We start from the raw sequence: 57,671 nt of genomic DNA, 5'->3' as shown, positions 1-57,671 counted from the left end.
CACGTGGGTGGTGCGGCAAGCCGAACATCTGCTGCCAATAGTATTCAAGTACGTAATAAAGGTACTGTACGTTTCCATAATGTAAAAACTGTACAACACGCTAAAGGCCATTTGGTATCAACTTCTCGTTCAGGCGAGATTGGTATTGCAGATGACTTAGGTCGCGAACGCGAACGCTATAAAATTCCATATGGTGCGTCTATCATCTTGAAAGATGGCGAATCTGTAGAAGCTGGCGGTATCGTGGCGACTTGGGATCCGCATACACATCCATTGGTAACAGAAGTTGCAGGTAAAGTACGTTTCAGCCAAATCGCTGATGGTGTAACTGTAACCACGAAAACTGATGATGCAACAGGTATGTCGACAATCGAAATCTTGCCAGTGACTTCACGTCCTGCGTCAGGTAAAGATTTACGTCCTGCGGTTGTATTAGACACAGTTGATGGTGGTGAACAGTTCTACTTCTTACCACAAAACACCATTCTTTCTGTCCGTGATGGTGAAACCATTGGTGTGGGTGACGTTATTGGTCGTGTACCACAAGAAACATCACGTACACGTGATATTACCGGTGGTCTACCGCGTGTAGCTGACTTGTTCGAAGCACGTAAACCGAAAGAGCATGCAATTCTTGCTGAAGTTTCAGGTGTTGTAAGCTTTGGTAAAGAGACCAAAGGTAAGAACCGTTTAGTCATTACACCAGATGATGGTTCTGAGATTTATGAAGAGCTTATTCCGAAATGGCGTACCATGAACGTGTTCGAAGGCGAGCATGTAAACCGTGGTGAAACCGTTTCTGATGGCCCACAAAACCCACACGATATTTTACGCTTGAAAGGTGAAGTGGCGTTGACGAACTACATCGTGAACGAAGTTCAGGACGTTTATCGTCTGCAAGGTGTGAAAATCAACGATAAACACATCGAAGTGATTGTGCGTCAAATGTTGCGTAAAGTAGACATTACCGACGGTGGTGATACGAGCTTCATTAAAGGCGAGCAAGTGGATTACATTCGTGTCGTTCAAGAGAACCAAGCTGTGAATGCACAGAATAAGTTCCCTGCGAAGTTTGAACGTCTATTGATGGGTATTACCAAAGCATCGCTTTCTACTGATTCGTTCATCTCTGCTGCATCGTTCCAGGAAACCACACGTGTGTTAACTGAAGCGGCTGTTACAGGTAAAGAAGATGAATTGCGTGGCTTGAAAGAGAACGTTGTAGTTGGTCGCTTAATTCCAGCAGGTACTGGTTTGGCGTATCACTTAGAACGTCGTCGTCAAGAAGCAGAAGCTGCAGAGCTAGAGCTTCATAATGACTTCTCTGATGTTGATCAAGCTTTAAGCCAAGCATTCAGCGATGAGTTTAACGGTCTATAAGTCGTTCTTCATTGATTCATAAAAAAGGCACCTTCGGGTGTCTTTTTTTATGAAAATATAGTGAGGGTGAAAAATGAAAATTACCGCTTTCTTCTTCGTAGAAATTTGCCTATATTAAAAGAATAACAAATGAATTTATTGACTTTATTTTAATAAAAGAAGGGGATACGTTTTATGAAAGCAACTCAGAAAGTTTTAGCATTTATGTTGTTATCAATGTCTGCAAGTGTATTTGCAGTACCTATGCCAAATACTATTCTTGTGGAAGACAAAGCAGTTGTACCTGTGTTAAAAACGGAAGTTATTCGTAAAGTAGCAGGACAAGAGCCTGTACGTCAGGTTGAAGCAACGATCTTTGAAGTAACGAATAATGGTCAAGATATTGTGGCTAGAGAAATTAAGTTACAAGATAATCAGGCAGAGTTTTCAGACAAACAATTATCCGTACCTGTGATTAAAAAAGGCAGTGTAATTGTTCCAACGTCAAAAGTTGAAGTGAATAAAACCATCAAGCAAGATGGTCAAGTTCTGATGCAAATCAAAAGTATTGACGCAGAAGGTGTTGAATTTAAAAAGGGTCAAGAACCAGTGAAACGTACTTTACAGTTAGAGCAAGCAAAAATTCCTGAGAACAGTGCGAAAGTTTCACATGCGGTATTGACTGAAAATGGCGTAGTAACTAAAGATGTGACCGTACTCAGTGAAGATGAATAAGAACATTGTATTTTATTTGGTTTTTCACCATAAAAAGCGCTGATTGATTCAGGGCTTTTTACAAATTACTGCAAATCTTTTCTTAGCGCTAACAATCATTCGCTTTTAGTTTCATAATATAGAAATATAATGCATTTAAAGCGTAATGGGGAATAGAGATGAAAAAAGTATTCGGTGTTATGGCTATAACGGCTATGTCAGCAATGTTATTGGCGGGCTGTGAAAGCATGTCTGCAAATGAACAGCGTATTGGTGCTGCCGCTTTGGGTGGTGCAATTGGTGGCGGTGTCGGCAATAGCGTCGGTGGTGGTGCAGGTGCTGCAATAGGCGGTGGTGCAGGTGCTGCTGTGGGTAGTAAAACTCAAAACGGATCAAATCGTAATGCTACATACAGTGGTGTTGGTGGTGCAATTGGTTCAGCTGTTGGTAAAAGCATTTTTGGTGGTAGTTCTGGTGCGGCCATTGGTGGCGCAATTGGTGGTGGTGCAGGTGCTGCGATTGAGCAGAAACGTTAATTTACAGTAGATTGATGAAAAGCGCTTAATGATAAAGCGCTTTTTTTATGGGTGAAGTTTAGATTTTTTATGTCAGATATAGAGTGTTTTTTCTATTTCAGCAATCCACAAACCTGCTTCATTAAAAATATTGAGTGAATAGCAACGAATCATAGGTGTATAGTTTTTATTCAGGGTCTTAATTTATTCGACTTTCTGAAAGTCTAGGCGGATGTCAGCATAAACCGTACCTCTGCCAGGAATGCGAGACTATACCGTTGCGGTCTTATCCCAAACAATATATTTGGGCCCCAAATGATGTATGAAAAGCAACATATAAAAGGGGGCGACCATTGAATATAGACTTCCGCCGAAATGGACACCAACAATATTTGGGTTTGTGCGGGTAAGTGGCATTTTTACCTGAATATGATAAGTTGAAAGGTCAATTTTCGCAATTTCTATACTTGCACCTGTGTAAAGTGCGTAATGATTCAGCATGAATTTTGAGACAATGGGAATTGTCATTATTTTTTTGATCAAGCTCATTGGGGTCAATTTCTTTTTATTTGATTTTTATCATACTAGACCAATATTAAAAATGCGGCATTGATCACATTGCCCGCACATGATAATAAAAGGTCAATGGAGAGGATTATAAGATGGATGTACGTGCGCAATGGGTAAATACCACTGATCAGCAACGACTGTATGTAAAAATATGGGGAAATGAGCAAAAGCCGGCTTTAATTTTGGTTCATGGTTATCCAGATAATCAGGACGTATGGGAACGCGTGATTCCTTACTTGGTCGATGATTTTTTTGTCATCACATATGATGTACGCGGTGCGGGTCAGTCTTCAATACCAAAGCGGGTAAGTGATTATCGATTGGCACAACTTTCTTCTGATTTAGACAGTGTGGCACAGGTTGTCTTGGCTGGACGCAGTTTTCATTTGGTTGCACATGATTGGGGTTCTATTCAGTCTTGGGAATCTGTTACGGAAGCTAAATTTCGTGGACGAATTTTAAGTTATAGCACCATTTCAGGACCTTGTTTGGACCATGCTGCGTATTGGATGCGGGCACAGTTTAAGCATGAAAAACCTCAATTTTTTAAACAACTGACCAAGTCTTGGTACATTGCTGCATTTCAATTGCCTTTTCTGGCACCGACAGCATGGCGGTTTTTTAGTCCAGAGCGTTGGGGGAAAGTGGTCGCCCAATTGGAACGAACGGCAGATCTGCCTTTAAATACCAATATTGCAAAAGATGGGAAACATGGTGTGGGACTGTACCGTGCGAATTTTATTCCCTGTTTATTGAAACCACGTGAACGTTTTGCCGTTTGCCCCGTACAAGCCATTGTTCTTAAATATGATCAGTTTGTCAGCCCCGCGCTGATTGATGAAATGCCGAAATGGGTAGAGCATTTTTCCCGTGTAGAGGTCGATGCTAATCATTGGGCCGTTTTGAGTAAACCTCAGAAGATTGCTGAACTGATTACGGCTTTTATACAGCATCCACCCCAATCTGATGACAAGGTAGCAGACAACTGAGGTAAATTTATTCAGAAACTCTGATAAAATGCATTTTTTTCAAAGTTTCATATTTCCCTATGTTTGCAATTATTGCTGCCATTGCAGTCATGTTTGGCTTAGCTTTGGTTCGTGTTCCTGTGGTCTTTGCCTTGGTTATTGGTGCAATGACAGGCGGCTTATTGGCTGGTTTAGGGCTTCAAGGCACCTTAGACGCATTTAATAATGGTTTGGGTGGTGGTGCAAAAATCGCTTTAGCTTACGGTATTTTAGGTGCTTTTGCTTTGGCGTTGGCGCGTTCTGGATTGCCAGATTTATTGGCGTATAAATTAATTACCGCGCTCAAAGGCACCAGTACTCAAAAAGCACAGAATCGAGTTAAATATCTAATTTTCTTCACGGTTTCATTGTCAGCTGTTTTTTCACAAAACGTGATTCCTGTGCATATTGCATTTATTCCTGTATTAATCCCGCCGTTATTAAGTGTATTTAATCATTTAAAGATAGATCGTCGCCTTATTACTTGCCTGCTCACCTTTGGTTTAGTAGGTACATATATGTTGCTACCTGTTGGATTTGGTGCGATTTTTCTGAATGATATTTTGGGGCAGAATATCAACACCTTTGGCAAGCCATATGGTTTCCAAATCAGCTATGAGCAAATTCCAGCAGCCATGGCTATTCCAGTGTTTGGCATGTTCATTGGTTTGCTGGTTGCTATCTTTTTCAGTTACCGTAAGCCACGTGAATACCAAGACTTTCAGCTAGAAGCGCCAAAGCAAACTATTTCTGGGGAAATGGACAGTCATGCGCCAGCTAAGCCTCAAATTGCTAATTTCACCATTTTCATGGCAGCGGTTGCAGTTGTTGTGACACTTTCAGTGCAATTGTACTCAGATTCGATGATTTTAGCGGGTTTAGTGGGGGTAGCGATTTTAAGCTGTGCAGGTATTTTTAAATGGAAAGAAGCTGACGATGTCACGATGACTGGTATGCGGATGATGGCGCTGGTGGGCTTTATTATGATCTCTGCACAAGGTTTTGCTGCCGTGATTGAAGCGACAAATCAAGTTCCTGCATTGGTTGAAGCATCTGTCGAATGGATTGGTAACAGTAAGGCATTGGCAGCATTTCTGATGCTCTTGATTGGTTTACTGATTACTTTGGGCATTGGCTCATCTTTTTCGACTGTGCCTATTCTGGCGATTATTTATGTCCCACTGTGCATGCAATTTGGTTTCAGTCCTGCCGCCACTATTGCCATTATTGGGACAGCAGCGGCCTTAGGTGATGCTGGTTCACCAGCATCTGATTCGACTTTGGGCCCAACGTCAGGTTTGAATATGGATGGTCAGCATGACCATATGAAAGATAGTGTGATTCCTACTTTTATTCATTTTAATATCCCGCTACTTATTTTTGGCTGGATTGCAGCCATGGTACTTTAAACCAATTAAAATATAAAAAAGGCGATTTAAAAATCGCCTTTTTTATTAAAAATTCAGATTAAAATACTTGGAATAAAATAAAATAATTTGCGAATAAACCTGAGTATTAACGTTGGTATAATGGTGAATATATAATATATTTACTTGTTTTTTAAAACCTAGCTGTGGCGTTGGTTTAAAATAAATAGTTACTATAAACAATATCTTATAAAATAATATAAAATTATGATAATTAATGGTATTGCATGATATTTAAATAAACGGTTAGTATTTAATTGTTTATTATAAAAGGTTGTTTAAAATGTTAAAACAAGCTGTTCTTGTTGTGTTATTGGGGATGTCTGCTTCAGCGATGGCGGGTCAATGGCAGGTAAAAGTAGGGGCTTCTGCAATTGCACCAACGGGCGACTATAAACTTGGTAATTCTACAGTAGAAGCAGATAGCGAACTGGCATTTACGCCATCAGTAGAATACTTCTTCAATGACAATATTTCTGCAGAATTACTGCTTGCTACACCAATTAGTCATGATGTTTTATTAGATGGGCAGAATGCTGTAAAACTTAAGCATCTTCCGCCGACAATTACTGCCAAATATAACTTTAAGAATTCAACACGCTTTACACCATATATTGGGGTTGGTGGTACGGCATTTATTGCTTGGGATGAAAAATCTGATTTAGGTAAAGTGAAAGTTAAAGAAGACTTTGGTTTTGCAGGTCAAATTGGCTTTAATTTCCAGCCAGCAGATGCGAAAAACTGGGGCGTATTTGCAGATGTACGCTATGCACAAATTAGCCCAGAAGTGCAAATTGAAGGTATTCCTAATTTTGATTTAGATATTGATCCAATTATTTATACACTGGGTTATAGCTATAAATTCTAATTTTAGTCTTTCAAATCGCTTTAAGGCCCTATCATTTTGATGGGGCTTTTTTATGGATCACAACAAAATATAAACCATGAAGGAAAGCATTTTTATTGAGCTTAGCTGAAATACAACGTACTGTAATTAAAAATAGGATTGAAATAAATCAAAAAATATAGAGGGTATTTCAGAATGAAAATTGCGCAATTCTTTGTTGTAATATGGTTAAGTAGTATGGGCTTTTCAGCTCAGGCGGCCAGTTTTGATTGCAAAAAAGCGCAAACCGTGACGGAACATGCTGTATGTGATCACCGTCAGTTAAATGATGCCGATGTGAAAATGGCGACAACCTATACCATTATTAAACGGCTTGTTCCTATGGGAACCCGAGGAGCGATTCAAGATCAACAAGTCAAATGGTTGCAAATGCGAGATCAGTGTCAGGATAATGTCAGTTGTTTAGGTGATGTTTATGCGATGCGTCAGCAAAAACTCGATTTATATATGAATCGAGTCTATCAACAAGGGCCATTTTAAATGTTCAATTTTAATCACTTTAGCATTGAAAATTTGTGAAGTTGCTCCATTCATATAGCAGTGAATAAAAAACTGTTCTATATCTTTAAGGAGTAACTGATGAGCGAACAAAACGCACAAAAACATAGCTTTCAGGCAGAAGTGGCTCAGCTACTACATTTAGTTACGCACTCGCTTTATTCTAATCCTGAAATTTTCTTGCGCGAGTTAATTTCAAATGCTTCAGATGCCTGTGATAAATTGCGTTTTGAAGGGATTAATCACCCTGAATATTATGAGAATGATCCGAATTTACATGTTCGCGTTAGCATTGATAAAGAGCATAAGACGCTCACTATTTCAGATAATGGTATTGGTCTAAGCCAGCAGGAAGCGATTGATAACCTTGGTACGATTGCCAAGTCGGGTACTAAAGACTTTATGTCAAAATTGACTGGCGATCAAAAGTCAGATGCTCAGTTAATTGGACAGTTTGGTGTCGGTTTTTATTCGGGCTTTATCGCTGCCGATAAAATTACCGTCGAATCGCGTCGTGCAGGTCTAGCTGAATCTGAAGGGGTACGTTGGATCAGTGGCGGTACAGGTGAATTTGAGGTAGAACAAATTACTAAGGCTTCACGTGGAACAGATATCATTTTACATTTGCGTGATGATGCACTGGGCTATTTAGAAGCGTATAAAGTTAAGCAGATTATTAATAAGTATTCAGATCACATCAGCCTGCCAATTGAAATGCAAAAAGAAGTTTGGCAAGAGGAAGAAGTGGCTGAAGGTGAAGAGCCACAAGGGGGGCAGTACGTCAAAACAGATGAATGGGAAGCCATTAACTCTGCCAGTGCGTTGTGGACACGTAATAAAAATGAAGTGACTGAAGAGCAGTACATCGAGTTTTATAAAAATTTGAGTCATGATTTTGAGGCCCCATTGGCTTGGGCGCATAACCGTGTTGAGGGCAGTACTGAATATACGCAGTTGTTGTATATTCCAAGTAAAGCGCCAAGCAATATTTTTACCCGTGAAGCCAAAGCGGGGATTAAATTATATGTAAAACGCGTATTTATTATGGATGATGCAGATAACCTCATTCCAAATTATTTGCGTTTTGTGCAAGGTGTAGTTGATAGCGCAGATTTGCCACTGAATGTAAGCCGTGAATTGCTACAGGAAAGCCGTGATGTAAAAACCATTCGAGAAGGCAATGCACGCCGTATCTTGAATTTGTTGGATGGTTTGGCGAAGTCTGAAGATGAAGCGGAACAGGAAAAATTCAAAACGTTCTATGCTGAATTTGGCTCTGTGTTGAAAGAAGGTTTAGGCGAAGATCAAGGCAACCGTGAACGGATTTTGAAATTACTACGCTTTGCCAGTTCGGTAAATGATGATGTTACAACGTCATTGGCAGATTACAAAGCCCGTATGAAAGAGGGTCAAAAAGCGATTTATTATGTGACAGCAGACAGTTTGAATGCCGCTAAAAATTCGCCGCAATTGGAACTGTTTAAAAAGAAAGGCATTGAAGTCCTTCTCATGTCTGACCGTGTAGATGAATGGGCAATGGAGTTCGTGAATGAATTCGATGGCTTAGTAATGCAAAATGTGGCCAAAGGCGCGGTTGATTTAGGCGACTTACAAGATGCAGAAGAGAAAAAAGCGCTAGAAGAGGCTGCCGAACAATTTAAGCCTGTAGTGGAAAAATTGTCTGAAGCATTAAAAGCCAAAACTAAAGAAGTTCGTGTGACCACCCGTTTGGTTGATTCACCTGCATGTTTGGTAACAGGCGAGGGTGAGCTTTCACCACAATTGGTGCGTATGTTGAAACAGGCAGGTCAGCCTGTACCTGAAAGCAAACCAATTTTGGAAATTAATCCAGAGCATCCATTGGTACAAAAATTGGCAGGCGCTGAACAGTTTGATGATTTGGCCAATGTGATTTTTGACCAAGCTTTGATTGCAGAAGGTGGATTACCAGAAGATCCTACAGCATATATCAAACGGATTAATAGCCTATTATTAAAATAATGGATTGATGTTAAGACATAAAAAAACCTCCTGATGGAGGTTTTTTTATGTCTTAACGGTTATTAGAATAAGGCTTCTAAACGCACCAATGCACCCATAAAATGGCTCCGGTCATCCCGATGATTATTAAGATAGTTTAAATCACCCTGAATAAAAAACCATTCTCTGAAAACAGGTTGACGCCAAGACACGAAAGGCCCATAGCTATTTAAGCGTAGATCGTTGTTGTTTACAAAACCACCTAAGTACATACCATAGCTGAAGGTATTATTATGGAAAAACTGATGTTGCCGAAAGGTGAAGTTATCCCAACTTAAGTCATCATCCTGCGTATCGGCATAGGTCAAATTAAACTGATTCGATAAAATTGGTTGATTCGGGCGAGCATGGACTAACTCTAAATTGGTTCTTAAATAATTTTCACTGTCTATGCCATAGCGATAAATTTGTTCGGCATGAAAAGTAAAATCATTTTTGAGATCCCAATCTTTTTTGGCTTTTAAGCGCACATAAATGTCATCACCTGAACGCACCCCTAAATCTAAATCGGTTTCAAAAGGAATATGTTTAGAAAAATCAGACCAGCGCAAAGCCAGAGAGCCGTTATCATCTTTGGTACGTTGACCATCTACAGTTTTATCTGTTTGGCCAGCAGGATTTTCGTTGGTAATAGCGACATTATTTTCAAGTTCATTATCTAGACTGTCATCACCAAAAACTAAACTCACTTTACGTTCTAAGGTGGGGAGCTTTAATTTCCCTCGAATACGAGGTTTGATTTCATAGCCGTCGTGTTTATTCCAACTATTGTCAATTATCACCCTTAAGGTGGCAGAAGCGGGTTGATTCGGGTCAGGTTCGCCAAACCAATTGTCAATTTTATTGGCAGTTTTTTGAGTCCAATGCCGAATGCTTTTTTGCTGACGATCAGTCCAAGTACTGTCTTCTGTTTGTGTCGTAGGAGGGACGATGTTCTGATCAGACTGTTCGGGTAAAAAAGTCGGCACAGCGTCCATCATTCTTGGAATTTGGAATAAGAATGTTTGATCATCATATTCTAAATTTTTATTGTTTTCCGCATCGGGTATGGGCGATGACGGTTTAACCTCATTGGCTGAAGCAGAACACCACATTCCCCCACAGGTTGCAATGATGAAAATACTCTTGGCAAAGCTCATTCTGATTCTAGGCATATTCTAAAGCTCTTATATATCCTTTGCTTAGTTATAGTTTTGTTAAAATTTCATTAAAAAAGCAAGGACTAGCTGCAATAATACTACCATTTGTTTTTGAATATCGTTTATTTAGGCATCTGTTGTTGAATGCTTTGATACAGTTCATGGACATTGATAGGTTGTGGCATATTGGAAATAATGGATTGGATCATTTGCCAATTCAGACCATGTTGCCTATGTAAGATTAGATAGGGAAATGCGATTTCAGTTTGAGCAAGATGAAGCCTTTTTTCACCATGAATGACCCGAATTTTTTGTCGTTCTTTGAGTAATAGCACTGGGGTGCGACAATCGGCTTCTTGTTCAGCAAATTGAATAAATTTTTGGGTATGAATGGCCTGTATAGGCATATAAGGATGATACTGATCGGTATTCCAAACGGTCTCAGCCTGCTCTAGGCATTGAAACAATGTTTCAATCTGCTGATATGCTGAAGCAAGTGTCTCCCACTGGATTTGTTTTAATGAAGCAAGGCTATATTCAAAGGGCGTACTAAAAAGTTTTACAAAACCAAGTGCCTGAGAAGGGTCAATAGCACCTAAAATAATTAAATGTTTAATCAGCTGACCTTTGGCATTGACTTGTTCGGCAATATAGACAGGATGGTTTGGCCAGGTGTCTAACACTGAATAAGGTAAAATAAAATCGGCATGCAATGAAATTTCAGGCGCATTGGGAAAGCTGAGGGCATACAGGCCTTGTTGCTGTGCTTCGGGTTGTGGTAAGGCATGCAATTGGGCGTATGTGTTGTTTAGTAAAATTTGCTCTGGAACAGCGACTAAAACCTCTTCTAGCGACATTGAAGTCTCATTTTCAGGTGAGATTTGTTTCTCTGCGGAAATATGTAGAGGTGCACTTTCATCGGGTTCCGGTGCAGAAGATTTTTCACAGTGGCTTGGAAATGTTATTTCGAATGTATCAGTGTATTGATCAACATCAACATCAACATCAACATCAACATCAACATCAACATCAACATCAACATCAACATCAACATCAACATCTGGTGTTAATGTTTCAATTATTGATTGATCCGTGCTCGGCGTGATGGATGCAATCTCATGGCTAGAGGTTGTTGTCGGCCGTTGTATCTCTGATTCTAAAATATTGGATAGTGTTGCAGATTGGGTTTCTAATTCGCTATCACTCAACAGGCAAGTGTAATGCTTTTGCATTTTGAGCAACCAGGCATAGCCTTCTTCGAAATTGCCCCAGTCACTAATTAAAGCAGTTCGATTGGGCGCAGGAATCAGCCAAATTTGCCAACCCTCTTGCAATGAATGCAAAAATGCCCAGCCAGATTCAGGGGTTGTGTACAAAATATTTTCTAGATTCAATTCCTCGGTAAAATAACCACGGAAGCTCTGAGAAAAAGGGGTGCTTTGAGCAAAAGAATAGACCGCATTTTGAGGCTCAATTTGAGCCTTATATGCCAAAATATGTTTTTGAAAAATGGGTTCATCACAGAGGGCGAAAATATCTTTAATACGCTTCTTCGATTTTGCAATTTCATATAAAGATAATGCACGATGTTCTAAATCATGAATGAGCTGATTGAGTTCTTTAATGAGCAACGCTTTTTGTAACGCATTCATTGCAATTGGTCCTCTAAAGAAATTTTTGTGCTTTCTCTAAATATTTTGCTAAAACCATATTGGTTGCCAATTCAACTAATTTATATTCCGCAGAATTGGGCTGTTGATATTGTTTAGTCATTTCAATGAGTTCATCAATATTGATGGTCTGAAGTGAAATTTTCCCTTGAACCAGTGCTTGAAGTTTTTGCATAGGAAAACCTATGTGGCTGACAAAATAAATGAAATTCTTTTGATTATAGGGATTTCAATAAAAAATGCATGAAAATTAAAGTCATTTTTTGACAAGTAGTTTACAAAAATGACAAAAAATAGGCTTTTGGGGTGAAAAAGGAGCACATTCTTTCGTCATATGATTAAACCACTTAAATATGAAAGGTCAGAAATAACAATAGAGATATGTAATTTATGTAGAAATATGAGCGTACGAAGAGAAAAAAATTCATAAAAAAAGACAGAAAAATTCTGTCTTTTTTTGACTAAAGTGACTTAATTAAAGGGTTAAGCGACTTTATTTGATTTTACAGTTTCTTGAGTAGAAGTATCTGAAGCAGGTGCTTGAGTTGCATTCGCTACTTGTGTAGGTGTAGCTTTCTTTGTAGGAAAATCGGGGATATAAACAATTTGTGCAGAAACAGTTGCAGAAAGTGCCATAACGGCCACAGCGAATACAGATTTAAGTGTGTTCATTACTTTATTCTTTCCAAGAAATAAGACCCGATTTAATTGGGTACGGAGAGATGCAGGAATGCATTGAATTTCATGAAAATGATAGCAAAAACCACCCAATAAAAAATGATCGATTCGGCAAGATGAAGTAGATATTTATTTTTTTAGTTTTATAAAACAATATATTAGAGTATTTATTCTAGGTTTTTTTTAAGTAGGTTTGCAATTTACAAGCCTACTTGGTGGATAACTAATATTTGAAAACTATACACTTTTTAAGCATTTTTTCTGATAGATTTTGCCAGCAATGGCTCCAATAATTGCGCCACTAAAGGTGCCGAAAACAGGCAGAATGCTCCCTGCAACGGCACCAATGAGTGCGCCTTTAACCGTGGGTGAAAATTTTGATGCTTTTGCACAACACTTAGGGGAATTTGTCGCTGCTTCCAAAGGAGCGGAGTCTAAAGCAGATGATGAATTTTCTGTTGTCATTGTGCTCTCGATTGCTAATGAAAAAGAATGTTTAGTGTAGTGAATAATTGATTTTTATGCTGTCCAACGCATGTAAGAAAGCGAGTGATATTTGTAAGCTGAATGATTAGAAATGATAAATGGTGACTTATGTAAATTGTTGGTGGGGAAATTTTAACATTGACCATTTTTCTTGTAATTTGAATGATGATGATTCATCTATAATAAAAATTGAGGGATCAATTGTATGCAATTGCAAAGATTGTAGTAGTCAGTTCCTGTAGTCGCCAAAGTTTTGAAGATGCCATTCAAACAGCAATTACAAAGGACACAGGAACTGTAAAAATGTGCAAGGTGCTTGGGTAAATGAGAAAAAAGTCATGATTAAAGATGACAAAATGATTGAATATCAGGTCAATTTAAAAATCAGTTTTTAGTCGATTAAACCCAACCATCCACATAAAAAAATCCCCAATTGGGGATTTTTTTACCAGAAAATAATCGAGTTTTTATTTTTCTGGAACGTCACAACTATCATCTGCACACACAGGCGCAGGTGGTTGCTCTGGTAGTGTTTGTGCTTTCTCAATGACTTGCATAAAGACTTCTTTAGGTTGTGCGCCAGCAAGCGCAATCCGTTGTTCAAAGACAAAGAAGGGCACACCAGTCACTTTGAGTTGTTCACGTGCAACTTCTTCATCGTATTTAACGAAGTCAGCATATTCATCAGAGTCCAGTAAGTCATCGACTTCAACTGGGTTTAAACCAATGCGAGATGCAACATCTTCTAGTGTTTCACGTTCGCCAATAGGTAAACCTTGTGTCATATAGCTAAAGAAAAAGGCTTCTTTTGCTTCATTACCCAAACCTTTGCTTTGCGCCAAATGAATTAAACGATGTGCATTAAAGGTATTGCCCGAATTTGCTGTTTGCCAGTTAAATTCAATACCTTCAGCTTTGGCCATTTCAGCAATGTTGCGTTGCATTTCTTCAACATCTTCAATGCTACGACCATATTTTTGTGCCAGACGTTCCGTATTTGAAATTTGCTGACGCGCTGGTGCATCGGCATCGAGCTGGTAGCTATGCCAAAACACTTCAAGTTCTACTCCTGACTCTTCAGCAGCCGCATCTAAGCGTTTTTTAGCAATATAACAAAATGGGCAAACGACATCTGACCAAATATCTACACGCATGGGGAATCTCTTTTCAATGTTCTTTTTATTTCATGGGGGCGATGTGAAAAATTTAAAGCATACCGTTAAAATCTAGTTTTAAATTTAGATGGTTTTCATTTTCTGATGAGATATAAGAGATTGAGTTGTGATAGCTTCTAGAGAAAATAGAGAGATAAAAAAACGCCCTTTAGGGCGTTTTTTTATGAAGCAACATTAAGCTATTTTAGCTTCTTGTTGTTGTGCCAACATATGGCCACTTTCTTCAAAGTTGACGTGCCAAGACAACGCTTCACGAAGAAGATGTGGCGTTTGACCGCCTTTTTCACATGCACGCTCAAAGTAATCATTCAATGCATCACGGTACATTGGGTGAGCACAGTTGTTAATTACGGCACGAGCACGCTCACGCGGTGCTAAACCACGAAGGTCAGCCAAGCCTTGTTCAGTCACTAGAACGTCAACATCATGCTCTGCATGGTCAATATGCGATGCAAATGGTACAACAGATGAAATGTCACCACCTTTGGCAATCGACTTAGTTACAAAGATTGCCAAGTGTGCATTACGCGCGAAGTCACCTGAACCACCAATACCGTTCATCATTTTAGTACCACATACGTGAGTCGAGTTTACGTTACCGTAAATATCAAACTCTAATGCAGTATTAATACCGATAATACCTAAACGACGCACAATTTCAGGATGGTTTGAAATTTCTTGTGGACGAAGTACCAATTTGTCTTTGTATTGTTCAAGGTTATTGAATACTTTTTCGCCATATTTAGCAGAAAGTGTAATTGAAGAACCAGAAGCAAATTTCATTTTGCCTGCATCGATTAATTCAAACGTACAGTCTTGTAGAACTTCTGAATACATCACAAGGTCTTCGAAGCTAGAGTCTTTCAAGCCAGTCAATACTGCATTTGCAATAGAACCGATACCTGCTTGTAATGGGCCAAGGCTGTTCGGAAGACGACCTTCAGCGACTTCTTTTTCAAAGAATTCGATTAAGTGATTTGCAATCCCTTGAGTTTCATCATCTGGTTCAGTCACAGTAGACGGAGAGTCATGCAATTCGCTGTTAATAACGATACCGACAATTTTAGAAGGATCGATGTTAATCGCTTGTGTACCAATACGCTCATCAATTTGAGTCAATGGAATTGGTTGGCGTGTTGGACGATATGATGGAATATAGATATCGTGTAAACCTTCAAAAGCAGGGCTTAAGTTGGTGTTGATTTCAATAATGACTTTTTCAGCAAAAATGGCAAAACTTGCAGAGTTACCAACAGACGTTGTTGGAATGATGCCACCATCTTCAGTAATGGCAACAGCTTCAATGATTGCAATATCAGGCTTTTTCAGTTGAAGATTACGCATTTGTTCAACAGTTTCAGACAAATGCTGATCGATGAACATAACTTCGCCGTTGTTGATGGCTTTACGTAAAGTGTTGTCTACTTGGAAAGGTAGACGGCGTGCAAGCACACCTGCTTCTGTTAATTTTTTGTCGAGGTCGTTGCCTAAAGATGCGCCTGTAATCAACGTGATTTTTAACGGATTCGCTTGTGCTTGTGCTACCAATGCTAAAGGCACAGCCTTCGCTTCACCTGCGCGGGTGAATCCGCTCATACCTACCGTCATGCCATCTTTGATAAATGTAGCAGCTTGCTCAGCGCTAATAACTTTATCGTGAAGTGATGCTAAACGAATGCGATCTAAAGACATGTTTTACTCTCGTGGAATTCTTAAAACTGATAGGGATTGTACCGATCAAGAAGACCATTTTGCATACCTGTTAGGCTAAGGTCTAATTTTTTGAAAAAATGTGGGTATAAGATATTTTGATGGTTTTCAAGATATTGTTTTTAAAAATAAAAAGTAAACCTGATTAAGGAGTGCACGAAACTGTTTGTTGGTTATTTGTACATACACTAGAAGCGTTCACTCAAAGTTTGCTTAATTTTCTCTAATGCAGAGTTGTTTAAAACTTCATCAACTTCGGTTTTGCTTAGAGGGAGGGAAATGATCGCTTCTAAACCGCCTTGTTCACGATTTTGGATTAAAATTTGACCGTTGTGAATATCAACAATGCGTTTGACAATGGCTAAGCCAAGTCCGCTACCTTGAATCGTCCGAGCATCATTACCCCGAACAAAGGGTTGCATTAAATCTTCAATTTGGTCGGCAGGAATACCCTCACCATGATCGGCCACACTAATCAGTAATTGATTATTTTCAACTTGTGCGGAAATTTCAATCGGTTCTGCACCATAGCGTTTGGCATTGTTAATCAAATTACCGATGAGTCGTTTAAGCGACAGACTACGCGCTTGAATGATGGGTAATTCTTGTGCTGTAAATCGAATATCAAGTGGTTTAAATTGAATCACCAACTCTTGCAGCAGTATATTGATATCGGTGTCTTGTGGTTCTTCATCTGAGCCATCACGCATATACGAAATAAACTGATTGAGGATTGCATCCATATCTTCGACATCATAAATCAGACCTTCTTTTAAAAAGTCATCATCGGGCATCATTTCAGCACTCAGACGAATACGGGTTAATGGCGTGCGCAGGTCATGAGAGATGCCTGCCAGCATAATACGACGTTCCCGTTCGGTCTGATCGAGCGTATAAATCATATGGTTAAAAGCCTGATTCACTTCGCGAATCTCTTGCGGACCATGGTTGGTTTCTAAATAGGGTGCAGTCCCATTTTTACTATAGCTATTGGCTGCATGTTGTAAGCGACGTAAGGGACGATTGAGTTGGCGAACCAAGGTTAAAATAATGGCCGCTGAAATTAGCGGGACACCAAGCAACCAGCCAAAAACCAATTCAGAACTATAATTGGCATAGGTTTTAAGCGGTTCACGTACCCAATTGCCGTTCATTTCAGGCGTTTGGATCCAAATGCGTGGGCTAGGTTTGAATTGAAAATAAACCGTTGCCTGTTCGATTTTTAATTCATTGGATAGTTTTTGTTCAATTTGGTTGGTAAAAAATTCAGCAATCACTTTTTCCCGAACATTGGGGAATTCTTTCGGATCAGTGACATATTCAATGCCAACGCGATTTTTTAGCCATGCTTCAATATCGACTTCAGCATTGTTATGAAACATGCGCAGGTCAGGATTATTCAGTACTTCTAATTCTAATGCCAAATAACGTGCGTGTTGCTGAATTTCAGGGAGGTACAGGGTGCGCCAAAAGAACCACAAAGACATAAATAAGCTAAAAAGCACCACAAAAAGTACCAACACGGTCGTGCGCATAGCTGCAGAGCGTGGTTTTACCTTATCTAAAAAACGTTCCCAATGCGTGCGCTTTTTTTCTTGGTACGCTTCGTATTGAGTAAATTTTTGTGGGTCAATGGGGTCGAGTTTCACGGATCAATCCTGAATTGATGTTTATGCTTTTAATTTTATTTGATGCTACTTGTTACGGTGAAGTCTTGAGAGCATGGGTTTAAATCATTGTATAACCTTTGGTTTTGCCTATTTTTGTTTTCGGCAAAAGTAGGCAAAACCATTTCATTCGCAAAACTCGATCTATATCAGCAATTGATGATATTCATCGCAGAAACATGTGCTACGGATGCCTCCTGCCTCGAACAGTTACGAATGAGTGGTCACGTAATAAATAAAAAACAGAGTTTTATTCGACTTCTTTCATCAGTCATTTTTAAACAATAAGAAATTCACCATGATATTCCATCTCCTTTTTAAGGAGAAGGAACGTTCAATATTAATTTCACTGCCAATTGATGATGCTTTGTTGATTGATGAAAGAGGCCTATTTATTACGTGAAAATAATTATTCCGCGCCATCTGGAACAAAAACATAGCCCACGCCCCAAACGGTTTGGATATAACGTGCACGAGCAGGATTTTCTTCAACTAGACGACGTAAGCGCGATACTTGAACATCAATTGAACGCTCCATTGCACCCCATTCGCGACCGCGCGCCAAATTCATTAATTTGTCACGGGTTAAAGGTTCACGTGGATGTTGTACCAACGCTTTTAATACGGCAAATTCACCCGTCGTCAATGTCACCACTTGGCCTTCACGCGTTAAAGTACGTGTAGAGAGGTCGAGTGACCATGGGCCAAAGGAAACCACTTCCATATGTTGACTTGGTGCACCAGGGACTTCGCGGACTTGGCGACGCAAGACAGCACGAATACGTGCAAGTAATTCATTGGGGTTAAATGGTTTTGGTAAATAGTCGTCTGCGCCTGCTTCAAGTCCTGCAATACGGTCAGAGTCGCTACCACGCGCAGTTAACATAATAATAGGCGTGTCAATATTAGACTGACGTAAACGGCGACAGATACTTAAACCATCTTCAACAGGCAACATGAAATCTAGCACGATCAGAGAAAACAGTTCCCGTTGCAACAGACGATCCATTTGAGTTGCATCGTGTGCGGTTTTAACCACAAAGCCTTTATCTTCTAAAAAGCGTTGTAGTAGCGTACGCAAACGCACATCATCATCGACAACCAATATGCGTTCGACGCGATCAGTTTCTGCGTGTACGGCATCAGTCTTTTCAGCAGGTACCACTAAACTCATGATGTGCTCCTTATTCTTTATTGTCTTCGTAACCAAAGTTGGTATAGCTTGAGTATACGATTCATTTGTATGTCTTTACTATGTTCTAAAGCAACAAATATTGCAGTTAAAATCAAGACATAGATACTAAATGTATACATGTATTGGCGAAATATTTATGGTTAGATTCTTTGTTAAATTCATGTTTCCTTAAAACTTTAAGCCCAAAATGTGAAATTGCAGTGAATTGGCAATAAATGTTCAGTGTAAATTAATAAAAACAATTGTGGATTTTATGGGCTTGGTCTTTATAATCATGCCATTTAGTACTTATCCTTGTGGGATCACATACGATGACTGACTTAGTTCAGCAGTTGGCAAAAGAAATTGCCGGACGTCCAAATCAAGTTGAAGCTGCCATCAAACTTATAGATGAAGGTGCCAGCGTTCCATTTATCGCACGTTACCGTAAAGAAGTAACGCAGGGTTTAGACGATACGCAGTTACGTCAACTCGCTACGCGCTTATCGTACTTACGTGATTTGTATGAACGCCGTGACAAGGTGATTGAATCACTAAAAGAACAAGACAAATTATCAGATGATTTGCTTGCACGTGTGAATGGTGCCGAAACCAAAAATGCATTAGAAGAAATCTATGCGCCATATCGTCCAAAACGCACCAGTAAATCATTTAAAGCCAAAGAAGCAGGATTAGGCCCAATTGCAGAGAAAATTTTTGCAGAAGCGGTTGATCCAGCGGAAGCGTTGTCTGGTTTTAGCCATGAAGATTATGCAGATATTGAAAGCCAGTTAGATGCGATTCAACATATTCTAATTGATGATTGGGCGCAAAATATTGCGTTAACTGCTGAGCTGAAAAACACCTTTGCAAAAACGGCAATGTTGAAAAGCTTAGTGGCTTCTGAAGAGAAAAAAGAAGTGGGTAAGAAATTCCGCGACTATTTCGATTTTTCAGAAAACCTGAACAAAGTTCCATCACACCGTTTATTGGCAATGCTTCGTGGTCGTCAAGAAAATGTCTTGGGCTTAAAAGTTGATGGCGATGACCATGCACCATTGGCGCGTATTGAAACTGAATATGACTTAGAGACGATTCAACCTCAATCACGTCAAGACTATTTAAAGCAAACAGCTAAATTGTTCTGGTTAGGCAAAGTTCGCCCTGCGATTGAACACTCATTGTTGACTGAAAAACGCATGGCTGCTGAAACTGAAGCCATGAATGTATTTGCTGAAAACTTACGTCATTTGTTGCTTTCTGCACCTGCAGGCGCACGTTGCACATTGGGTGTAGACCCAGGCATCCGTACAGGCGTTAAATTGGCTGTTGTTAATGCATCAGGCGATGTTTTGGCACACAGTACAATCTATCCATTTGCGCCAAAAGAAGACAAAGTAGGCTCTCTTGCAGAACTTGCGCGTCTTTGCCGTGAATTCAATGTGGACTTGATTGCCATTGGGAATGGTACAGCCAGTCGTGAAACTGAAGCGCTGATTGCTGAAATGATGACAGCGAATGCCGATTTAAACTTGACGCGTGTTTCTGTTTCTGAAGCAGGCGCATCGGTGTATTCAGCGTCTGAATTGGCATCAAACGAATTACCAGATTTAGATGTTTCTATTCGTGGGGCAGTGTCAATTGCACGTCGTTTACAAGATCCGTTGGCGGAATTGGTAAAAATTGATCCTAAATCAATTGGTGTAGGTCAATATCAACATGATGTTAACCAAACAGGTTTAGCCAATACACTAGATGCTGTAGTTGAAGACTGTGTGAATGCGGTGGGTGTCGATGTGAACACCGCGTCTGCAGCCATCTTGGGTTACATTGCGGGTCTAAACAAATCAATTGCACAGCAAATTGTCGAATTTCGTAAAGAAAATGGTCGTTTTGACAACCGCCAATCATTGAAGAACGTCCCTCGTCTTGGCGAACGCACGTTTGAACAAGCGGCAGGTTTCTTACGTATTCAAGATGGTTCTGAACCTTTAGATGCGTCTGCGGTTCACCCAGAATCTTATGCCTTGGTTGGTAAAATTGTTGAAGCGAAAGCAACCACAGTGAAAGATATTATTGGCAACAGTGAAATTATTCGCCAAGTAGAGGCATCTGTATTTGCTGATGATCAATTTGGTTTGCCAACTATTCAAGATGTGTTGTCTGAGCTTGAAAAACCAGGTCGTGACCCACGTCCAGAGTTCCGTACTGCGAAGTTCCGCGAAGACATTACGCAAGTTTCACAATTAACTGAAGGCTTACAACTGGAAGGTGTGATTACCAATGTCACGAATTTCGGTGCCTTTGTAGATGTTGGCGTGCATCAAGATGGTTTGGTGCATATTTCTGAATTGGCCAATGAGTTTGTGTCTGATCCGCATAAAGTGGTGAAGCCGGGTCAAATTGTACAAGTACGTGTATTGGCTATAGATGCTGAACGTAACCGCGTGAATTTGTCAATGCGCCCTGAAGGTTCAGAAGCACCTGCAAAAGCACCACGTCAACCACGCCGTGAGCAAAGCAATGAGCCACGTGGCGAACGTAAGCCACAAGCGAAACGTCCGCAGCAAGCACGTCCGCAAGGTGATCGTCCACAGGGCAAAAAGCCACAGGCGACTAAAGCTCAAACGGCTAAACCACAAGAAAATAAAATTGGTGGTTTAGGTGCATTGTTATTACAAGCAGGAATTAAAGGTTCAAAGTAATCTTTAACTGTTAAAAAAAACCTCCCCATTGGGAGGTTTTTTTTATGGCATTATTTTTATGAATTAATGATGGGGACAATCCAGCTGGTAATAATCAATAAAATACCTAAATGACCCAATTTACGGGTGACATAAATCAATTTAGACGGTGGCTGCTCTAGCTGTTTAGCATATTGTTCCAAGCTCACCCCTTGACCTGATTTATTGCTAAATAAGAAGGTCGCTAAATCAATACAGATGAAAATGGTGCCGACATCTGCGACAATTTCCATTAAATCATATTCAGGAGACGTTAGTGCCATACCGATTTGATAACACAGGAATAATGCAAAAGCCACGCACGCATATTGTAAAACAATCAAAAAAATCCGCATAAAACTCTAATATATTTAAAATTAGAACAGAGTATACAAGTCTATTCTCACCTGTGCATTAGTCCTTAAAGTGGTTGTAGCATTTGTGAGAAATTCTGCTTTTCTACCATTTCTAGAAATTCATCGCCTAGACGCTGGCTTTCTGCAACGCATTGATTCCACATTTTAATGCGCTGTTGTTGGTCTAAGCTTTTTAAAGTAAAGTCTTTACGGTCAGGTAAACGCTCCAAAGGTAAGCTTTGGAGGTAGGCTGCGGAAGGAGAGAGTAATAATGTTCGTGCCTGATTTTCAGGATTGGCTTTACGATTTTTAAACATTTTATCGAACCAGCCAGCGGTAATGCAATCGGTAAAATGCGGATACAAAACAATACCCTGACTGTTAAATGGTAAGTCTAGATGATAGTCGATGAGCCCACCATCGCGATAACTACCTTGCGGTGCATCTTGAATATTACGAACGGCAGTCATTACCCCAGGGATAGATGCTGAAGCCATAAGCCAGTCCATGGCATTGTTGGAATTTAATGTTTGGTAATGGGTGGTGAAATCATCATGTACTTGAAATTGCAACCCAGAAGCAGGTTGACTAATGACGCGTTGCATAAAATGTCGACTGTGTTTACGCCCTAGAGCGTTAGTTCCGATAATGCCTGCAACCGAGGTCAGGAGTGGCAAGGCCTTGTCACTTTCAAATAAATGGCGAGCTTTGACAGACAGTACGGTTAAATGTAATTCAGGATGATGAATTAATTGTTCTTGTTGTCCGCCAATTAAATCGGTCAGCATATTTTTACAGGTTTCAGCGACATCAACGCGTGACATTTTTTTATGAAAATGCAGATTGGTATACAGATCTGCTAAGCGTTCTGTACCCACTTTTGCTCCCCATGCCACAATACTAGCAAAGCGCCATGCACCAATGGATGAGCCAATAACGGTGCGCTGTCGTGGTGAGCGAGACAGAAAGTCACCAAAAATGGCTTGATCAAGCCCTTGAATGCCAATCCCTTTAGGACCGCCGGCAGCACCTGGAATAATATCGACATGGCTGGCCTGTAGACCTTCTTTTTCAATCAATTGGCGTGCAATAGCACCAGCACGCAGTGTTAGGGCCGGAGGGCGCTTTTGCAGAATTTGGGTCATAGCATCATCTAAAAATACAATTGTGCATTTATTCTAAATGAACCTAGCCCAGACCCAATGGCGAGAAAGATCCAAGGGTGACTTCACAGTCATTTAGCATATAGAATTTTGACTATCGAAATGTCCTAGAGCAGTTTTTATGGTGTTCGCTGAATATTTTTTATTGAACTACTCACAGCTTACTTTTGGAAGTAATTCAATCCTCTTCCCGCCTTAAAGAGAAAAGACAGGAAGAGAATCGGTTTATATGATCAATTTAAAATGAGTTACTTAATAATGCGCCATATGGCCAGTAAACTGGAAAGAACAATCAGTATAATAGAGACATACCATGGGGCAATAATGGCAATTGCCAACAAAATTGCCATGATGCTACCAAAAATCCAACTACGCTTTTGCTGATGTTCCATTTGTAGACGTATAGTTTGTAGCTCATTGAGTTGTTTGGCATGCCATGCAGATTGGTTTTTTAGTCCGTTTAGGCTGTCAATCATGAGCGTTGGGAAGTCCTGCGCACCTAAGAGCAAATCAGGAATTTTTTGTCCTAATTCTTTTAAATTTTTCTGCGGGTTCATTTGCGCTTTAATCCAATCGGTTAAAATTGGTTTCGCTAAACTCCAAATATCCAGTTCAGGATATAAATCTGTACCTAAACCTTCTACATGCACTAAGGTTTTCAGTAATAACATCAGTTGGGGCGGAATTTCTAAATGGAAACGACGAGCAATATCCATCACCCCAATTAAAATGCCAGCAAAGTCCAACTCATGCATAGGTTTGGACACCATTGGCCCAACCGTACGACGCATTTCACGTGCAAGTGCATCTTGATCTGTGCCAGGTGGAATCCAACCTGCTTGATGCACAATTTGAATCAGTTGCATAAAGTCGCTGTTCATTACTGCCAGTAACATACGAGCAACCGTCATTTGGTCGTGCTTAGACAGCTCGCCCATAATTGCACAGTCTAGTGCAATAAAACGTGGATTTGCAGGATTGATGGTTTCCACAAAGACATTGCCGGGATGCATGTCGGCATGGAAAAAGTTGTCGCGGAAGACTTGGGTAAAGAAAATGGTTAAGCCTTTTTCTGCCAAGTCCTTACGATCCATCCCTAATTTTTCGAAGGTCGGAATATCTGAAATTGGAACGCCCGTAATACGCTCAGCAACCATCACATCTTTGCTGTCCATATACACTTCAGGCACATACATCATGCTTGAGCCAGTAAAATAATGGCGCATACGACGTGTGTTTTCTGCTTCTAGGGTTAAATCCAATTCTTTTAAAATAATTTGGCGATAGTCTTGAATAATTTCAGACAAATGTAGGGCACGCGCGGCTTCTAAACGCTTTTCTAAAAAATGACCAAGCCATTCTAAAATTTCAAAATCTTGCAAAATTTGATGGCGAATATCTGGTCGAGTCACTTTTACCACGACTTCGCGACCATCATGTAGCGCTGCGGTATGCACTTGAGCAATAGAGGCGGCCGCCAAAGGCTGTTCATCAAAACGAGAAAATAAAGTATTGATATCCGCTTTGAGGGATTCCTGAATGCGCGTTTTTGCCACATTAGAATCGAAGGGTTTAACACGGTCTTGAAGTAACACCAACTGTTGTAATACTTCTGGTGGAATCAAATCACGACGTGTTGATAATAATTGCCCAAGCTTAATGGCTAAGGGGCCCATATCTTCCATGGATTGTTTGAGCTTAAGCGGGTTTTTTCGCTCTTTGCTTGACCAAGCAGCAGGGTGCATGCGAATGATGCTGAGCACATGACGGGCTTTTTCAGGAAGCTCTTCCGCAGGAAACAACGTGTCGAGTCTATAGTGCGCGGCAATGCGCCAAAGGTCGAGTAAACGTGTAAGATGCGGAATCATATGAGCAAATACCTAGGGTTGTGTTGTATCTTGTGAGGCGTCAATTTTCGTTTGGAGTTGCTGAATTTTAGCTTCAACACGATCCAAATTTTGATTTAAAAGACGCGTATCTTGATGTAAGTCATCCATTTGCCAGCGTGGTGCAAATAGACCTGTATCTTCTTTTAAAGCATCTTCGGCAAAAAACAAATGACTGTGCAAAGAGCGCTTTAAATGTTTTGGCACCAGCTGCATTTTAGCAATTTCATGTGCCAAAGTTGGGCCAATCCAGGGTGATAAATGCGAGGCTAAATCAGGTTCGGCCTGCGCAATAATCCGTTGGATATCCTGTAGTAGGTGATAGTCACCTTGCACAGGAATATTGCCAGTATCATCTGACAAAAGTAACTTTAGCAGTTCTACAGTATTTTTAACATGTAGCACTGCAGTGGCTTCAGTGGTTTTTGATGATGGGTCGAATGGTCGTTGCTCGAACAGTGACGGCGTTTCGCTATGACCTGTGGCCGTGGCTTCTAAGCGGACTTTACCATGATCGAACACAGTATCGACGGACAATTGCGGTGAGTCGATCACTACGCGCAAAATTTTCCCTTGCAGTTGATTGAGCTGAATGCGGGTAATTGCATCCAATTCAATCACATGATGAATCAATCGCTCAACCGCACCCAGTGCAAGAATCGACCACATAAATCTGACCTTTATTGCTTACAGCTTAAAGCCGCGGTGAACCGCAACAATACCGCCTGTGAGGTTGTGATAGTCACAGTTTTGGAAGCCTGCATTTTCCATCATGCCTTTAAGTGTGCGCTGATCTGGATGCATACGAATTGATTCTGCAAGGTATTTATAGCTTTCAGCATCATTGGCAATAAGTTTGCCCATAATTGGTAGTGCGGTGAACGAGTATAAATCGTAGAGTTTAGAAAATGGTTCAAAAACAGGTTTAGAGAATTCTAAAATAAGTAAACGACCACCTGGCTTAAGCACACGGTACATGGCAGCAAGCGCAGCGTCTTTATCGGTTACGTTACGTAAACCAAAGCTGATGGTGAGTAAGTCAAAGCTGTTGTCTGCAAACGGTTCTAAAGTTTCAGCATTGGCCAAAACGAAATCGACATTGGTGCAACCTGCATCAATTAAACGATCACGCCCTACATTAAGCATTGATTCATTAATGTCTGAAAGAACCACATGACCTGTTGGGCCAACTTCACGGCTAAAGACTTTGGCTAAGTCGCCTGTACCGCCTGCAATATCTAAGACATGTTGTCCGCGACGCACGCCAGACATATTAATTGCAAAACGTTTCCACAGACGATGAATACCGAAAGACATTAAGTCATTCATGATGTCGTATTTGCTGGCCACCGAATGGAAGACTTCAGCTACTTTTTGTGCTTTGTCTTCACTGCTAACAGTTTCATAACCAAAATGTGTTGTTGCACCGACATTGCCAGTATTTGCACCGCGAGGTAAGTTGTATTTCGGGACTGAGCCTGTCACAGGGGTATCTGTTAGACGTTGCTCTAAAGACTGTTGTTGACCTTGTGGTGCGCCTTGTGGCAACGGCTCAGTTAAGAAAGGACTCGCTGTGTCTTTATTTTGTGCCGATGTTGGAGTAGGGGTCGGCGTTTGATTTTCATTAGACATAGAGTCGCTCCTAACAGAAAAATAGGTGGATGCTGCGGTGCATGCATGATGACAGATTCTCTGTTGTTATACAGCAATCAGCAGGCAATTGTTATGAATAATATACAGAAAAATTTAACTTCTGCACGGGCCATTAGAAGGGCTGTAAGTCGCCTGTATGGACTTTTTCAATAATCTGTCGTTCTACCGCGGTAAAATCTTTAACAAATTTCTCTGCTGACTTTAACGGTTTCATGGCTAAAAAGCCATCCTGCATAAAATCGTACATGACATTAAAGTTGTATTTGTTGGCTGCACCTTTACACATTTTAAAGGCCGCATAGACGACAAATGAGCGCATGTACTTATCTAAACTTTTGCCCAATTGATCGAGTAAATCAAGTTGTTTTAAACGGCCTTGCATCTGCTCGAGTTTTAAATAAGTCAGACGCATCATTTCGTCTGTAAGCGGTTCATACGGATGATAATCTGCTAATAATTGTATTGCGACTTGTTCATCGAGTTGCACCGCCAAAATAGCCAAAGAAACTCCCGCTGTTCCCGTTTTAATGGCATTGTCTGGAATGAGTTTTTCCGCTTTGTGCGCATATTTGGTGAGGCGGGCAATTTGCTGTGCCAGAGCATCAAAATCTGGCCCGCCATATAGGCGGTTTAAAAAGTATTCGGCCATCAAGATATTCTGCTTTTCTGCAAATGCTTTTAGATGAGTGCATTGCATCCGTTGTTTTTGCCACGCTTGAACGTCTTGTAGGCGCTGATAAATTTCTGGGTTTTTATGATAGTTCAGCTGGTAATACAGATCTAAAAGATCATCTAAAATGGCAAGCTTGGACATTAAGTGTCTCAATTATTTTCAGGACTGCACAAATCTTAGAGCCTGTTGGCTTTGCCCGCTATGACAAATTAACAAAAAATAGTCAGATAAAGGGTCAGTTTGTTGCAGATTTGAGCATCTATTTGCAGTATAAACTTATAAGTACAGGATTTGGCGTGTTTTTAGGGTAACGCTTGAGCGTAAATGAAAACCAAAAGGCTAGAGAAAAATATGGTTGCACAAGACAATGAAATGAAATTGATGGATCCAGAGCAATTGTCGGTTGCCTTGATTGAAGCGCAATATGCATTGAAGGAGAGCAAAGGGAAACCCAATGCTAAAAGCGTGCTGATTTTAGTCAGTGGGATTGAGCTTGCAGGTAAAGGCGAAGCCGTGAAGCAACTTCGAGAGTGGGTCGACCCGCGGTATTTACGGGTTAAAGCCGATGCCCCGCAAACCTTCAATCATAAGCAAACTTTTTGGCAACCTTATGCGCGTTTTATACCTGCTGAAGGGCAAGTTATGGTGATGTTTGGTAATTGGTACAGTGACTTGCTGACTACGGCTATGCACGTGTCCAAGCCGATTGATGAAACCATGTTTGATGAATATATTGAAAGCATGCGTGCCTATGAGCAAGATCTGAAAAATAATAACGTGGATGTGATTAAAGTTTGGTTCGATTTGTCATGGAAGTCGTTACAGAAACGTTTAGATCATATGGACCCTGGTGAAGTCCATTGGCACAAGCTCCATGGTTTAGATTGGCGCAGTAAAAAACAATATGACAGCCTACAAAAACTTCGTCAGCGCTTTACCGATGATTGGGAGATCATTGATTGTGAAAAAGAGATCGAGCGTGATCAGCAGTTTGCACAACATATTTTACGTACACTGAAGCATTGCCCAGACCATTTAAAGAAGGCCAAAGGGCAATGGAAACAGGCCAAAATACCTGAAAGTTTACTGAGCCCTTCGGAAGATGTCTTACCAAAAAATCAATATAAAGATGAATTAAAACAACTCAGTAAAAAAGTGGCGGAAGCGCTACGTTTTGATACGCGTAATGTGGTAATTGCATTTGAAGGGATGGATGCTGCAGGGAAAGGCGGTTCGATTAAACGAATTGTGAAAAAACTCGATCCCCGTGAATACGAAATTTATACCATTGCGGCGCCTGAACCATATGAGCTACGTCGCCCGTATTTGTGGCGTTTTTGGAATAAAATTCAGCCTGAAGAAAAGATCAGTATTTTTGATCGGACGTGGTATGGGCGAGTTTTGGTTGAGCGGATAGAAGGCTTTGCCAATGCTGTAGAGTGGCAACGCGCTTATGAAGAAATTAACCGTTTTGAAAAAGACCTATATGACAGTCAGACACTGGTTATTAAGTTTTGGTTGGCCATTAGTAAAGATGAACAAGAAGCACGATTCAAGGCGCGGGAAGAAACACCGCATAAGCGCTTTAAAATTACTGAAGAAGATTGGCGTAACCGTGGACGTTGGGACGACTACTTAAAGGCTGTTGCCGATATGTTGCAGCGCACGGATACCGATTATGCACCGTGGCATGTCATTTCAACCAATGACAAGAATACGGCACGCGTTCAAGTGCTGGAAGCCATTTTAAAACAACTCAAAGCAGAGTAATCCAGTCGTAAAAAAAAAAGCGGGTTGTTTTTGTGAAAGTCACCCGCTTGATGATGGATTTAAATACTTTTTAAACCTGTACAATTTCTTGGCTATGTTGCTTGCGCTGAATGCTTTTGGCCAGTTTATAGCAGTCTTCAACATGTGCATCGGCCACGGTTTTCATCACAAAATAGCCTAGTCCTGCAGCAATGGCTTGTCCACCTAAGGGAATGAATTTAGTGATTTGCTTAGTAATGTATTTGGCTGCCACATTATTAATGGATTTTTTAACAGCGGTACGCGCTACCACCAAACCAGAAAACTCTACACCGCGTTTACGTAGTTCATTCCAGTGAATTTGTTTGGTTGCAGGGTCATAAACGCTAATTTGTTCAGGTGATAAACCAAAACGTGCATTAATTTCAGGAATTAATTGTGACAAAATACCGACATCAATCACGACATCAAAAAAAGGGACAGGGATGATGGCGGCGCCCGCAGAGAAGTAGGCGCGTTTTTTGGCAAGTTCCAAACACTCTGCGCGAATAATTTCTAAATTAAGATTTGGGTCAATAGAATCTGGAATATTGTCGATCTTCATCAGTAGTACCTTCAGTTATTTGTTGAATTTTTCTCATAAAGTATCATTAAGATACTTGTTTCAAAGTATTTTTTGAACTGAATATTGTTTTCAAAGTGGCATAGACAGTCTAAAAAGTATAGTCAATAATTTTTATGTTTTTGTAGTTTATACAGAAGGAAAGAACATCAAGATGGCCATACATGTCATTCAGAGTCAGCGTATTGAAGTGTTACTGGAAGAGATGCTACGGGTCGGCCATCAGCCTTCTAAGAGCCCATTTGAGGCGTTAAAAACGCAACATTTTATTGTACCTTCGCCTGCGGTACAAACATGGCTAACGGTTAAATTATCTGAACATCAGGGGATTAGTGCGAATAATTTGTTCCATCAACGTATTCGTGCATTTCAATGGTTTGCCTATCAGGCTGTGTTAGACGATAAAGAAAAAGTCCGCAAGGCCAACATTCCGCGCATGATTTTAAAATGGCGCACCTATCAGGTTTTAAAACCTTATATTCAAAATACGGACAATCCATTAGCGGTCGATCATCCGTTACACAGTATTATTCAACGGATTTATGACAGCGCAATGCGCTTAAGCGATCACACTCAGCAACAACTCAAAAAACAGGGCATGTTGTATTGGGTGTCAGAGCAAATTTCACGTTTATTTAGCAATTATATGGAATACCGCGGGCATTGTTTTAAACAGCATGATGCGGGACAAACTTGCGATTGTAGTAGTAACTGGCTGAAAGATTGGGGGCAGAACCAAGCACTTGATTTAGAGCAACAGTTTTTTCAAACACAGACCGTATTTCCAGGTTTAGACAGCAAAGAAGCACTACAACAACAAACGCAGGTATCTGATTTTGCCAAAGCGCAGGCCACGCAATTAGAACAATGGCAACGTTGGTTATGGCATCGTGAATTTCATGCAGACTTTGAATTAATGCAAAGCATTGATGATGATTTTTGGCAGATTTTGGATAATCCAGAAACTCGTCCAACAGCCTTGGCTCAGCTTCCCAAACAAGTGGTGTTATTTACTGTACTGGATTTACCACCTAGCCAATTGGCATTTTTACGTCGCTTGGGGCAGTACATGCATGTGCTGATTCTGCATTTTAACCCCTCGCAGGAATATTGGGCCGATACGGTCGATGCCAATTGGAAAAAGCAGTATGACGTTAAGCTCAAACAGCGTTTTAAAGACAAACATCCGAATGCGTCCGATGTGGAAATAGATGCTTTTTTTGAAAAATATACCTTGGAATATGGTCAACTGAAAGAGTCACGACATCCTCTATTGACCCGTTTTGGTAAACAAGCCCGCGATCATTTTTCACTTTTGGTGAATTTGGCAGCAGGTGAAAATGGTGAAGAATGGGATGATCAATTTCCGCAGAATTATGCCAATAATTTATTGGGTAAAGTGCAATACGACATTTTAAACTTGGCTGAACCCGAAGCAGATAGCATTGAATTACAACGTGATGATGATTCCATTCGGATGCATGTGTGTCATTCTGCTTTACGTCAATTGGAAGTATTAAAAGATCAACTCACGCATTGGTTGTCACAAGGCACAGCAGAACAGCCTCGTTTGGCCAGTGATGTTTTGGTGCTGAGTTCCAATTTAAAAGATGTAGAGCCACTGATTCGTAGTGTGTTTGCACCCCCGCCACGTGAACAGTATTTTGATGATATGTTACGTTCAGAAGCAGTGCGTCAAGACAGTGTGTATTTACCGGTTAAAATTGCAGGGGTATCGCCGCTGGATGCACAGAATGCATGGCGAGCAGTACTTGGGCCGATTCAGTTGCCACAAGGACGTTTCACATTAGAAGATTTTGCAGATTGGCTAAATTTAACGGCAACGCAAACCCGTTATGCACTGAACACAGAGCAAACGGCACGTATTATTGAGTTACTCAGTGAGGCTAAATTTAAACGTGGCTTAGATGAAGAACATCTGCGTCGGACTTTAGCGCCAAATGATACCGACTACCGCTATAGTTTTAAATTTGCTTTAGACCGTTTGGTTTTGGGGGTCGCTGTACCTGAACATGCCATGTGGCAAGACACTTTAAGCTATGCTTTTGTGCGCCGTGAAGATTTTGAATTGGTGAATATTCTCATCAGTGTTTATCAGGACTTTGCCGAGCGTCGCCATTGGATTGTTGAACATGAAATGGGGCAAATGCGCAATGTCGAAGAATGGCTGCATTTATTACTACGTGATTTAGAGCGCTATCAAAAACAAGGGGTCACTGCGCTTAAAGCCATTCGTGATGTCATTCGTAAGCAAATCACCATGCTGACTTTATCTTATTATAACGATGACGATGAGAGTCAGGATGAACGGGCGCATTTACTCAAAGACATGCAATTGCCATTGCCTTATGTCTTGCAAGAAATTCAAAATATTATGGACAGCCAGTTAGATCAGGCAGTTCCTTCAGGACAAATTACTTTTAGTCAAATTGGTCAAATTCGACCAGTGCCTTATAAATTGATTGTCATGCTGAATCTTGATAGTGGCAAGTTCCCAAGTCGCCAATCACATTTGCCTTTTGATTTAATGGACGTATTGAAACCCCATTTGGGTGACCGTTCACGTTTAGAAGATGATCAGGGCGCATTTCTAGACGCCTTACTATTAGCCAAAGAGAATTTATGGCTGTTCTATAACGGCTTTGATATTAATGACGGTGAAGTCCGTGAACCCTCTAGTGTGGTGCAAGAATTAATTCGCCATTTGGCCTTAATTGTACAGGGCAGTCGTACCCATCCTAATTTACCTAACCTAGTCAAAATAGAAGGTGATGTTGAAGTTCCTGAAAACTTGCAATCTTTATATTGTGTACATGAGTTGCAACCTTTCGAGCAACGTTGTTTTGATGCCGAACGTTCTTCAGCCAAAATCCGTTATCAAGACCAATGGTTTCATGTTGCTCGACAACTTCAACAGGCCAAAGGGGCACGCCAGCCTTGGACAGCCCAAAGCGTTAGCCTACCTGCGACAACAGAAATTTTACTGGACAGTGCGCAGTGGATTAAGCAGGTCACATTCCCTGCAGCGCTGTATTTAAAAACGCTGGGTATTCATAATTTAACAGCGGAAGATGGCCTTGCGACGGATGAACCCTTGTTGTTGGATGGCTTAGAGCAATATGCACTGCGGGATTTTTTACAGGATCAAACCGAGCAAAACATGCAGACTGAGTTGTTGCTAGACCAATTGCCAGTGGGTAAATTCAAAGAGGCAGCGTGGGCGGTCAGTCAGCAACAACATGCTGATTTATTGGAACGGGTTAAACAAATTACTCAGACGGAACAGCCTGAACTGACGGTCATTACCCAACGCCAATTAAAAATAGATGCTCAGACACTTATGCAGATTACGGTGCCAGCACAGCCTGTTCAGCAATGGATTAGCATGACAGCTTCAAGTGCCAGAGGTCGGCGCCGTGCACAAATTTGGTTGGAATATTTATTGTGGTTGGCATCCTTACCTTCAAGTGCATCTACTTTGGCTTATGAACGAATTGAAGTTTGTAATGATGTCACCATTCGTTGTTCAGGTATTACCCCTGAAGATGCGCCAATTTATTTGGCACGTTGGATGCAAGCATGGCGTTATGGTCAACAACATCCTTTGGTGTTACCTGCAGCTTTAATGTTGGCCACGAAAGATGGTGCACTGATTTTGCTAGAAGGCAAAAAAGGTGAAGAAATGGAAGTGAAATGGTTGGAAGACGAACAGGGCATTCAGCGCTTGAATCAGATGGATAAATTGATGACGAAATGGACCGAATCTGGGGAGTATGCTGCCTTTGATGTCCGTCAAGATGAAGCCAATCAGGCACATGTCGATTGGGCCTTTATTTTACGCGATCAAGACAGTTTGAGCTTGTTAATGCAAAGTTGTCAGCAGTTTGCCTATGCCTTGTATCAACCCATTTACAGCCATCAAACGGCGGAGAAAACGCATGCAGATTAAAGAAATTGAAAACCCGATTGGGCGCATGCATTTTCAAGGTTTACATTGGATTGAAGCTTCGGCAGGTACGGGAAAAACCTTTACCTTATCCAGTTTAATGGTTCGAGTTTTACTGGAAAAATACTTACCGCGTCAGGTCATTGCCACCACCTTTACCCGTAAAGCAGCTGCTGAACTAAAACGCCGTATTCGCCAACGTCTATATAGTATTTTAAGCCTACTTGAAACATTGCGAACGGAATTGCCCAGTAATATTGAAGCTCGCGCCAAAGGTGAAGAAGATGAATTGGTACAGGTGATACTTGAGCGCAATGCCAGCCAAATAGGCTATGCCTGTGAGCGTCTACAATTGGTATTAGATCAGCTTGACGAACTGTTTGTCGGGACTTTGGATAGTTTTAGTCAGACTTTGTTACGTGAATTTGCTTTTGAAAGTGGCAAAATTGAACGTGCCGAAATTACCAACGATGACAAGGCTTATGTGCAACAATTGGTGCATGATATTTTGCGCGAATGGACACAAACCCAGCCTCAAGAGGCGGTGACGTGCTTATTGCAACGCAAGCAAATTAAGTCAGTGAGTCGTTATGCCGAACTGATGGAAAAAAGTCTGAATTTCAGTTCTGCGAAATTGAATCCTGTGACGCAACCTGAATTTTCTTTAGTCGGTATACAGCAGGCCCTTGATGCATTACAGCAAGTAGATTTAAGCAATCTCCATGCCTTAGAAGATTTTACGCCCAATGGTGGCTATGCCAAATTATTGATTCTGCCGTGGTCACGCCATTCTGTTGTAGACGCCATACGTCAACTGCCAAACTTATTGGAACGTATTCAACAGTACGGCCCACAAATTTTAGTCAATGGTCAACAGCCCGAAAGCTTTCAGCAATTACAGCAGTTTTTTAAAAAAGATGAGCCACGTAGCGCCAATGGGAAAAAGAAAATTGCAGATGCTGAAGTCGTCGCACTGTATCAACATCCCATATTAAGTGCTTTTAAAAACCTATTAGATCAGGTGCAACAAGCCTCTACGCATTTGAATGGTTTGGATACCTATCTGCAATATCACATTGCACAAGAAGTCAAAAATCGGCTACCACAGATGTTACAAAGCAAAGGTGAAACCACATTTTCTCAGCAGATTCGTACCTTGTCAGAAGCCTTGCAAGGGGAACAAGGCAATCAATTTGCAGCCTTTGTACATGCACGTTATCCACTAATTTTAGTCGATGAATTTCAAGACACGAATTTAGATCAAGACACCATGTTGGCGCAAATTTGGCGACATCCTACACGTTTGCAAAATGGTTGCATGATTATGGTGGGAGACCGTAAGCAGGCGATTTATGGTTTTCGTGGTGGCGACATGCTGACCTTTTTAAAAGCACGAGATGATGTTTACCGTAAACAAGGTCAGTTTTATCAACTGAAGAAAAATTTCCGTTCTATTGCACCCTTGGTCGAAGTGGTCGATGCGCTGTTTCAATGCCAAATGGACTTTGGTGAAGATGTGGTTTATGTCCCTATTACCGCAGGGGCCACGCATGCAGATTTGTATGATCACAAGCACATTAATCCAACACCATTGCGTTGGCTTCAGCTTGAACATAAAGATCAAGAAGCTGAACAAGTGGCGTGGCAAATTCAACAGTTGCTATATCAGTCTGCGCAGCAACAGGTGTATTTTGCCAAAACACAAACGGACACGGCTTTAGCTTCTGAACAAGAAGCGTTAATGGATCAAGATATTGCCGTACTTGCCACCAGTCATAGTTCCTTAAATGCAGTGCAACAGGTGTTATTGTCTTTAGGCATTCGGGTTAATCGGGCCGCCAAGCGCAGTGTTTTTGGCAGTGTGATTGCACAAGATATTGGAGCGATTTTAGCCGCTATTTTATCGCCTTATCAGGAAGCCAAAGTGAAGCGTGCCTTACTCGGGCGCTTATTGGGTATGCAGCTGAATGATTTATGGAGTGCAGATTCGCAGACTTTAGACCTAAGCCATTATATTGCGCAGTTTGATCATATTCGTGAGTTATGGTTAACGCAGGGTTTTTTACCTGCGTGGCATTATTGTCTCAATTATTTTAAAATTTGGGAGCGATTGGTCGAACTACACAGCCGTGATAATGAAAGAGATGTGGTGAACTTGCGTCATTTAACGGAAATTTTGAGCGATCAAAGTGAACAATTACAAGGTGCGCAGCATTTATTCCATTGGTATTTAAAACAACTACAATCACCCAAAAGCCATGATTGGGAGCTAGAACGACCTTTAACCAATGCCGAAGGCGTGAAGCTGATGACCATTCATCAGTCTAAAGGTCTAGAATTTAAAGTGGTGTTTTTACTGAATGCCGATGGGAGTCCCAAAGTAGACAACAGTCTGATTTTTTCCTATGAAGATGTACAGACCGATGTCTCGGCACCCAGTGAAAAGCGCCGTGTGATTGATATTGGCGGATCGAATGATCAGTTAAAAAAACAGCAACATGATGAACGACGTTACGCAGAACAGCATCGCCTTTGGTATGTCGCTTTAACTCGCGCTAGCCACCGTATTTATGCTGTATTTAGAACATCTGAACATAAATCTTTATATAGTTTGCCTTTTTGGAAGGGGCAAGGTAACAGCGCATTTCAACATCCGAACTGTGCCGTTGAACCACTTATTGCAGAATGCCCATCGCCTATTCCAATCTCTGACGATCAGCGTTTAACGCTCGAAGCTTTGAGCTTACCAACGATGCGTTTTTACCCACGAACAAATACCAGTTTTACGGGTTTATCACAGCATTTGGCTTATCGTCAGCGCTCTCAAGATCAGTTGGTCATGCAGGCAATTGCTGAAGATAGCGCAGAGGATGAAACCGATATTGATGCTATGGCTGCATTGCCTGCGCAGGACATTGCTTGGATTAAGCAACATTTCCCTAAAGGTACAGTTGCAGGAACATTCTTGCACAGTATTTATGAGCAGATTGATTTTCAAGCACCTGAGAGTTGGAAAATTGAAATTTTACGTCGTTTTAAAAACGATGGCCCGCAATTGTTAATTGAACTTCGGCAAAAATTTCAGGACAGTTTTGCTGTGTGGAAAACCTTCACACAGGCATGGAAATCGACCTATATTGAATCTACACAGGTCTTGTATCAAACTGCGCTACAACAGTTCGGCCCGCAAATAAATAGCCATGAGCAACACAAAATCGTGCGTGGCCTTTTTATAGGGTTCAATCATGCGTTGATGCAACAATTTTTGCAGAATGAAACAGCAAGTGCAAAGTGGCCTCAACGCTTTCAGGATGCAAGCCATTATCAGCCTGAACATTTTTGGCAAGATTTAGAGACCTTTATTCCCAATTTTCATCAAGTAGATACACAGGACCTACAACAAAAATTTGTGCAAAGCGCGACGAGTTTAAAAAATACAACGCTCTTTACTCCCGCCATTGAGGTGAAAATGACCCGTGATTATGTTGATATGGGCTTTGGTTCATTGGTCGAAAATATGCAGAATGAAATACTGTATACACTCATGACCCAATGGATGCATGACGTGGTTCATACACCTTTGCATCAAGATCAGGTCTTTTGTTTAAGTTCATTGCCGAAGAATAGCCATTTACCCGAATTTCCTTTTCATTTGGCATTGTCAGATCGACCTGTTCCAATTCACCCAATTCAGCGTCTATTTAAGCAACAAGGCATTCAAATAGAAGCTTTGAATGAAGCCAATTCAGCGCGTTATTTAATCGGTGCTATTGACTTGGTGTATTACGATGGTCAGCGTTACCATATCGCGGATTATAAAAGTAATTTTTTGGGAAAAACCGAACTTCATTATGCTGAAACTGAAGTGAAAAATAACATGAGTCAGTCCAGTTATTGGTTGCAGGCCGCTTTGTATTTGGTGGCTTTACATCGGTATCTTCAGGTGCATTTGCAAGATTATTCGATTCATCAGCATTTGGGGGGCGCAAGTTATTTGTACTTACGTGGCATGTGTAAGCAGTTTGGTTCAGGTGCTTATCACTGGCAACCCCAAGCCGCGTTTATTTTGCAACTTGATGAAATATTGGGTTATTTGTCTGCTGATTAACTAAACGAAATTCTGTAAATAACGCTATAAATTTACGTATAAACAATAAATTATCCTGTGGATAAGCTTGAGGGTAACTGTGTGGAAAATAACCAGAGCCGTTTGAATATGCAGACGTGGATTAACAGCTTGATTCAGCTGTACATTACGCCAGAAGCACAGGTGCAATCTGCAGCATTGATTCAACGGATTTTTCAAGCGATTGAGCAGGGTGATAGTTGTATTACATGTCATAAAGATGAGGCGCTGCTTCTACAAAAACTGGTGCATAATTCTGATCCTGATGCTTTAGAGAAACAAGCAATTGCCCCTTTTATCTGGGACGATCAGCGCTTGTATTTATATCGCTACTGGCGATTAGAAAGCCAATTGGCACAGGCCGTAGTTCATTTAAAACAACAACACATAGAAGTGCTACAACTGACCGCGCAACACCACGCTTTATTGACGGATACGCAACAAAAGCTAGCCTTACAGATGGTCGCATCACAGCCTTTGAGTATTATTACGGGTGGGCCGGGCACAGGTAAAACCTATACGCTTGCACGAATTATTGCGGTATTAAATCAGGCTATTCCAGATATTCGGATTGCGATGGCAGCCCCTACAGGCAAAGCTGCACAGCGAATGAAAGAAGCGTTACAAAATTCATTTGCTGATACCAAGCTGAACGATTTGGTGAGTGATGATTTGAAGCGCTTAGCGCCAATTACTATTCATCGTTTATTGGGTTTAGGTGAAAATCAACGCCCACGCTTTCATGCCAAACGCCCCTTGCCTTACGATGTCATTGTGGTAGATGAAGCTTCCATGTTGGATTTAAATTTAGCGACTATGTTGTTTTCAGCGGTTGCACCGCAAACGCGTTTGATTCTTTTGGGAGATGCTAATCAATTGGCTTCGGTTGATGTTGGTTCCGTACTTGCCGATTTACAACAAGTTGAAGCTTTGTCCGAAAATAGAGTGAACCTGATTACCAGTCATCGTTTTGATGGCAAAAAATTAATTGGTCGAATGGCCAATTTTATTCAGCAAAATAACACCAGTGAGGGTGTCTTAACGTGTTTTGAGCAGAATTTGGTACAGGCTGGACGCTTACAAGCAGTGCCATTAATACCGAATATGCAAGATTGTATCCAGTTGCAATATTTATCTGAGCGTTTGGTCGAACCAGAGCAACTGAGCTTGGGATTATTTAGCGCCGATATGACAAATAATGTCGATTGGAATGAATATTACGATCAGTTGATGTTGGGTTTTGATGCTTATATTGCTGTATTAAAAAAATATTTATCTTCTGATTTTAACCCACAATTAGAAACTGAGGTGGTTAAGGCATTTGACGATTATCGGATTTTAGCTGCGGTACGCCATGGAAATCTAGGTTTAACAGCATTAAATGAGCAGATGGAATATCGCATTCTTCAAGCCACAGCGCAGATGAAACAGGGCGAATGGTATGCAGGTCGCCCAGTGATGATGACTTATAATGACTACCAGCTGGGCCTTTCGAATGGTGACATTGGAATTTGTTTTAAACGACCACATGAAGGCAAATTACAGTTCTCGGTTTATTTTCCGAGTTTGCAAAAATGGGTCATCAGCGCGCGTTTACCTAAAAATATTGAAACGGCCTATGCCATGACCATTCATAAATCGCAGGGTTCTGAATTTACCCATACTGCGGTGGTTTTGGAAGCACATGCTAAAGCGCTGTTAAGTAAAGAGTTGATTTATACTGCCATTACACGGGCGAAAAAAGTAGTGAGTTTGTTGGTTGCACCTTCTGCTTTTTCGGTCGCAATGACCGTTATTACAGCACGTAAAAGTGGTTTATCTGCACTTTTAACCAAGCAACTTGGCAAAAAGTATAAATTGTAAGACATCTTCTTGTACGAAATATCTTACAAGGATTCGAGAAATTAGCGCATAGAGCTTTGTTTCAGATTCTGACAAGATGGCTGTACATAAAAAAACACTCAATACGGATCGTTGAGTACAATCGCAAAAATATAACAAGAACGTCAAAAGACAGCGAACTTACAGTGACGTAAGGAAAAGAGGAAACTTACAGCCGCTAAGCCTTGCAGTTTTGGGAGAGACTGCAGGGCTTTTTTATATTTTGAATTTATTGAAATATATTGTGAATCTTATTATTTGGATTAATTTTTGTACGAAATGGCGTACAAGGCACGGCGAAAAAAGCGTCTTCTTTTAAGAATGCATTCTGGCAAAATCTACCACATAAGGAAGTGCTAGTTAAAACATGGAATGTTTTCTACAAAAGACGCGAAAAGCGCCATAAAAACACAATAAATAATAAAACTATAATGAAAAAAGAAGAAACTACAGCGCAAAAAAAAGCCCGAGCTCTGCTCGGGCTTTTTTCTATTCTAAAATGGCCAGAGATGCCCTATTTAAAGAATAGTATAGGAGGATGTCTAACTTCTGATAGGTGCTTAAAGGGCGAAATGGTCCTTTCTACTTCTAAGAGATGGGCAATAGTTCACTGAAATTTATTAAATAAAAATTCTGTCTATAAAATAAACAACTTAAAGATAAGCCGATTAAAGGAAATTAAACGCTTATTCAGCGAAAAGACGCGATCTAATTTTGCAATCGAGGCGCTTTTCCCTTAATATAATGCACTTGCTGTAGTGATGCACGGCAGTCAAATTGGTTTTGAAGAATCAATTTGATTCGTATCAAATGTAACTTAATTAGGCATCTCGGAGAAATCGAATGGCTTTAACAAACGCAGATCGCGCAGAGATCATTGCAAAATTCGCTCGCGCTGAAAACGACACTGGTTCACCAGAAGTTCAAGTAGCTCTTTTAACTGCGCAAATCAATGAATTGCAAAGTCACTTTAAAGAACACAAACACGACCACCATAGCCGTCGCGGTCTTATCCGTATGGTTAACCAACGTCGTAAGCTTCTTGATTACCTTAAAGGTAAAGATGCTACTCGTTACAGCGCATTGATTGCTGCTTTAGGTTTACGTCGTTAATTCGATTTAAACTTTTATTTTCGGATTATTGCATGTTGAATGCTGTATTACTGAAAACTAAAGTCTATCCAGTTTTGGCTGGATAATTGAGAAGGGGCGATGATTCGCTCCTTCTTTGCGTCTTAAAATCATTTTTTTATGCTCTGGTGAGGTCGGCTTCTAAGCTTTGTCATTTACTTAAACAATGTAATGTTGTGAATGCCAAACCTTAGGGGTCTCCACTAGAATAAAATCAGGAAAAAAATACATGTCGATGTTTAATATTATTCGTAAAGAATTCCAGTACGGTCAGCACCAAGTTGTTTTAGAAACAGGTCGTGTTGCTCGTCAAGCAAATACTGTTGTGATTACAATGGGTGGCGTAACTGTATTGGTTGCAATTGTTGCTCAACCAAAAGCAAAAGCAGGCCAAGATTTCTTCCCATTGACTGTTAACTATCAAGAAAAACAATATGCTGCTGGTCGTATCCCAGGTGGTTATGGTAAGCGCGAAGGTCGTCAAACTGAATCTGAAACTTTAATTTCACGTTTAATTGACCGTCCAATTCGTCCGTTATTCCCAGAAGGTTTCTATAACGAAATTCAAGTGACAGCGACTGTTATTTCTTCTGATAAAACTATGGATGCTGATATTGCTGCAATGTTGGGTGCTTCAGCTGCAATGTCAATTGCTGGTGTTCCATTCCGTGGCCCAATCGCAGGTGCACGTGTTGGTTTAATCAACGGTGAATACATCCTAAACCCGAACCACGAACAATTGAAAGAATCTGACCTTGACCTTGTGGTTGCAGGTACAGAATCTGCAGTGCTTATGGTCGAATCTGAAGCGAAAGAACTTTCAGAAGACCAAATGTTAGGCGCTGTATTGTTCGGTCACGACGAAATGCAAATTGCGGTTCAAGCAATTAAAGAATTTGCAGCGGCTGCTGGTGCGGTTGAATCAACTTGGGTTGCTCCAGTTAAAAACGAAGCACTTCTTGCTCAACTAAAAGAAGCTTTCGAAGCAAAAATTTCTGAAGCATACACAATTGCTGTGAAGCAAGACCGTTATGCGGCGCTTGATGCACTTCATGCAGAAGCTGTTGCGCAGTTCGTTCCAGAAAATGACGAAACGGGTATTGCAAATGAAGTTGACGAATTATTCGAAGATTTAAAATACCGTACAGTCCGTGACAACATTTTGTCAGGTAAACCACGTATTGATGGTCGTGACACCAAAACTGTTCGCGCTATTGATGTTCAAGTCGGTGTATTAGGCCGTGCTCACGGTTCTGCATTGTTTACACGTGGTGAAACTCAGGCGTTGGTAACAACAACTTTGGGTAATACACGTGATGCATTGATGGTTGATAGTCTATCAGGTACGAAAACTGATAACTTCATGTTGCACTACAACTTCCCTGCATATTCTGTAGGTGAAACAGGTCGTGAATCTGGTCCTAAACGTCGTGAAATTGGTCACGGCCGTCTAGCGCGTCGTGGTGTTCAAGCGGTACTTCCACCAGCTGATCGCTTCCCGTACGTGATTCGTATTGTATCTGACATTACTGAATCTAACGGTTCATCTTCAATGGCTTCTGTATGTGGTGCTTCACTATCACTTATGGACGCAGGTGTTCCATTGAAAGCACCAGTTGCGGGTATCGCAATGGGTCTAGTGAAAGAAGGCGAGCGTTTCGCAGTTCTTTCTGACATCTTGGGTGATGAAGATCACTTAGGTGATATGGACTTTAAAGTAGCAGGTTCTGCAAACGGTATTACTGCGCTTCAAATGGACATCAAGATCGAAGGGATTACTGAAGAGATCATGGAGTCTGCATTGAACCAAGCGTATGCTGGTCGTATGCACATCTTGAACGAAATGAACCAAGTGATTTCACGCGCGCGTCCTGAAATTTCTATGCACGCACCAACCTTCCAAGTGATCAACATCAATCCGGACAAAATCCGTGATGTGATTGGTAAAGGTGGCGCAACAATTCGTGCCATTACTGAAGAAACGAAAGCTGCAATCGATATCGAAGATAACGGTACAGTTCGCGTATTTGGTGAAACGAAAGCTGCTGCGGCGGCTGCTGTTGCAAAAATCCAAGCGCTTACTGCTGAAATTGAGCCAGGTACAATGTATGTTGGTAAAGTAATCCGTATTGTAGAATTTGGTGCATTTGTCAATATTCTGCCAGGTACTGATGGTTTACTTCACATTTCACAAATCTCGAACGAACGCATTGCGAACGTTTCAGACGTGTTGAAAGAAGGTCAAGAAATTAAAGTACAAGTTGCGGATGTAGACAACCGTGGCCGTATTAAATTGACCATGAAAGACATCGAACAAGCTTAATTGCCCAGATGTTTTGACGTTGTTATAAAAAAGCCTGCTTGATGCAGGCTTTTTTTATGGCATCATGCCAGTGAGTTAACAAAATAATAAATGTGGCAATGCAAATCTATTCATTTTTTCAACAGCCTGCTGAACCGCGGATTTATGTGCAAAAAGGCTATCTTGATGCCAATATTGAACCTGAATTCATTTGGCTAGATTGTGTCCGCGAAGATGTTGTAAACCGAGCAGAAACTTGGCAACAAGAGATTTTTGAAAAAACCAATGTTTGGTTGAATGAATATCATCTTAAAGATATTTTGAATTTAGAACATCCGTGTGCATTTGATACCATGGATGACTATGATTTGTTGATTTTTCGAAAACTGATTACCCCAGATGACAACGTTAAAACGGGTGAGAATGCATTGGAATTGCATGAGCGGGTATTTGGTTTATCGACCACGCCAATCAGTTTTATTATGACACCACAGGTATTAATTACCGTTCGGGAAAAAGGCAACAAAGCTGTCGAAAATTATATTGCACGGATTGAAACCATTTTAACCCGTCACGCAGATGATCAAAATAGATCAAGAAAACTACCCACAACAACTTTGGATTTGACGCTAAGGCTTTTAAATAGCATGGTAGATGGTTATCTCGATTTACGTGTGCCATTAACTCGACGCGTGGAATATTGGCAACAAGAATTGTTGCAGGGACATCGCCGTTTTACTAAATGGCAACAATTATTGCAAGAGAACATGGCATTTCAACAGGTCGAAAATTTGTGTGAAGAGCAAATTGAATGCTTACAGGAATTGCATGACGAAATTGTGGATAATTACCCGCATTTAAAAGGTAAAAAGAAAACTGAACGTCAAGATATTATGCTGGTACGCGTAGATGATTTAATTAGTCATATTGAGCGCATTCAAAAACATACCATTCGGCTTAGAGCGGCGGTTCAGGCCGCTATGGATTTGCATTTTTCTGCAATTTCTAATCAAACCAATGAAAATATGCGTATTTTAGCTATTATTACCGCGGTATTTGCACCTTTGACTTTGTTGACAGGCATCTATGGAATGAATTTTGAATTCATTCCTGGCTTAAAGTCGGAGCAGGGGTTTTGGATTATGCTGATGATTATGTTGATGACGACAGTATTGCTTATTTACTATTTTTACCGTCGCCATATGGTCGGTAGAGGTGAGAAAAGTGTGATTGATATGTTGGCACAACAACATCAAGATCAGCACATGAGTTTATTGTGGTTTTTAGATTATGAACCCTTGAAGCAAACCGTCAAAGGTACACTCAAAGAAGTTGAGAAATTCACTAAGCTGAAATAAGGTTTAATCCATATTGTGGATACCATATCTATTTCAGCTGAATTTAAGTTGTACCCTAGCCTAGGCCTGAATTGCCAATATTGCGATGATTGTGCATCGTTTTTCATGGCGTTCAGCCTGCCTTGGGGTCTGTTGTAAAAAGTGAGCCAAAAAAATTCTGACTGACAAATGTTGTACTGTTAATACAGATTAAAGTGCTGATCAATAAATTTTATTGATGGAAAATATCCATCTAAAATTAGCCATATTCATTTTTAAATAAAAAGAACATAGCGAGCCAGCACAGTTTTGTCAGTCACTTTATATCGAACAAAATAATTTAGAATGCATACTCATCATTTTGATTCTGTTTCAGTAAGCGGTAAATTTCATCTTTAAGCTTCAGTTTTTTTCGCTTTAGCGTTTCTATATCAATATTAATTTGATTCACGGGACATTGTTCCAATTGACATATTTCCTGATCGAGTTCTGCATGACGCTCAAAAAGATGGGCGAAGCGGGGGTTGTGCTCGAGTAGTTGCTGAATCAGATCTTTAAATTCAGGAAACATATTTTTGATCTTTTTATTACATTCTTTCGTTTTCATAAGCTTGAACAGTTCTCTCAGGTAAAAATGAAACAAATATCCAACTCCCCCATAGTAGAACTACAGGGAAGAGATGAAAAATATTAATGAGATTGGAATTGATGATGTTTTACTTCTCGGCGTAAATTTTGTACTTCATCAATTAAATCTAGCATCATTGCGACAGCGGTAAAGCTTGCATCGAAGTCCCTTTGTAGGCGGTAGGCGCGCCTTGCACGGGAAATATCATCACCAAAAAATTGATGAACGCGACTGTCAGGACGGTCGGGTAATATGTCATATTCTAGAAGTTGTAATACCCATTCTGGGCTTTGCCCACACGCTTGAGCAAAATGTTGTAAGTCAAAACTGCGCTGTTCGTCGACAATTTCTGTCTGTTCACAGCCATTCGATACAATTTCACGGTAATAAATTGTTGTCATGAGTTCTACTCCTTAAGGCTGTCTAGGCTTAAATTGCTGAAATGCTTCAGCAAACGCTTGATATGCCTGCTGCTCTTCGGCGCTGTGAGCAGGAGGGTTTACTATATTTAATACCAAATATAAATGCCCTGGTGTTTTATTTGGTATCCCTTTATTTTTTAAACGTAACTGCTGACCCGTATGTGCATTTTTAGGAAGGCTGACTTGTACTGTCGTATCATCTAAGGTCTGGATATTAATATTTTGGCCTAATGCGGCTTCCCAAGGCGCAACATCAATAGTCATATAGACGTCCGCTTCTTTTACATGCCAGCGTTCAGTGGCACGGTAATGGACTTCAAGATAGAGGTCGCCATTGGGCCCACCATTGACGCCTAACTGACCTTGACCACTTAAGCGAATTTGCTGACCATCTTTTAAGCCTTTAGGGATTTTTACCTGCAAGGTTTTCCGCTGTACTTCAGGTTCTCCATACGCATTGAGTGTTGGAATTTGTAAGGTAATATTCTGAGTTGCACCACGGTAAGCAATGTCTAAATCGACATCGATGCTGGCATGTTGGTCTTCACCTTTATAGGGTTGCTGAGCGCGATTCTGTTGTTGATATTGATAATTACCACCACCAAAGCCTGAGCCAAAGCGACCAAATAGATCTTCAAAACCACTGAAATCAGCCTGTTGATTATTTCCTTGTTGATAAAACTGGCTATCATTAAAACCATGATGTGCTTGATCGCCAAATGTACCAAAACCTTCTGGATGATCTAATTGAAAGTCATATTCTTTCTTTTTTTCTGCATTACTGAGTGTGTCATATGCAACATTGAGTTCCTGCATATGGGTTTCAGCATCCGCTTCTTTACTAATATCTGGATGATATTTTCGTGCCAATTTACGATAGGCTTTTTTAATTTGATCTTGTGGAGCATCCCGTGATACGCCTAACACTTCATAATAGTTTTTTGCCATATCTCGTTATCGACTCGCTATATATTTGATTATCTTTTAATCAATATAAGAGCCTTCAACGAAATGGAGTAGTACTTATTTGTCGCATATTGTTTCAAATTATGACAATGAAAAATCTTTAAATAGAGGCCAGTTATTGTCATGCAAAGCAAAATTAATATTTTAGCCAAGTCACACTGCGCCCAATAACAGAAACATCAACATAGCCACCTAAGGTTAAGTGTTTTCTGGTAGCGTTCAATTTGGCTTTAGTTTTGTAGATTTTACCGCTAATCAAATCAAAAAAATTACCGTCTAGCATGCATTTAATTAGCTTTTATTGGCTTTAAAGTCCCCAGTAAAAGCTAAGCCAAGGCATGGTTTATTTTTTAATGTTTCTGGGTAATGTGAAAAATACCGAGTTTATATTTATTCGATACGAATCCATGACACTGTTCGACCAAGGAAAGTTGTTCCAATGTAGCCATGGATAGTCAGTACATTACCTCTGGCATTGAGATGGCCCTTGCTTTGGTAGGTGTTGCCAGAGAGTGGATCAAGAATCTGACCATTTACATATTCATTATTTTTTTCTGTATTTTGTTGAAAACCTGAAAGAATAGGCAGTCCAATTAAGGGGCATTTTTTAGCTTTCCTGCACATTTTTCACAGTTGCTGACCGCAATTCGGTTCGGAATGGAGTGAGCCTTAATAATCTTTCCAGCAAAACGCTCATCTTTAAGTTTACTGATTCTGACTTCAGTACGCGCATATCCAGTTTGATCATCGATGGTTTTCCATGTCCCTGTAATATCGGTCGCTTGAACATGGATAGCTAAGACTTAAAAAGCAGATGAATAGGCTGAAAATGAAGGTGTTATTCATAAGGTTATTCCAAATTTTATTTAATTTTTTATATTTATAGGTCTAAAGCTTTTATTATGTTGATGGCTTTATTTAGGCACAAAGTGTACAACAACATTTACAGATAGCAAGATCACTTCGTCCGTTTTCTTCATAGAAATCATGGGTTGTTCTTGGGTTGAAATGACGTTGTATGTCGACATAAAAAAGCACCCAATATGGGCGCTTTAATAATTGATGCGTTTGCAATAAAACAAATGGTCACTTAACTGAGATGTTCGCCAAATAATCCTAAGGCTTCTTCTGCACTAAAGCTGTAATGAGTATTACAGAATTGGCAATCCATATTGATTGGATTTTCATGTTCTAGTGTTTCACGCACTGCAACTATACCAATTTGTTGTAATGCAGTTGCACAACGTGCTTTAGAACACGTACAACCAAATTGGAGGACTTCAACTTCAGGTAAGCGCACTTCTTCTTCATTGTATAAGCGATATAGAATTTCACTGGCATTTAAGTCAGTTAGTTCTGCAGGTTTGATGGTTTCGGTGAGCATGGTCAGACGTGGCCACAAATCTTCATCTACACGTTGCTGTTCTTCTTCACTGTTACGAGGAAGCAGTTGAATGAGTAAACCGCCTGCACGTTCTGCCGTGCTTGCCAAGATAATGCGTGTTGGAATTTGTGCAGATAAGTCATAATACTGCATGAGGCAACGTGCCAAAGTCGGTTGATCCAAAGGTACAATCCCTTGGTAGCGTTCACCAAACTCAGGTTCAATATTAATAAAAAGAACAGGGTTTTGCAGGGTTTTTAATACTGTACTACTGTTTTCTGCCTGTAGAAAATGTGGGTCTTCTTCATAGTCGGCTAAGGCGCGAATTTCACCTAAATGGTTACACTCTGCCATGCCCCATTTAAAGGTGCCAGATGCTTGAATTTGTAGGCTGATACGGCCTTTAATTTTTAATGTACTGGCCAACAATGCAGTCGCACTCAGCATTTCACCCAATAAAACTTGAATGGCAGGGGCGTAATCTCGCTGTGCAAGAATTGTTTGCAAAGCGTGTTCAAGGTGAACTACTTCACCGCGTACAGGGCTGTTTTCAATAAAAAAACGTTGGCGTAAATCAGACATAAAATTCTCCATAACCCTGCATTAATGGTGACAATATTGTAAAACACAAGTCATTGCAGATCATCTCTTGCGACATCAATGCGGTCGCGCTGTAAACTGCGCTGTAAGTCAACACCAACAGGGGGTTGGCAGATTTTAACATCACTTTCAAACAGATGTTCCAATTCGGCTAAAGCGTTACGATGTGTTTCATAAATTTTTTGTTCATCGGTATAAATATTTTGTTGTTGAGCGAGCATCTTTTCATCATAGTCACGGAATAATTCAATGCTTTTATAAGCATCGTCTTCATTAACACCGACATTTCGCAGGACATGATAAGCCATACCCAACGATGACAAGTAGGTTTCACGCCAAATGTGTTCAACCCCTAGATCACGTAATAAATGAACATGGTGACGATCACGGGCGCGAACCAGTATTTTTAAAGTGGGATAATTTAGACGAATATGTCGTGCTACATTCATTGAGTCTTCAATATCATCAATTGCTAAAACAAATACTTGGGCATGTTCTATGCCTGCTGCCCGTAAAATATCGGGTTGGGTTGCATCGCCATAATAGACATGTCCACCATAGTTTCGGACGAAATCGACCTTATCTAAACTACTGTCAATGGCAGTGAAAGGCTGGTGTTGAATATGCGCGACACGGGCAATAATTTGTCCAAAACGACCAAAGCCCGCAATAATAATCGGAGCGTGGTCATTGGGAATATCATCATATTGTGGGGCAATATCCGTTTTCTGAAAACGGGGCACAATTTGCGATGAAATAAGCCAATACAGAATTGGGGTTAACACCATCGATAAAGTTACAATGAGCGTAATGGGTTCCAAAATCGCTTGAGTCAGCACTTTTTCACTTAAAGCAACATTGAGTACTACAAAAGCAAATTCACCACCTTGTGCTAAGCAGGTTGCCAACATCAAACTATTGCGCCATGAATGTCTGAAATAGCGTGCGATAGCAGTGAGGGACAACATTTTCACGAGCATCAGCACCAATGTACCGCCAATGATCAATTCAGGCATACTAATAAACAGAGAAAGCTGTGTTGTCATACCGACGGTCATGAAAAATAGACCGAGTAAGAGGCCTTTAAATGGTGCAATACTGGCTTCAAGTTCATGGCGGAATTCGGAATCTGCGAGCAATACTCCAGTGAGAAATGCACCCAATGTTGTACTGATTCCTAATACATCCATTAGCATCACCACGGCCAGTACAATAAATAAGCCAACGGCAGTAATCAGTTCATTGGCTCCACTTTTCGCAACAAAGCGAAAGAAGGGGCGCATGAGGTAGCGACTGAATAAAAACAGGCCAGTAAAGGTGGCAATAATTGCTGCAAAATAGGCAATACCATGATGAGTAGATTCAGTTCCTGCCAGTAACGGAATGACGGCAATTAGCGGAATAGCGGCCATATCTTGAAATAAAAGAATTGAAAAAGACTGCTGACCATACGTGGTATTGAGTTGCTGTTTTTCTGCCAGTAGTTGTAAAACAAATGCAGTTGAAGAAAGTGCCAATGTAAAGCCAATTACAAAACTGGTGGCAATGCCTTGTTGTAGCGCAAAGAAACTAATAACTGCTAATAGTAGACCAGTAATACCAACTTGTAGGCTTCCCATACCAAAAATAGATTGGCGCATTTGCCACAGACGTTGTGGGCGCAATTCTAAGCCAATAATAAACATCAATAAGATTACGCCAAACTCAGCCAATTCTTGAATGGCTTCTGGGTCACTGGCAATGTTTAAAACGCTAGGGCCTAGTAAAATACCAGTAAAAAGATAACCCAGCACAGTGGCAATGCCTAAACGCTTGAGCAATGGCACTAAGAGCAAAGAAGCGCCTAAGAAGATGGTGATTTGCAGCAGTAGCGGCATGCGTCGTCCTGATCTATGTTTAATATTACACATTTACTCAGTGGCTGATTCGAGTATCAGCATTGATTTAACTGAGTTCTTGCGGGTCAATGTCTAAGCTGAGTTTCATACTGGACGGCTTTTGATGCAACATATTTTGCCACCAGTGCCGAATAAAAAAGTGTAATCGGGCACGGTCTGTAGATAACAACACCATATGTGATTGATAGCGCCCCGCTTTACGTTCCATTGGCGCAGGAATTGGTCCCCAAATATCAATTGTATTTTCAGAACTCTGCCTTAAAAATTGGGCATGTTGCTGTAGAAAATCTGTGTTTAAGTTTTGATCTTTCGATTCACAGCGAATAAGAGCTGCATAACGAAAAGGGGGCATCAGTGCAATTTGGCGTTCTTTTAAGGTTTGTTTGGCAAATTGACGATAATCTTCTTGTACCAAGGTGTTAAGAAGTGGATGGTCTGGACGTAATGTTTGCAAGTAAACATCGCCTTTGCGTTCACCGCGACCAGCCCGACCAGAGACTTGTACCACCAACTGTGCAGTACGCTCTGTGGCTCGAAAATCGACACTGAGCAAGCCTGAATCAATATCCAAAATAGCCACTAAAGTCACGTAGGGAAAGTGATGCCCTTTGGCTAACATTTGTGTGCCAAGCAAAATGGCAGGCTCACTTTTTTGAATTTTATCGTAAATTTTTTGCCAGCTTCCCACTCGACTGGTTGAGTCACGGTCAACACGAATCACTTCATAATTTGGGAACATTTCATTTAGGTTTTCTTCGACTTTGGCTGTGCCCATACCAATGGGTTTAAGTTCGGTATTGGCACATTGTGGGCAATGGTCTGGCATGCGATGCACTGTGCCGCAGTGGTGGCAATGCAAGTGCTGATATGGCGTGCGATGTACAGTAAAATTAGCATCGCAATGTGGACATTTGGCCTGCCATGCACAACTGTCGCAAATGAGTACGGGTGCATAACCACGACGGTTTAAAAACACCAAAACCTGTTCTTTTTTATCTAGTCGCTTTTTGATTTCATCTAACAAGACTTGGCTGATGCCATGCTGTTTTTGCGCAACTTTTAAATCCAATACATGAATTTTTGGCATGAGCGCTAAACCTGCCCGTTGATTCAATTCCAAACTGGTCATCTTGCCATTTTGCACCAAGGCATAACTATCAATACTTGGGGTAGCAGAACCCAATATTACGGGGCATTGTTCTAAATGCGCGCGGTACAGCGCAATGTCTCGGGCGTGATAACGAAAACCTTCTTGTTGTTTAAAGGACAGATCGTGTTCTTCATCTAAAATAATCAGGCCTAAATTGGGCATAGGCGTCAAAATGGCAGAACGGGTGCCTAAAATAATGGAGGCCTTACCGGTCTGTGCGGCTTGCCATGCTTGCAAACGCTTCGAGTCGGTTAAGCCTGAATGAAGCAGGGCAATATTGCAGTGGAAACGCGACTGGAAACGGCTGATGGTTTGTGGCGTTAGACCAATTTCGGGGACTAAAACCAAAACTTGTTTACCGCGTTTGAGCACCTCTTGCATAATTTGTAGATAGACTTCGGTTTTGCCACTTCCTGTTAGACCATCTAATAAAAAGGCTTGATATTTTTTTTGCGCTTTTAATACCGTGTCTATGGCTTTTTTCTGGTCTGGATTGGCGGTTAAGGGCATTTGCGCCATGGTTATCGGCATTGGGCTGAAATCTTGAGCTTCCAGTACACATTCGCAAATTTGTTTATTTGCTAAAGCCTTGAGTGTGGCTGTTTCAATTCCTGCTAAATTCAGTATATTTTCTGAGGTGCCAATAGGATGCAATTTCAAGATTTTGTAGGCTTCTTGCTGTCGCTCGGAACGTTTGAGTTTGTCTTCAGCATGAGCATCTAACAGTTTCCACGTTCTGGCCAGCAAATTATAAGGTTTGCCTTGACGCAGTAAGGTGGGCAACGCGCTTTGAATTACTTCCCCCATTGGAAATTGGTAATATTGTGCGGCCCATGTCAACAAACTTAAAACTTTGGCGTCTAAAATGGCAACATCATCTAATAATTCACTGATGGCTTTTAATTTAATTTTAGGATCAATAGGTGCATCTGGTGCCAGTTTTTCAACAATCACCCCCACTAAATTTTGCCGACCGAAAGAGACAGCTACCCGTGCGCCCAATTGCGCCTGCTGGTACTGTTCTGCGCTGAGGCTATAGTCAAAACAGTCATATAGATAGACTGGAACGGCAACGCGAACGCGGTAAATCGGAGATGAAGCAGGGGCTGAAACTTGCATAGAAAATTGATGTCATCCTATTTTAAATGTCGTCGTGATCAATATGGAGTTATGCTAAAGTGAAGACCGTCTTTATATCTACGAATATGAATGATTTTAAGGGGTGGGTGCAACTCTGTGGCCCCAAATATTTGGAAAATTAGAGCATTACAATGCCAGCATATCAGTTTACTGCCATCGATACTTCAGGGAAGCAACAGAAGGGTGTCCTTGAAGGCGATTCTGCCCGTCAAATTCGTCAGCAATTACGCGATAAAGCACTTATTCCTGTGGCTGTTCATCCTGTCGAACAAAAAGATAAGCATGCCCAAAATCAGTGGTTTCAAAAAGGCATTAGTTCTTATGATCTTGCACTACTGACACGTCAATTGTCTGTGTTGGTGGTGGCCGCTATTCCTTTGGAAGAAGCGATTCGAGCCGTGGGAAAACAAAATGAAAAAGCCCACGTGCAAAATTTGTTGATGTCTGTGCGTTCCAAAGTGTTGGAAGGACACTCTTTGGCCAATGCATTAAATCAGTCGGGGCGATTTCCTGAATTGTACATTGCGACCATTGCCGCAGGCGAACGCTCAGGGCATTTGGACTTAATTTTAGACCAACTGGCCGATTACACCGAAAACCGCTTTGCCATGCAAAAGAAAGTGCAAGGGGCCATGATTTACCCCATTATTTTAATGTTGATGTCCTTTGCCATTGTGATGGGACTGATGACTTATGTCGTGCCCGATATTGTCAAAACCTTTGATCAGGACAAAGGTGCATTGCCATGGATTACTGTGGCATTGATGAAAGCCAGTGATTTTATTCGGGTGGCATGGCCATTTTTATTGGCAGGAACGGCTTTGGGTATTTTCCTATTAATTCGTTTTTTAAGAACAGCAGCAGGGCATTATGCTTTTGATCGGCTGACTTTAAAGTTGCCTTTATTGAGTCGATTATCTAAGGGAATTAATGCTGCTCGATTTGCCAGTACGCTGTCGATTTTAACCAAGTCGGGCGTGCCATTGGTCGATGCCTTAAAAATTGGCGCGGCGGTTAGTAATAATTGGGTGATTCGCGATGCTGTCAATGTCGCGGCTGAAAAAGTCACCGAAGGTGGCAACTTGGCAACCCAATTGGAGCGAAGTGGTTATTTCCCACCAATGATGGTACAAATGATTCGAAGCGGTGAAGCCTCTGGTGAACTAGACCGAATGCTAGAACGTGCGTCAGACATGCAAGATCGGGAAGTCACCACGCTAATATCAACGCTATTGGCTTTGCTTGAACCGCTGATGTTGGTTTTAATGGCCAGTATTGTTTTGGTAATAGTCATTGCGGTGATGCTGCCTATCGTCAATATGAATAATATGATTTAAAAAAGATACATTTAACCGCGAATAGAACACCCGATTAACGAGAGTAAATACATGCAACGCAATGGATTAAATACGAAGCAAAGTGGTTTCACCTTAATTGAAGTAATGGTGGTGATTGTTATTTTAGGCGTTTTGGCTGCCTTGATTGTACCCAATGTCATGGGACGCGGTGAAAAAGCCAAAGTCGATACTTCTGAAATTACCTTAAAAAGTGTGGCGGGTGCTTTAGACCAGTACAAAATGGACAATGGTAAATTTCCCTCTATGCAAGATGGCGGTTTAGGTGCATTAGTGAATAAGCCGGAGTCTGCAAAAAATTGGTTACCGGGTGGCTATGTGAAAGGTGGCTATCCAAAAGACAGTTGGGAAAATGATATTCAATATGTTATTCCGGGTTCAGAGGGTCGCCCATATGATTTGTATTCATTTGGCGCAGATGGTCAATCGGGCGGTGAAGGGAATGATGCCGATATTTTTTATGAACATTAATCAAAGATAATCACTTATTTGGTTTTTATAGAATAAAACACTTCACTGAATGGGATAATTTAATATTGAGTGAAGTGATAATCAATCTTAGTTATCAATAATAATATAAAGTACTGATAATAATTAATATATTAAAATAAATGCGATTTGAGATTTATAATAAGAATTATTAGCAAGATTATTGATTACAATATTTTAAAAATATGAAGAAATATAGTCTGTTAATTTAAATGAAACCTTGCATAATGTTTCATATGGCACTTTTTTCGCCAGAGGAGGAGAGAATGAAAGCATTTATCTTATCGGATGAAATTAACCAATTTCATTGGACGATGCTGAAATCTGTACTGCTCATTTTAAGCATTCTTCCGATGAGCCAAGCTATATTGCATTTGTGGCACAGCACTGAAGGAAGTAGCCAAATTGTCGTGGGCTTTTTTGCATTGAGCCTATTAAGCACGTTATTGGTGTTAAGTTTTTGCTCTGCATTACAGGCGACTGTCGCAAACTTAAAACAGCAAGATGAAAATGCTTTTGAGCAGGTCATTGTGCATATGTATCGTTATCTTCCGATGCTGTCTTTAGCAGGAATGATTTCTTACTTAGCCACCCAAATTTAAAAATACAGAGTATGTTTTTTTCATCCATGTAAAAACAGCAGTGCTAAAAAATAAAAAACCGAGGTCATAACCTCGGTTTTTTATTGGATGGATTTTTTGGGTTCACTTTGTTGCAGTCATCTACATAGATACTGTTGTAGAAGAACACTCAGCAAACCGCTATACCTTAACGCCGTGACTTAAAGGAAACATCAACTTTACGTGGACGGTAGATCCAACCCAAAATGAGCAACAACACTGCAAAGCCTAAAATAGGCCAATCACTCAGGCGCATATATAAGGTTTCGCCTTGCATGGCAGGAAGTTCACCGCGAAGTACGGCTTCTTTGTCCTGAGGCGCTTGTTTCACAATATGGCCTTCATGATCAATGAAAGCGGTAATACCTGTATTGGTCGCACGGATAAACCAGCGTCCATTTTCTTTGGCGCGCATTTGTACCATTTGTAAATGTTGCCAAGGGCCCGCAGTTCCTGTAAACCACGCATCATTTGAAACAGTCACTAAGAAATCACTTTGCTGTGCATTGCGACGAGTTAAATTCGGATAAGCCACTTCATAGCAAATGGCCGCGCCTAAATCATGATTTTTAACCAGTAAAGGTTTTTGGTCATTGGCACCACGGGAAAAACCACTCATAGAAGGGTCATTTTGCAGGGCTGGAAGCACCCAACTTAGTAGACCAGAAAGTGGAATATATTCACCAAAAGGCACTAAGCGCTGTTTCTTGTAGAGACCTTCAGAGTGATCGCCAGTCGCCATAATACTGTTGTAGTACATTGGCTGGCCCTGAATTTTAGATTCAGCCTGATCCCAATACGGAATGCCACTAACCCATGCCGTACCCGATTTTTTAGCCTGAACGTTCATGGCATCTAAAAAAGGTTCAATATCGGTTTGGAACAAAGGAATAGACGATTCAGGCCAAACAATTAAGTCACGTCCCCATTCTGTTTTACTCAAATTGGCATAAATGAATAAAGTCTTCATTTGATATTCCGTTAACCATTTTAAGTCTTGCGGAATATTGCCCTGAATTAAGGAAACTGAAAGTGGCTTTTCTGCTTTTTTCTCGACAAAAGTAAGTTGTGAAGCTCCCCATGCGCCAAATAATAAAATAGCGGAAGGGATCATCCAGAACAGTTTTTTGTTTAAGATTTCAACCAAGGCACAGGCTAATACAATGACTACAAACGAGACGCCAAATACACCAAACAAGGGTGCATAGTGATCTAAATAGCGTTCGGTAAATGCGTAACCTGCAAACAACCAAGGGAAACCAGTAAATACCCACGTTTTAGCCCACTCAAATAAAATCCAGAGTGGTGCAAAGGTTAAGGGGGTTTCTGGGAAAAAACGACGATATAACCAAGTTTGTGTGGCTGTAAATAACCCCATGACCAAAGCCATAATGGTAATCATCAAAACACTTAAAAATGCATTGGTATCGCCATATACATGAATGGAGGTGTAAAGCCAGAAGGCACCTACAAACCATAAACCAATGCCGTAAACCCAGCCAAGAGCAAAAGCTTGTTTGGCACTACGATTGCGTAAGCATGCATAGAGCAAAGCAGGCGAAAGAATCGCCAGCCACCAATAATAATAAGGTGCGAGTGCAAAGCTAAAAATTGCCCCTGAAAATAAAGCAATCAGTAATGGATAGATAAAAGGGAGCTGTTTTTGTTGTTTTGATGGGTTTAACAGCTTATTAAAATAAGTTCTCATTTACGGACAGCTCGAATCAGATGAATGGTGCGTGCATCTGCTTCTAGAATCGTAAATTCCCAATTTTCAATTTCAATCACTTGACCTTGCAAATCGCTCACTAAACCAATTTCTTGAAGCAAAAGACCGCCGACAGTTTCTACTTCATCGTCAGAAAAATCTGCATCTAAAACATTGTTAAAGTGTTCAATTGGTGTAAGTGCTTGAACCCGCCATGCATTTGCAGTTTTGTGATCAGGGTCTGGAATAATAAATTCGGCTTCTTCATCTATGTTGTCGTGTTCATCTTCAATTTCACCGACAATTTCTTCTAGAATATCTTCTAGCGTGACTAAACCTGATGTGGTTCCATATTCATCAATAACAATTGCAATATGCGTCTGGGTATTTTTTAACATACGTAAAACTTGGTCTGAACGGGCACTTTCTGGCACAAACAGCGGTTGACGCATCAATGCACGTATATCCACCTTAGTACTACGTTCAGTTAAAAACGGTAAGAGGTCTTTGGCAAGTAAAATACCCACCACATTATCGGGCTGATGAGATGAAAAAACCGGAAAGCGAGAGTGAGCCGATTCAATCAGCACATGCAAAATATCCAGCAGTTCATCATCTTCTTGGAGGCTAATCATTGCAGTACGCGGGGTCATAACCTCGCGGATTTTGGTTGCAGGAAGGTCAAGTACACCTTCCAACATTGCAACAGTATCGGGTTCTAAAAAACGACGTGAATCTTGTACTAATTTTAGCAGTTCGTCGCGAGTTTCTGGCGCAGTACCTAACCATTTACGTAAGCCGCGCATACCCCAGGACGGGCCTGATTCCTCGTGCATGATCTTTCCTAAAGACTCTTAATATCTAAAAAATGTGATTTTATCATACCTTAGAAAAAGTGCTTGTCTATCTGTATGCGTATGAGTTTTTTTGAAAAGCTTAGCCGTTCATGATGAGACTGAGGTTGAAGCTAAAATGAATACATTAGATTATGCTACATAGAATGAAA

General features: G+C 40.7%; 45 protein-coding genes and 2 pseudogenes (1 of these 47 cut by a window edge). 20 read left to right on the top strand and 27 right to left on the bottom strand.

Features of this window, described 5'->3' with window-relative positions:
* From rpoC to BBP83_RS01320, 3 genes are all read left to right on the top strand, one after another.
* On the top strand, nucleotides 1–1,380 hold the end of the coding sequence (gene rpoC, locus BBP83_RS01330; protein WP_068885947.1) for a DNA-directed RNA polymerase subunit beta'. 2,820 nt of this gene lie to the left of the window's left edge; the window shows 1,380 of its 4,200 coding nt (coding positions 2,821–4,200); its start codon lies off the left edge, out of view; its stop codon occupies nucleotides 1,378–1,380.
* A gap of 174 nt (nucleotides 1,381–1,554) precedes the next feature.
* Nucleotides 1,555–2,094 (top strand): hypothetical protein, encoded by a 540-nt coding sequence (locus BBP83_RS01325; RefSeq protein WP_068885620.1) that lies wholly within the window; start codon nucleotides 1,555–1,557, stop codon nucleotides 2,092–2,094.
* A gap of 158 nt (nucleotides 2,095–2,252) precedes the next feature.
* Nucleotides 2,253–2,609 carry a DNA transfer protein p32 gene (locus BBP83_RS01320; protein ID WP_068885619.1) on the top strand — a complete coding sequence of 119 codons (357 nt, stop codon included), beginning with the start codon at nucleotides 2,253–2,255 and terminating at the stop codon, nucleotides 2,607–2,609.
* Between the two features lie 72 nt (nucleotides 2,610–2,681).
* On the opposite strand, the pseudogene BBP83_RS15400 reads toward BBP83_RS01320, so the two are convergent.
* Nucleotides 2,682–3,137 (bottom strand): annotated as a pseudogene (locus tag BBP83_RS15400) (DUF4442 domain-containing protein).
* Between the two features lie 113 nt (nucleotides 3,138–3,250).
* Between BBP83_RS15400 and BBP83_RS01310 the strand changes: the two are divergent.
* The 5 genes from BBP83_RS01310 to htpG all read left to right on the top strand — a co-directional run bounded on the left by BBP83_RS01310 (nucleotide 3,251) and on the right by htpG (nucleotide 8,998).
* On the top strand, nucleotides 3,251–4,147 hold the full coding sequence (locus BBP83_RS01310; protein ID WP_068885618.1) for an alpha/beta fold hydrolase: 897 nt from the start codon (nucleotides 3,251–3,253) through the stop codon (nucleotides 4,145–4,147).
* A 59-nt stretch (nucleotides 4,148–4,206) separates the two neighbouring features.
* Nucleotides 4,207–5,574 carry a Na+/H+ antiporter family protein gene (locus BBP83_RS01305; RefSeq protein WP_068885617.1) on the top strand — a complete coding sequence of 456 codons (1,368 nt, stop codon included), beginning with the start codon at nucleotides 4,207–4,209 and terminating at the stop codon, nucleotides 5,572–5,574.
* A gap of 301 nt (nucleotides 5,575–5,875) precedes the next feature.
* The gene (locus BBP83_RS01300) at nucleotides 5,876–6,460 is read left to right on the top strand and encodes an OmpW/AlkL family protein (protein ID WP_068885616.1); all 585 of its coding nucleotides are present in this window, start codon (nucleotides 5,876–5,878) and stop codon (nucleotides 6,458–6,460) included.
* Between the two features lie 174 nt (nucleotides 6,461–6,634).
* Nucleotides 6,635–6,979: a lysozyme inhibitor LprI family protein gene (locus BBP83_RS01295; RefSeq protein ID WP_068885615.1), complete on the top strand. Its 345-nt coding sequence runs from the start codon at nucleotides 6,635–6,637 to the stop codon at nucleotides 6,977–6,979.
* A 99-nt stretch (nucleotides 6,980–7,078) separates the two neighbouring features.
* A complete protein-coding gene (gene htpG / locus BBP83_RS01290; protein ID WP_068885614.1) occupies nucleotides 7,079–8,998 on the top strand; it encodes a molecular chaperone HtpG in 1,920 nt (639 codons plus the stop codon).
* Nucleotides 8,999–9,060: 62 nt separating this feature from the next.
* Here the strand turns inward: htpG and BBP83_RS01285 are convergent, their stop codons facing one another.
* The 5 genes from BBP83_RS01285 to BBP83_RS15620 form a co-directional block, all read right to left on the bottom strand.
* Nucleotides 9,061–10,191: a hypothetical protein gene (locus BBP83_RS01285; RefSeq protein WP_068885613.1), complete on the bottom strand. Its 1,131-nt coding sequence runs from the start codon at nucleotides 10,189–10,191 to the stop codon at nucleotides 9,061–9,063.
* 107 nt (nucleotides 10,192–10,298) lie between these two features.
* Nucleotides 10,299–11,828 carry a hypothetical protein gene (locus tag BBP83_RS15110; RefSeq protein ID WP_068885612.1) on the bottom strand — a complete coding sequence of 510 codons (1,530 nt, stop codon included), beginning with the start codon at nucleotides 11,826–11,828 and terminating at the stop codon, nucleotides 10,299–10,301.
* Between the two features lie 13 nt (nucleotides 11,829–11,841).
* Nucleotides 11,842–12,021: a hypothetical protein gene (locus BBP83_RS01275; protein ID WP_068885611.1), complete on the bottom strand. Its 180-nt coding sequence runs from the start codon at nucleotides 12,019–12,021 to the stop codon at nucleotides 11,842–11,844.
* A gap of 308 nt (nucleotides 12,022–12,329) precedes the next feature.
* Complete coding sequence (locus tag BBP83_RS01270) at nucleotides 12,330–12,518, bottom strand: hypothetical protein (protein ID WP_068885610.1); 189 nt, start codon at nucleotides 12,516–12,518, stop codon at nucleotides 12,330–12,332.
* Nucleotides 12,519–12,761: 243 nt separating this feature from the next.
* Nucleotides 12,762–12,989, bottom strand: coding sequence for a hypothetical protein (locus tag BBP83_RS15620; RefSeq protein WP_078055372.1), 228 nt, complete (start codon nucleotides 12,987–12,989; stop codon nucleotides 12,762–12,764).
* 222 nt (nucleotides 12,990–13,211) lie between these two features.
* Here BBP83_RS15620 and BBP83_RS01260 point away from each other — a divergent pair.
* Nucleotides 13,212–13,405, top strand: a pseudogene (locus BBP83_RS01260) (dodecin family protein).
* A gap of 72 nt (nucleotides 13,406–13,477) precedes the next feature.
* On the opposite strand, the gene BBP83_RS01255 reads toward BBP83_RS01260, so the two are convergent.
* The 4 genes from BBP83_RS01255 to ompR form a co-directional block, all read right to left on the bottom strand.
* On the bottom strand, nucleotides 13,478–14,164 hold the full coding sequence (locus BBP83_RS01255; RefSeq protein WP_068885608.1) for a DsbA family oxidoreductase: 687 nt from the start codon (nucleotides 14,162–14,164) through the stop codon (nucleotides 13,478–13,480).
* Nucleotides 14,165–14,359: 195 nt separating this feature from the next.
* Nucleotides 14,360–15,877, bottom strand: a complete 1,518-nt coding sequence (gene scpC / locus BBP83_RS01250) for a succinyl-CoA:acetate CoA-transferase ScpC (protein WP_068885607.1) — start codon at nucleotides 15,875–15,877, stop codon at nucleotides 14,360–14,362.
* A 206-nt stretch (nucleotides 15,878–16,083) separates the two neighbouring features.
* Nucleotides 16,084–17,544: an ATP-binding protein gene (locus tag BBP83_RS01245; protein WP_068885606.1), complete on the bottom strand. Its 1,461-nt coding sequence runs from the start codon at nucleotides 17,542–17,544 to the stop codon at nucleotides 16,084–16,086.
* 427 nt (nucleotides 17,545–17,971) lie between these two features.
* Nucleotides 17,972–18,736 carry an osmolarity response regulator transcription factor OmpR gene (gene ompR / locus BBP83_RS01240; RefSeq protein ID WP_068885605.1) on the bottom strand — a complete coding sequence of 255 codons (765 nt, stop codon included), beginning with the start codon at nucleotides 18,734–18,736 and terminating at the stop codon, nucleotides 17,972–17,974.
* A gap of 332 nt (nucleotides 18,737–19,068) precedes the next feature.
* On the opposite strand from ompR, the gene BBP83_RS01235 reads away from it, so the two are divergent.
* Nucleotides 19,069–21,441, top strand: a complete 2,373-nt coding sequence (locus tag BBP83_RS01235) for a Tex family protein (protein ID WP_068885604.1) — start codon at nucleotides 19,069–19,071, stop codon at nucleotides 21,439–21,441.
* Between the two features lie 56 nt (nucleotides 21,442–21,497).
* On the opposite strand, the gene BBP83_RS01230 is transcribed toward BBP83_RS01235, so the two are convergent.
* The 6 genes from BBP83_RS01230 to BBP83_RS01205 form a co-directional block, all read right to left on the bottom strand.
* Nucleotides 21,498–21,815 carry a hypothetical protein gene (locus BBP83_RS01230; protein WP_068885603.1) on the bottom strand — a complete coding sequence of 106 codons (318 nt, stop codon included), beginning with the start codon at nucleotides 21,813–21,815 and terminating at the stop codon, nucleotides 21,498–21,500.
* A gap of 65 nt (nucleotides 21,816–21,880) precedes the next feature.
* A complete protein-coding gene (locus tag BBP83_RS01225; protein ID WP_068885602.1) occupies nucleotides 21,881–22,960 on the bottom strand; it encodes a patatin-like phospholipase family protein in 1,080 nt (359 codons plus the stop codon).
* Between the two features lie 266 nt (nucleotides 22,961–23,226).
* Nucleotides 23,227–24,846, bottom strand: a complete 1,620-nt coding sequence (locus BBP83_RS01220; protein WP_068885601.1) for an ABC1 kinase family protein — start codon at nucleotides 24,844–24,846, stop codon at nucleotides 23,227–23,229.
* Between the two features lie 12 nt (nucleotides 24,847–24,858).
* Nucleotides 24,859–25,533, bottom strand: a complete 675-nt coding sequence (locus BBP83_RS01215; protein ID WP_068885600.1) for a ubiquinone biosynthesis accessory factor UbiJ — start codon at nucleotides 25,531–25,533, stop codon at nucleotides 24,859–24,861.
* 18 nt (nucleotides 25,534–25,551) lie between these two features.
* Entirely contained in the window at nucleotides 25,552–26,496 is a 945-nt protein-coding gene (gene ubiE / locus BBP83_RS01210) for a bifunctional demethylmenaquinone methyltransferase/2-methoxy-6-polyprenyl-1,4-benzoquinol methylase UbiE (protein WP_068885599.1), read from the bottom strand.
* A gap of 133 nt (nucleotides 26,497–26,629) precedes the next feature.
* Entirely contained in the window at nucleotides 26,630–27,331 is a 702-nt protein-coding gene (locus BBP83_RS01205) for a DUF8198 family protein (protein WP_068885598.1), read from the bottom strand.
* A gap of 210 nt (nucleotides 27,332–27,541) precedes the next feature.
* On the opposite strand from BBP83_RS01205, the gene pap reads away from it, so the two are divergent.
* On the top strand, nucleotides 27,542–28,960 hold the full coding sequence (pap, locus tag BBP83_RS01200; RefSeq protein ID WP_068885597.1) for a polyphosphate:AMP phosphotransferase: 1,419 nt from the start codon (nucleotides 27,542–27,544) through the stop codon (nucleotides 28,958–28,960).
* A 70-nt stretch (nucleotides 28,961–29,030) separates the two neighbouring features.
* Here pap and BBP83_RS01195 read toward each other — a convergent pair whose 3' ends face one another.
* Nucleotides 29,031–29,543, bottom strand: coding sequence for a hypothetical protein (locus BBP83_RS01195; protein WP_068885596.1), 513 nt, complete (start codon nucleotides 29,541–29,543; stop codon nucleotides 29,031–29,033).
* A gap of 172 nt (nucleotides 29,544–29,715) precedes the next feature.
* Here BBP83_RS01195 and BBP83_RS01190 point away from each other — a divergent pair, with 172 nt between their 5' ends.
* The 6 genes from BBP83_RS01190 (at nucleotide 29,716) to BBP83_RS01160 (ending at nucleotide 44,326) form a co-directional block, all read left to right on the top strand.
* On the top strand, nucleotides 29,716–33,531 hold the full coding sequence (locus tag BBP83_RS01190) for an exodeoxyribonuclease V subunit gamma (RefSeq protein WP_068885595.1): 3,816 nt from the start codon (nucleotides 29,716–29,718) through the stop codon (nucleotides 33,529–33,531).
* A complete protein-coding gene (locus BBP83_RS01185) occupies nucleotides 33,521–37,636 on the top strand; it encodes a UvrD-helicase domain-containing protein (RefSeq protein ID WP_068885594.1) in 4,116 nt (1,371 codons plus the stop codon). Before BBP83_RS01190 ends, BBP83_RS01185 begins: the two co-directional genes overlap by 11 nt.
* A gap of 108 nt (nucleotides 37,637–37,744) precedes the next feature.
* Nucleotides 37,745–39,517 (top strand): exodeoxyribonuclease V subunit alpha, encoded by a 1,773-nt coding sequence (recD, locus tag BBP83_RS01180; RefSeq protein ID WP_078055381.1) that lies wholly within the window; start codon nucleotides 37,745–37,747, stop codon nucleotides 39,515–39,517.
* A gap of 861 nt (nucleotides 39,518–40,378) precedes the next feature.
* Nucleotides 40,379–40,648 (top strand): 30S ribosomal protein S15, encoded by a 270-nt coding sequence (gene rpsO, locus BBP83_RS01170; RefSeq protein WP_068885591.1) that lies wholly within the window; start codon nucleotides 40,379–40,381, stop codon nucleotides 40,646–40,648.
* A 253-nt stretch (nucleotides 40,649–40,901) separates the two neighbouring features.
* On the top strand, nucleotides 40,902–42,989 hold the full coding sequence (gene pnp / locus BBP83_RS01165) for a polyribonucleotide nucleotidyltransferase (RefSeq protein WP_171258025.1): 2,088 nt from the start codon (nucleotides 40,902–40,904) through the stop codon (nucleotides 42,987–42,989).
* A gap of 98 nt (nucleotides 42,990–43,087) precedes the next feature.
* A complete protein-coding gene (locus BBP83_RS01160; RefSeq protein ID WP_068885589.1) occupies nucleotides 43,088–44,326 on the top strand; it encodes a magnesium transporter CorA family protein in 1,239 nt (412 codons plus the stop codon).
* 319 nt (nucleotides 44,327–44,645) lie between these two features.
* Here the strand turns inward: BBP83_RS01160 and BBP83_RS01155 are convergent, their stop codons facing one another.
* The 8 genes from BBP83_RS01155 to BBP83_RS01125 all read right to left on the bottom strand — a co-directional run bounded on the left by BBP83_RS01155 (nucleotide 44,646) and on the right by BBP83_RS01125 (nucleotide 52,472).
* Nucleotides 44,646–44,912: an HP1242/YdcH family protein gene (locus tag BBP83_RS01155; RefSeq protein ID WP_068885588.1), complete on the bottom strand. Its 267-nt coding sequence runs from the start codon at nucleotides 44,910–44,912 to the stop codon at nucleotides 44,646–44,648.
* Nucleotides 44,913–44,995: 83 nt separating this feature from the next.
* Entirely contained in the window at nucleotides 44,996–45,334 is a 339-nt protein-coding gene (locus tag BBP83_RS01150; protein WP_068885587.1) for a chaperone modulator CbpM, read from the bottom strand.
* Between the two features lie 12 nt (nucleotides 45,335–45,346).
* Nucleotides 45,347–46,303, bottom strand: a complete 957-nt coding sequence (locus BBP83_RS01145; protein WP_068885586.1) for a DnaJ C-terminal domain-containing protein — start codon at nucleotides 46,301–46,303, stop codon at nucleotides 45,347–45,349.
* A 154-nt stretch (nucleotides 46,304–46,457) separates the two neighbouring features.
* Entirely contained in the window at nucleotides 46,458–46,604 is a 147-nt protein-coding gene (locus BBP83_RS14870; protein ID WP_078055371.1) for a DUF2147 domain-containing protein, read from the bottom strand.
* A 107-nt stretch (nucleotides 46,605–46,711) separates the two neighbouring features.
* Nucleotides 46,712–46,945, bottom strand: a complete 234-nt coding sequence (locus BBP83_RS15395) for a DUF2147 domain-containing protein (protein WP_245669695.1) — start codon at nucleotides 46,943–46,945, stop codon at nucleotides 46,712–46,714.
* A gap of 466 nt (nucleotides 46,946–47,411) precedes the next feature.
* The gene (gene hslO / locus BBP83_RS01135; RefSeq protein ID WP_068885585.1) at nucleotides 47,412–48,287 is read right to left on the bottom strand and encodes an Hsp33 family molecular chaperone HslO; all 876 of its coding nucleotides are present in this window, start codon (nucleotides 48,285–48,287) and stop codon (nucleotides 47,412–47,414) included.
* Nucleotides 48,288–48,337: 50 nt separating this feature from the next.
* The gene (locus BBP83_RS01130; RefSeq protein WP_068885584.1) at nucleotides 48,338–50,182 is read right to left on the bottom strand and encodes a monovalent cation:proton antiporter-2 (CPA2) family protein; all 1,845 of its coding nucleotides are present in this window, start codon (nucleotides 50,180–50,182) and stop codon (nucleotides 48,338–48,340) included.
* Nucleotides 50,183–50,249: 67 nt separating this feature from the next.
* Nucleotides 50,250–52,472, bottom strand: a complete 2,223-nt coding sequence (locus BBP83_RS01125) for a primosomal protein N' (protein ID WP_068885583.1) — start codon at nucleotides 52,470–52,472, stop codon at nucleotides 50,250–50,252.
* A gap of 152 nt (nucleotides 52,473–52,624) precedes the next feature.
* Here BBP83_RS01125 and gspF point away from each other — a divergent pair, with 152 nt between their 5' ends.
* From gspF to BBP83_RS01110, 3 genes are all read left to right on the top strand, one after another.
* Nucleotides 52,625–53,830: a type II secretion system inner membrane protein GspF gene (gene gspF / locus BBP83_RS01120; RefSeq protein ID WP_068885582.1), complete on the top strand. Its 1,206-nt coding sequence runs from the start codon at nucleotides 52,625–52,627 to the stop codon at nucleotides 53,828–53,830.
* A 51-nt stretch (nucleotides 53,831–53,881) separates the two neighbouring features.
* Entirely contained in the window at nucleotides 53,882–54,319 is a 438-nt protein-coding gene (gene gspG, locus BBP83_RS01115; RefSeq protein WP_068885581.1) for a type II secretion system major pseudopilin GspG, read from the top strand.
* A 284-nt stretch (nucleotides 54,320–54,603) separates the two neighbouring features.
* Nucleotides 54,604–54,939, top strand: coding sequence for a hypothetical protein (locus BBP83_RS01110; RefSeq protein ID WP_068885580.1), 336 nt, complete (start codon nucleotides 54,604–54,606; stop codon nucleotides 54,937–54,939).
* A 166-nt stretch (nucleotides 54,940–55,105) separates the two neighbouring features.
* On the opposite strand, the gene lnt is transcribed toward BBP83_RS01110, so the two are convergent.
* Entirely contained in the window at nucleotides 55,106–56,665 is a 1,560-nt protein-coding gene (gene lnt, locus BBP83_RS01105) for an apolipoprotein N-acyltransferase (protein WP_068885579.1), read from the bottom strand.
* Nucleotides 56,662–57,501: a CorC family transporter gene (locus BBP83_RS01100; protein ID WP_068885578.1), complete on the bottom strand. Its 840-nt coding sequence runs from the start codon at nucleotides 57,499–57,501 to the stop codon at nucleotides 56,662–56,664. The genes lnt and BBP83_RS01100 overlap by 4 nt, the downstream gene beginning before the upstream one ends.
* Nucleotides 57,502–57,671: the final 170 nt, after the last annotated feature.

Source organism: Acinetobacter celticus, from assembly GCF_001707755.1.
In the GTDB taxonomy this organism is placed as follows: Bacteria; Pseudomonadota; Gammaproteobacteria; order Pseudomonadales; family Moraxellaceae; genus Acinetobacter; species Acinetobacter celticus.
This window is presented reverse-complemented; position numbering and strand designations above follow the sequence as displayed.

Bases quoted from the DNA above. Each gene is read 5' to 3' on its own strand.
- BBP83_RS01275 (WP_068885611.1), bottom strand. From the start codon at position 12,021: ATGCAAAAACTTCAAGCACTGGTTCAAGGGAAAATTTCACTTCAGACC.
- BBP83_RS01320 (WP_068885619.1), top strand. From the start codon at position 2,253: ATGAAAAAAGTATTCGGTGTTATGGCTATAACGGCTATGTCAGCAATG.
- BBP83_RS01225 (WP_068885602.1), bottom strand. From the start codon at position 22,960: ATGACCCAAATTCTGCAAAAGCGCCCTCCGGCCCTAACACTGCGTGCT.
- BBP83_RS01190 (WP_068885595.1), top strand. From the start codon at position 29,716: ATGGCCATACATGTCATTCAGAGTCAGCGTATTGAAGTGTTACTGGAA.
- BBP83_RS01205 (WP_068885598.1), bottom strand. From the start codon at position 27,331: ATGTCCAAGCTTGCCATTTTAGATGATCTTTTAGATCTGTATTACCAG.
- pnp (WP_171258025.1), top strand. From the start codon at position 40,902: ATGTTTAATATTATTCGTAAAGAATTCCAGTACGGTCAGCACCAAGTT.
- BBP83_RS01110 (WP_068885580.1), top strand. From the start codon at position 54,604: ATGAAAGCATTTATCTTATCGGATGAAATTAACCAATTTCATTGGACG.
- BBP83_RS01185 (WP_068885594.1), top strand. From the start codon at position 33,521: ATGCAGATTAAAGAAATTGAAAACCCGATTGGGCGCATGCATTTTCAA.
- gspF (WP_068885582.1), top strand. From the start codon at position 52,625: ATGCCAGCATATCAGTTTACTGCCATCGATACTTCAGGGAAGCAACAG.
- htpG (WP_068885614.1), top strand. From the start codon at position 7,079: ATGAGCGAACAAAACGCACAAAAACATAGCTTTCAGGCAGAAGTGGCT.
- lnt (WP_068885579.1), bottom strand. From the start codon at position 56,665: ATGAGAACTTATTTTAATAAGCTGTTAAACCCATCAAAACAACAAAAA.
- BBP83_RS01195 (WP_068885596.1), bottom strand. From the start codon at position 29,543: ATGAAGATCGACAATATTCCAGATTCTATTGACCCAAATCTTAATTTA.
- BBP83_RS15620 (WP_078055372.1), bottom strand. From the start codon at position 12,989: ATGACAACAGAAAATTCATCATCTGCTTTAGACTCCGCTCCTTTGGAA.
- BBP83_RS01235 (WP_068885604.1), top strand. From the start codon at position 19,069: ATGACTGACTTAGTTCAGCAGTTGGCAAAAGAAATTGCCGGACGTCCA.
- BBP83_RS01150 (WP_068885587.1), bottom strand. From the start codon at position 45,334: ATGACAACAATTTATTACCGTGAAATTGTATCGAATGGCTGTGAACAG.
- ubiE (WP_068885599.1), bottom strand. From the start codon at position 26,496: ATGTCTAATGAAAATCAAACGCCGACCCCTACTCCAACATCGGCACAA.
- BBP83_RS01270 (WP_068885610.1), bottom strand. From the start codon at position 12,518: ATGAACACACTTAAATCTGTATTCGCTGTGGCCGTTATGGCACTTTCT.
- BBP83_RS15395 (WP_245669695.1), bottom strand. From the start codon at position 46,945: ATGTGCAGGAAAGCTAAAAAATGCCCCTTAATTGGACTGCCTATTCTT.
- BBP83_RS01215 (WP_068885600.1), bottom strand. From the start codon at position 25,533: ATGTGGTCGATTCTTGCACTGGGTGCGGTTGAGCGATTGATTCATCAT.
- BBP83_RS01310 (WP_068885618.1), top strand. From the start codon at position 3,251: ATGGATGTACGTGCGCAATGGGTAAATACCACTGATCAGCAACGACTG.
- BBP83_RS01295 (WP_068885615.1), top strand. From the start codon at position 6,635: ATGAAAATTGCGCAATTCTTTGTTGTAATATGGTTAAGTAGTATGGGC.
- BBP83_RS01285 (WP_068885613.1), bottom strand. From the start codon at position 10,191: ATGCCTAGAATCAGAATGAGCTTTGCCAAGAGTATTTTCATCATTGCA.
- BBP83_RS01130 (WP_068885584.1), bottom strand. From the start codon at position 50,182: ATGCCGCTACTGCTGCAAATCACCATCTTCTTAGGCGCTTCTTTGCTC.
- BBP83_RS01300 (WP_068885616.1), top strand. From the start codon at position 5,876: ATGTTAAAACAAGCTGTTCTTGTTGTGTTATTGGGGATGTCTGCTTCA.
- recD (WP_078055381.1), top strand. From the start codon at position 37,745: ATGCAGACGTGGATTAACAGCTTGATTCAGCTGTACATTACGCCAGAA.
- BBP83_RS14870 (WP_078055371.1), bottom strand. From the start codon at position 46,604: ATGCTAGACGGTAATTTTTTTGATTTGATTAGCGGTAAAATCTACAAA.
- pap (WP_068885597.1), top strand. From the start codon at position 27,542: ATGGTTGCACAAGACAATGAAATGAAATTGATGGATCCAGAGCAATTG.
- BBP83_RS01145 (WP_068885586.1), bottom strand. From the start codon at position 46,303: ATGGCAAAAAACTATTATGAAGTGTTAGGCGTATCACGGGATGCTCCA.
- hslO (WP_068885585.1), bottom strand. From the start codon at position 48,287: ATGTCTGATTTACGCCAACGTTTTTTTATTGAAAACAGCCCTGTACGC.
- BBP83_RS01305 (WP_068885617.1), top strand. From the start codon at position 4,207: ATGTTTGCAATTATTGCTGCCATTGCAGTCATGTTTGGCTTAGCTTTG.
- BBP83_RS01125 (WP_068885583.1), bottom strand. From the start codon at position 52,472: ATGCAAGTTTCAGCCCCTGCTTCATCTCCGATTTACCGCGTTCGCGTT.
- ompR (WP_068885605.1), bottom strand. From the start codon at position 18,736: ATGAGTTTAGTGGTACCTGCTGAAAAGACTGATGCCGTACACGCAGAA.
- BBP83_RS01220 (WP_068885601.1), bottom strand. From the start codon at position 24,846: ATGATTCCGCATCTTACACGTTTACTCGACCTTTGGCGCATTGCCGCG.
- BBP83_RS01230 (WP_068885603.1), bottom strand. From the start codon at position 21,815: ATGCGGATTTTTTTGATTGTTTTACAATATGCGTGCGTGGCTTTTGCA.
- BBP83_RS01160 (WP_068885589.1), top strand. From the start codon at position 43,088: ATGCAAATCTATTCATTTTTTCAACAGCCTGCTGAACCGCGGATTTAT.
- BBP83_RS01255 (WP_068885608.1), bottom strand. From the start codon at position 14,164: ATGCGTGTAGATATTTGGTCAGATGTCGTTTGCCCATTTTGTTATATT.
- gspG (WP_068885581.1), top strand. From the start codon at position 53,882: ATGCAACGCAATGGATTAAATACGAAGCAAAGTGGTTTCACCTTAATT.
- BBP83_RS01155 (WP_068885588.1), bottom strand. From the start codon at position 44,912: ATGAAAACGAAAGAATGTAATAAAAAGATCAAAAATATGTTTCCTGAA.
- scpC (WP_068885607.1), bottom strand. From the start codon at position 15,877: ATGTCTTTAGATCGCATTCGTTTAGCATCACTTCACGATAAAGTTATT.
- rpsO (WP_068885591.1), top strand. From the start codon at position 40,379: ATGGCTTTAACAAACGCAGATCGCGCAGAGATCATTGCAAAATTCGCT.
- BBP83_RS01325 (WP_068885620.1), top strand. From the start codon at position 1,555: ATGAAAGCAACTCAGAAAGTTTTAGCATTTATGTTGTTATCAATGTCT.
- BBP83_RS01100 (WP_068885578.1), bottom strand. From the start codon at position 57,501: ATGCACGAGGAATCAGGCCCGTCCTGGGGTATGCGCGGCTTACGTAAA.
- BBP83_RS15110 (WP_068885612.1), bottom strand. From the start codon at position 11,828: ATGAATGCGTTACAAAAAGCGTTGCTCATTAAAGAACTCAATCAGCTC.